This window comes from Kluyvera chengduensis (assembly GCF_044197065.1).
Lineage (GTDB): Bacteria > Pseudomonadota > Gammaproteobacteria > Enterobacterales > Enterobacteriaceae > Kluyvera > Kluyvera ascorbata_C.
On the sequence record NZ_JBIQOI010000006.1, the window covers coordinates 114,924 to 172,463 of the forward strand.

The window sequence follows — 57,540 nt, forward strand, 5'->3', positions numbered from 1 at the left end:
TCGCGTGGTGGTAGAAACCCCGGTCGGCCTGAACGAGAAGCAGAAACAGCTGCTGAAAGACCTGCAGGAAAGCTTCGGCGGTCCAACTGGCGAGAACAACAGCCCACGTTCGAAAAGCTTTTTCGACGGCGTGAAGAAGTTCTTTGACGATTTGACCCGTTAACCTTTCGCCCCTCGGGCGAGTGCGGACCAGACAAAAACCCGAAGCCTTCCGCTTCGGGTTTTTTATTGTTCGGCTAAACTGAATTATCATCCAGTTATAATCTGATTTTACCGATCTGTTAGACGCGATAACATGGTTTTATCGATGAATATCTGTTTATAGAGAGAGTAAAAGTGAAGCATCTTCAGCGCTTTTTTAGCAACGATGCCTCAGGTGGCATCATCCTGATTATTGCTGCCGTTCTGGCTATGCTGATGGCCAACATGGGCGCGACCAGCGGCTTGTATCATGCCTTTCTGGAAACGCCGGTGCAGCTGCGCGTGGGCGCATTAGAAATTAACAAGAACATGCTGCTGTGGATTAACGATGCCCTGATGGCGGTGTTTTTCCTGCTGATTGGTCTTGAGGTCAAACGCGAGATGATGCAAGGGTCGCTTGCCACGCGTCGTCAGGCTATTTTCCCGGTAATCGCCGCGCTGGGCGGCATGGTGGTGCCTGCGCTGGTTTACCTGGCGTTTAACGCTCAGGACCCGATTGCGAGCGGCGGCTGGGCGATTCCTGCGGCGACGGATATCGCCTTTGCGCTTGGCGTGCTGGCGCTGCTGGGCAGCCGTGTACCGGCCTCGCTCAAAATCTTCCTGATGGCATTGGCCATCATCGACGATCTGGGTGCCATCGTGATTATCGCGCTGTTCTACACCCATGACTTGTCACTGCTGTCGCTGGCTGTCGCTGCGGCTGCCATTGCGGTGCTGGCGTTACTGAACGTCAGCGGCGTGCGCCGGACCGGTATCTATATTCTGGTGGGTGTGATCCTGTGGACGGCGGTGCTGAAGTCCGGCGTTCATGCCACCCTGGCTGGGGTTATTGTTGGCTTCTTTATCCCGCTGCGCGAGCAGAACGGTAAGTCGCCAGCGAAGCAGCTTGAACACGTGCTGCACCCGTGGGTGGCCTTTATGATCCTGCCGCTGTTTGCCTTTGCCAATGCCGGTGTCTCCCTACAGGGCGTCACGCTCGCCGGGCTGACCTCGCTGCTGCCGCTGGGTATCATCGCGGGTCTGTTTATCGGTAAGCCGCTCGGCGTCAGCCTGTTCTGCTGGTTGGCGCTGAAGCTCAAGCTGGCAAAACTGCCAGAAGGGGCGAACTTCTCGCAGATTATGGCCGTCGGCCTGCTGTGCGGGATTGGCTTCACCATGTCTATCTTCATCGCCAGCCTCGCCTTCGGCAGCGTCGACCCGTCGCTGATTAACTGGGCGAAGCTCGGCATCCTGATTGGCTCGGTGATGTCGGCGGTGGTGGGATACAGTTTATTACGTGCGCGTTTGAAGCCGCAGATGGCCTAAACGCAAGATGAAAATCAAAGGAGAGGGGAGCACAGGGCATGTCGCACATTAATTACAACCACCTTTATTACTTCTGGCATGTCTACAAGGAAGGCTCGGTCGTGGGGGCGGCGGAGGCGCTGTTCCTGACGCCGCAAACCATCACCGGGCAGATCAAGGCGCTGGAAGAACGGTTGCAGGGCAAACTGTTTAAACGTAAAGGGCGCGGTATTGAGCCGAGCGAGCTGGGTGAACTGGTCTTCCGCTATGCGGATAAAATGTTTACCCTAAGCCAGGAGATGCTGGACATTGTTAACTACCGCAAAGAGTCGAACCTGCTGTTCGACGTCGGCGTGGCGGATGCGCTTTCTAAACGGCTGGTCAGTGGCGTGCTGGACGCCGCGGTGGTGGAAGATGAACAGATCCACCTGCGCTGCTTTGAATCGACGCATGAGATGCTGCTGGAGCAGTTGAGCCAGCATAAGCTGGATATGATTATCTCCGATTGCCCGATCGATTCAACGCAGCAAGAAGGGCTGTTCTCGGTGAAAATCGGCGAATGCAGCGTCAGCTTCTGGTGCATGAATCCACCGCCGGAAAAACCGTTCCCGGCTTGCCTGGAGGAGCGTCGGCTGCTGATCCCGGGTCGTCGCTCGATGCTGGGGCGTAAACTGCTGAACTGGTTTAACGTCCAGGGACTGAAGGTTGAGATTCTGGGGGAGTTTGACGATGCCGCGCTGATGAAGGCGTTTGGCGCGGCGCATAACGCCATCTTTGTGGCGCCAACGCTGTACGCGCATGACTTCTATGCCGATAACAATATCGTTGAGATTGGTCGGATGGACAACGTGATGGAAGAGTATCACGCGATCTTTGCCGAACGGATGATTCAGCATCCGGCGGTGCAGCGTATTTGCCATCGCGATTATTCGGCGCTGTTTGCCGAACCATTTAAATAATCAGCCGTACCAGAGGGCCGGTGCTGCATGCGTTTGTAGCCCGGCCAAGAGCAGCCCGCCGGGGAATAACCCAAATTACAGGCATAAAAAAACCCGCATTAAGCGGGTCTTTTTCAAAGCTGATAACAAGCGGGCGATTAAGCCAGTTTGTTGATCTGTGCAGTCAGGTTTGCTTTATGACGTGCAGCTTTGTTTTTGTGGATCAGACCTTTAGCAGCCTGACGGTCCACGATTGGTTGCATTTCGTTAAATGCTTTCAGTGCAGTAGCTTTGTCGCCAGCTTCGATAGCTGCGTATACTTTCTTGATGAAAGTACGCATCATAGAGCGACGGCTAGCGTTGTGTTTGCGAGCCTTTTCAGACTGAACGGCGCGCTTCTTAGCTGATTTGATATTAGCCAAGGCCAACTCCCAAATGTGTTCTATATGGACAATTCAAAGGCCGAGGAATATGCCCGTTTAGCCTTCTTTTGTCAATGGATTTGTGCAAATAAGCGCCGTTAATTTGACAACGCTGCATTACGTATTGATGGCGCAGGATTCTACCAGCTTGTGGGCAACGAATACAGTCCTTCCGGCACAAAAATCATGCGCGTCGGCCATATTTTCTTACCTTTCCAACGGATGCTGATGAAAACATTCCTTCTTTCCGCCGTGAGGTGTAATCGCGGGTTAACGTGGCGGGTTGTACAAGGTATACTCTGACGATTTTCACTCTTTTGAGCCAGACATGAAGCTGATACGCGGCATACATAATCTCAGTCAGGCACCGCATGGGTGCGTGCTGACCATTGGTAATTTCGACGGTGTGCATCGTGGGCATCAGGCGTTGCTGCAAGGCTTACGTGCCGAAGGCAGGGCGCGCGGTTTGCCTGTGGTGGTGATGATTTTTGAACCGCAGCCGCTGGAGCTTTTCGCGGCTGACAAGGCCCCGGCACGCTTAACGCGGCTGCGTGAAAAGCTGCGCTATCTGGCCGAGAGTGGAGTGGACTACGTACTCTGTGTGCGCTTTGACCGTCGCTTTGCGGCGCTGACCGCGCAGGACTTTATCAGCGAACTGCTGGTGAAGCGCCTGGGGGTGCAGTTCCTCGCCGTCGGTGATGATTTCCGCTTCGGCGCTGGTCGTCAGGGCGATTTCTTGTTATTACAGAAGGCTGGCGTAGAGTTTGGTTTCGATATCACCAGTACCGAAACCTTCTGCCACGGGGGCGTGCGCATCAGCAGCACCGCGGTGCGTCAGGCGCTGGCCGAGGATAACCTCGAACAGGCCGAAAGCCTGCTGGGTCATCCGTTTATTATCTCCGGGCGCGTGGTGCACGGCGATGAGCTAGGCCGAACCATTGGTTTCCCGACGGCGAATTTACCGCTGCGTCGTCAGGTGTCCCCGGTTAAAGGGGTCTATGCGGTGGAAGTGACGGGGCTGGGTGATAAGCCTCTGCCGGGCGTGGCAAACATTGGTACGCGCCCGACCGTTGCCGGCGTTCGCCAGCAACTGGAAGTGCATTTGCTCGACGTTGTAATGGACCTTTACGGTCGCCATATAGATGTAGTGCTGCGTAAAAAAATACGCAACGAGCAGCGATTCGCATCGCTGGATGAACTAAAAGCGCAGATTGCGCGTGATGAATTAACGGCCCGCGAGTTTTTTGGGCTTTCAAACCCGGCTTAAATGCCTACGTAAATATACGGAACCGAGAATCTGATGAGTGACTATAAATCAACCCTGAATTTGCCGGAAACAGGGTTCCCGATGCGCGGCGATCTCGCCAAGCGTGAACCGGGAATGCTGGCGCGTTGGACTGATGATGACCTGTACGGCATCATTCGTGCAGCCAAAAAAGGCAAAAAAACGTTCATTCTGCATGATGGCCCTCCTTATGCGAACGGCAACATTCATATTGGTCACTCGGTTAACAAGATTCTGAAAGACATTATCGTGAAGTCCAAAGGACTTTCCGGTTATGACTCTCCTTACGTGCCTGGCTGGGACTGCCACGGCCTGCCTATCGAGCTGAAAGTTGAGCAAGAATTTGGCAAGCCGGGCGAGAAATTTACCGCCGCCGAGTTCCGCGCGAAGTGCCGCGAATACGCCGCAACTCAGGTTGACGGCCAGCGTACCGACTTCATCCGTCTGGGCGTGCTGGGCGACTGGCAGAAGCCATACCTGACCATGGACTTCAAAACCGAAGCCAACATCATTCGTGCGCTGGGCAAAATCGTAGCCAACGGCCACCTGCACAAAGGCGCGAAGCCGGTGCACTGGTGCGTTGACTGCCGTTCTGCGCTGGCGGAAGCGGAAGTTGAGTATTATGACAAAACCTCCCCGTCCATCGACGTGGCGTTCCACGCCGCTGACCCGGACGCGGTAAAAGCGAAATTTGGCGCCGCCAACGTGACCGGCCCAATCTCTCTGGTTATCTGGACCACCACCCCGTGGACCCTGCCAGCGAACCGCGCTATCTCTCTGGCGCCTGATTTTGACTACGCGCTGGTGCAGATTGACGGCCAGGCGCTGATTCTGGCAAGCGACCTCGTTGAGAGCGTGATGAAGCGCATCGGCGTGAGCGACTACACCATTCTGGGCACCGTCAAAGGCGCCGAGCTGGAACTGCTGCGCTTCACCCACCCGTTCATGGGCTTCGACGTTCCAGCCATTCTGGGCGACCACGTGACGCTGGATGCCGGTACCGGTGCGGTACATACCGCCGGTGGCCACGGCCCTGACGACTACGTGATCAGCCAAAAATACGGTCTGGAAATCGCTAACCCGGTTGGCCCTGATGGCGCTTACCTGGCGGGCACCTACCCAGAACTGGACGGCGTGAACGTCTTCAAAGCCAACGACAAAATCGTTGCGCTGCTGACCGAAAAAGGCGCACTGCTGCACGTAGAAAAAATGCAGCACAGCTACCCATGCTGCTGGCGTCACAAGTCACCGATCATCTTCCGTGCGACCCCGCAGTGGTTCGTCAGCATGGATAAAAAAGGCCTGCGTATTCAGTCTCTCAAAGAGATCGACCGCATCGAGCAGGAAGGCCTGGCGAAAGAAGATCTGAGCGGCTGGATCCCGGCCTGGGGTAAAGCACGAATCGAATCCATGGTGGCGAACCGTCCTGACTGGTGTATCTCCCGTCAGCGTACCTGGGGCGTGCCAATGGCGCTGTTCGTGCATAAAGACACCGAAGAGCTGCACCCGCGCACCACTGAACTGATGGAAGCGGTCGCTAAGTACGTTGAGAAAGACGGTATTCAGGCGTGGTGGGATCTCGACCCGCGTGAAATCCTCGGCGACGACGCGGACAACTACGTCAAAGTGCCAGATACTCTGGACGTATGGTTCGACTCCGGTTCAACCAGCTACTCCGTTGTGGATGCGCGCCCTGAGTTCGGCGGCCATTCTGCGGACATGTATCTGGAAGGTTCTGACCAACACCGCGGCTGGTTCATGTCCTCCCTGATGATTAGCGTCGCGATGAAAGGCAAAGCGCCATATCGCCAGGTACTGACCCACGGCTTCACCGTGGATGGTCAGGGCCGTAAGATGTCTAAATCTATCGGTAACACCGTTTCTCCGCAGGACGTGATGAACAAACTGGGCGCGGATATCCTGCGTCTGTGGGTGGCATCAACCGACTACACCGGCGAAATGGCGGTATCGGATGAAATCCTGAAACGTGCTGCCGACAGCTATCGTCGTATCCGTAACACCGCGCGCTTCCTGCTGGCGAACCTTAACGGTTTCGACCCGGTAAAAGACATGGTGAAACCGGAAGACATGGTGGTGCTGGATCGTTGGGCGGTAGGCTGCGCGCAAGAAGCGCAGGCTGACATCATGAAAGCCTACGAATCCTATGACTTCCACGAAGTGGTACAGCGCCTGATGCGCTTCTGCTCCGTAGAAATGGGCTCGTTCTACCTCGACATCATCAAAGACCGCCAGTACACCGCGAAAGCGGACAGCGTGGCGCGTCGTAGCTGCCAGACTGCGCTGTACCATATCGCAGAAGCGCTGGTTCGCTGGATGGCGCCAATCATGTCCTTCACCGCCGACGAAATCTGGGGCTACCTGCCGGGTAACCGCGAGAAGTACGTCTTCACCGGCGAATGGTATGAAGGTCTGTTTGGCCTGGCCGACAGCGAAGCGATGAACGATGCGTTCTGGGAAGCGCTGCTGCAGGTTCGTGGCGAAGTGAACAAGGTCATCGAGCAGGCGCGTGCTGATAAGAAAGTTGGTGGTTCTCTGGAAGCGGCAGTCACCCTGTACGCCCAGCCGGAACTGGCGGCTAAGCTGAACGCACTGGGCGACGAATTACGATTTGTCCTGTTGACCTCCGGGGCGACCGTTGCGGATTATGAAGCGGCAACCGCCGATGCCCAGCAGAGCGAACTGCTGAAAGGGCTGAAAGTGGCGCTGAATAAAGCCGAAGGTGAGAAGTGCCCGCGTTGCTGGCACTACACTCAGGACGTCGGTAAGGTGGCGGAACACGCAGAAATTTGCGGACGCTGTGTGAGCAACGTGGCCGGTGACGGCGAAAAACGTAAGTTTGCCTGATGAGTAAATCGATTTGTTCAACAGGGCTACGCTGGCTGTGGCTGGTTGTAGTCGTGCTGATTATCGATCTGGGCAGCAAATACCTGATCCTCCAGAACTTTGCTCTGGGGGAGACGGTTTCGCTGTTCCCGTCGCTTAATCTGCATTATGCGCGTAACTATGGCGCGGCGTTTAGCTTCCTGGCCGACAGCGGCGGCTGGCAGCGCTGGTTCTTTGCGGGTATCGCTATCGGTATCTGTATTGCGCTGGCGTGGCTGATGTATCGCTCGAAGGCCTCGCAAAAGCTGAATAACATCGCCTATGCGCTGATTATTGGCGGCGCGCTGGGTAACCTGTTCGACCGTCTGTGGCACGGCTTTGTTGTCGACATGATCGATTTCTACGTCGGCGACTGGCATTTTGCTACCTTCAACCTGGCCGATACGGCAATTTGTATCGGTGCTGCGCTTATCGTGCTGGAAGGTTTCCTGCCGAAAAAGCAGGCGTAAGATAATGCCGGATGGCGCTGCGCTTATCCGGCCTACAATCCGTTGTAGGCCCGGTAAGCGTAGCGCCACCGGGCACTCGTTGCGCCTAACGTATAACAATAATCGTCATTCCAATGTCGTAAGATAAAAGGCTGTCCCTGCATGTCTGATTCGATTCAAAGCAATAGTGCGGTGCTGGTGCACTTCACGCTGAAACTGGACGACGGCTCTACCGCTGAGTCGACCCGTAACAACGGCAAACCGGCGCTGTTTCGTCTGGGCGATGCCTCCCTGTCTGAAGGGCTGGAGCAGCATCTTCTCGGCCTTAAGGCCGGGGACAAAAAATCTTTCTCTCTGGAGCCTGACGCGGCGTTTGGTGTTTCCACGCCCGATCTTATCCAGTACTTCTCCCGCCGCGAATTTATGGATGCGGGCGAACCGGAAATCGGCGCTATCATGCTGTTCACCGCAATGGACGGCAGCGAGATGCCGGGCGTGATCCGCGAGATCAACGGTGACTCCATCACGGTTGATTTCAACCACCCGCTGGCGGGCCATACCGTTCATTTTGATATTGAAGTACTGGAAGTCGATCCGGTACTGGAGGCGTAACATGCAGATCCTGTTGGCCAACCCACGCGGCTTTTGTGCAGGCGTTGACCGCGCTATCAGCATTGTTGAAAATGCGCTCGCCATTTATGGCGCGCCAATCTACGTTCGTCACGAAGTGGTGCATAACCGCTACGTGGTGGACAGCCTGCGCGCACGCGGCGCTATTTTTATCGAGCAGATTAGCGAAGTGCCGGACGGCGCTATCCTGATCTTCTCCGCCCACGGCGTCTCTCAGGCCGTGCGTAACGAAGCGAAAAGCCGCGACCTGACGGTCTTTGACGCGACCTGCCCGCTGGTCACTAAAGTGCATATGGAAGTAGCGCGCGCCAGCCGTCGTGGCGAAGAGTCGATTCTTATCGGCCACGCCGGTCACCCGGAAGTCGAAGGCACCATGGGCCAGTACAGCAACCCGAAAGGCGGCATGTATCTGGTTGAATCGCCGGAAGACGTCGTGAAGCTGGCGGTGAAAGACGAAAGCAAGCTGTCGTTTATGACCCAGACCACGCTGTCGGTAGACGACACTTCTGACGTCATCGACGCGCTACGTGAGCGTTTCCCGAAAATCGTCGGCCCGCGCAAAGATGATATCTGCTACGCCACCACCAACCGTCAGGAAGCCGTGCGATCGCTCGCCCAGCAGGCGGACGTGGTGCTGGTTGTCGGGTCGAAGAACTCTTCCAACTCCAACCGTCTGGCCGAACTGGCGCAGCGGATGGGCAAAGCCGCCTATCTGATTGACGATGCGTCAGACATCCAGGAAGCCTGGGTGAAAGGGGCCGCCTGCGTGGGCGTCACCGCCGGGGCATCCGCGCCGGATATTCTGGTGCAGAACGTTATTGCTCGCCTGCAATCGTTGGGCGGCGGCGAAGCGATTACCCTTGAAGGCCGCGAAGAGAATATCGTCTTTGAGGTGCCGCGCGAACTGCGTGTGGATGTTCGTGAAGTCGAATAAATTAATTCTCCCGCAGATGTGAAAAAATGCCAGGCTTAACGTCTGGCATTTTTTATGGAGAAATCATGCGACTGCCTATCTTCCTGGATACCGACCCCGGTATTGACGACGCCGCAGCGATTGCCGCCGCGCTGTTTGCCCCCGAGCTGGATCTCCAGCTAATGACCACCGTCGCCGGCAATGTCTCCGTCGAGAAAACAACCCGTAACGGCCTGCAGCTGCTGCATTTCTGGAATGCAGATGTGCCGCTGGCGCAGGGCGCGTCCGCCCCGCTGGTTCGCCCGCTGCGCGACGCCGCGTCGGTGCACGGTGAGTCCGGCATGGAGGGTTATGATTTTGTCGAGCATAACCGCCAGCCGCTGGCGAAACCGGCGTTTCAGGCCATCCGCGATGCGCTGTTACATGCGCCGGAGCCGGTCACGCTGGTGGCGATTGGCCCGCTGACCAATATCGCGCTGCTGCTGACGCAGTATCCTGAATGCCGCTTCAACATCCGCCGCCTGGTGATTATGGGCGGTTCCGCCGGGCGCGGTAACTTTACGCCGAACGCCGAGTTTAATATCGCCATTGACCCGGAAGCGGCGGCGCTGGTATTCCGCAGCGGTCTGGAGATTGTGATGTGCGGGCTGGACGTCACCAACCAGGCGACGCTCTCGCCGGAATATCTGGCCTCGCTGCCCACGCTGAATAAAACCGGCGGCATGCTTCACGCGCTGTTTAGCCACTACCGCAGCGGCAGTATGCAGAGCGGCCTGCGCATGCACGACCTGTGCGCGATTGCCTGGCTGGCGCGTCCGGCGCTGTTTACCCTGCAAAACTGCTTCGTCGCCGTAGAAACACAGGGGCAATATACCGCCGGGACAACGGTAGTGGATATTGAAGGGAAGCTCGGCCAGCCCGCTAACGCGCAGGTGGCGCTGGGACTGGACGTCGAGGGCTTCCGTCAGTGGGTGGCAGAGGTCTTTGCGCTGGCGCCGTAATTTTCTTTAGCGGCTATGTTGCGATAGCTTCTCACTCAGATAATCAATCATCGCCCGCATTCTGGCGGGCATATGTTGGTTGCGCGTCCATAACAGCCACAAATCGCCGCTATAGTCGCTGATAAACTCCCACGCCGGCAGCACCTGCACAATCTCACCGTTAGCCAGCGCCTCCCGCGCGGTAAACAGCGGCAGGCTGCCAATGCCGAGGTGGTTTTTCACCGCATCCAGCCGCACGCCGGTATGGTTAGCGGCATAGCGCCCGTGAGTCTGAATCGTCTCGCTTTTGTCACCCAGGCGGAATTTCCAGCGCGAGTCGGCGGGCGTTTCGCCAAGGCTGATACAGCAATGTTCGCGCAGTGCCTGTGGGGTATCCGGCGTGCCGTGCTGACGTAAATACGTTGGAGTGGCGCAAATCACATGGCTCACCGGCATCAGCGCTTTGCCGTACAGGCCGGGGGAGGGTGACTGGCTGATACGTAGCGCCAGGTCGATGCCGTCGTCAATCAAATCCATATAGCGGTCTTCAAGGCGCAGACACACGTCGACGTCCGGGTAGCGTTCCAGGAACTCAGCCATCAGCGGATGAATCACAAAACGTCCCACCGCTTTCGGCACGCTCACGGTCAGCTTGCCCTGCGCCACCTGCTGGCGGCTACTGCCGGAATCCAGCGCCATCTGCGCGGCATTCAGCATCTCCTGTGCGTGTTCATACACCATTTTCCCCGTCTCGCTCAGTGCCAGCTTGCGGGTGGTGCGATGCAGCAACTTACTGCCCAGCGCCTGCTCCAGGCGCGACACGCTGCGGCTGATGGCGGAAGGTGTGGCTCCGGCGGCTTTTGCCGCCGCGGTAAAGCTGCCCTGGTCGATGATCAACACAAAGGTGGCCAGGTCGGGAAGAAGGTTAGGGTTCATTTGTGCGTACCAGGCAAAGATGCATTGAGTGGGCGCGGGATTATCGCCGTTGATAAAGTGAATATACTCTTCTCATCAAGAGGAGAACAATCATGACTGAACGTCTTTACTACACCTGCGATAACACTGAAGGCCAGGCTAACGTGCTGAGTTGTACGCCAGAGCCGGACGGGCGCTACGCGGTGGTGCTGGATAGCACGCTATTTCACCCGCAGGGCGGCGGGCAGCCTGCGGATGTGGGCTGGATTGATGATGAGCCGGTTGAAGCGGTGCTGTCGCGCGGTGATGATGTGCTGCATATCGTGGCAAAACCGTTATCTCCCGGCGCCGTGAATCTGCGCGTGGATGCCGCGCAGCGCCAGCTGCACGCCCGGCTGCATTCTGCGGGGCATTTGATTGGTCTGGCGGGAACCGAATACGGCTGGCATCCGGTAAAAGCGCACCATTGGCCCAATGAGGGGCGTATTACTTTCGCCGCCGCTGGAAACGGCACGCTGCCGGATGCGCCGTCGCTGCTGGCAAAAATCAGCGCCTGGCAGGCGGAAAATCTTGCCCGACAGGTGACCTTCGCCGATGGGTTGCGTCAGGTTGGTTTTGGCCATCTCCCGGCTTACCCGTGCGGGGGAACCCACGTTGCCCATCTTTCGGACATTGGGCCGGTGACGATTACCCAAGTGAAGATGAAAAAGGGGCAGATGATCGTCAACTATACGCTCGAGGCGTAAAACGCGCCTGGCGAAATTATCTTCGCGGATTCGCTGGTCACTGCTCGGTTTTCCCGTTATTTTTCCATCGTCTTGCGCCATCCTGAGCGCGTTTGACTTCTTTCCTTTGCGGCGGCAATGATTCATCCTACGGGATGAATCATGTCTTTTACTGATATTCCTCTCTGTTTATCATTAAATTCTAATTATGGGCGTTTTCGGCTGGCGACCCTGCAGCGGGCTGGTTACTCTGAAAACGATTTACGCAATTTTAACAAAAGAGAATAGCTATGCATGAAGCACAAATCCGCGTCGCCATTGCTGGCGCTGGCGGCCGCATGGGACGGCAGTTAATCCAGGCAACCCTGGCGATGGAAGGGGTTCAATTAGGGGCTGCGCTGGAGCGTGAAGGCTCTTCTTTACTGGGCAGCGATGCCGGTGAACTGGCGGGCGCAGGAAAATCTGGCGTCACCGTTCAGAGCAGCCTGGAAGCGGTAAAAGATGATTTTGACGTGTTCATCGATTTTACCCGTCCGGAAGGCACGCTGGCGCATCTGGCGTTTTGTCGTCAGCACGGTAAAGGCATGGTCATTGGCACCACCGGTTTCGATGATGCCGGTAAACAGGCTATTCGCGAAGCTTCACAAGAGATTGCGATCGTTTTCGCGGCCAACTTTAGCGTCGGCGTTAACGTCATGCTCAAGCTGCTGGAGAAAGCGGCGAAAGTGATGGGTGATTATACCGATATCGAAATTATTGAAGCGCACCACCGCCATAAAGTGGATGCGCCATCGGGCACGGCGCTGGCGATGGGCGAAGCAATCGCCGGGGCGCTGGATAAAGATCTGAAGGACTGCGCGGTCTACTCCCGCGAAGGTTATACCGGCGAACGCGTGCCGGGCACCATTGGTTTTGCCACCGTTCGCGCCGGAGACATTGTCGGTGAACACACTGCAATGTTTGCCGATATCGGCGAGCGTGTAGAGATTACGCATAAGGCTTCCAGCCGCATGACCTTTGCTAACGGCGCGGTAAGATCGGCACTGTGGCTAAAAGCTAAGAAAAATGGTCTTTTTGATATGCGTGATGTGTTGAATTTGAATGAACTATAAGTATTTATTACCCATCGTGATGTGGTTATTGTAGTCATAATCAATTGATTACACAGGGCAATATTTTATTGCCCTTTATTTTATCTGTTTTTTTGGTTGTTTTATTATGAATCTCTTATTTTTAGATGTTATCTATCTAAGATTTGTTGGTTAAATGTAAATTTTGACCATCTGGTCTACTTTTTTACTCCCCTCGTCGAAATTTAACACTCTTCCTGCTCCGCAAGCGTTTTCTACAATGAGTTAGTTGATCTTTTTGATGGCTATCGCCTTGCTGTCACATCAATGGCGCAAAATAATAATAAAAATTGTCCTTTAAGGTAGACATTTGCCGAGGCTATCTCTAGAATGCCGCCGTTTGCCAGAAATACGTCGGTAAGCAGATTTGCATTGATTTGTGCCATTGTTATGCATTAATATGCAAATAAAGCGAGTAAATATTCTCTGGAGGGTGTTTTGATTAAGTCAGCGCTATTGGTTCTGGAAGACGGAACCCAGTTTTACGGTCGGGCCATCGGGGCAACGGGTTCGGCGGTTGGGGAAGTCGTTTTCAATACTTCAATGACCGGTTATCAAGAAATCCTCACTGATCCTTCCTATTCTCGCCAAATCGTCACTCTTACTTATCCCCATATTGGTAATGTCGGCACCAACGCCGCCGATGAAGAGTCTTCTCAGGTTCACGCTCAGGGTCTGGTTATTCGCGACCTGCCGCTGATTGCCAGCAACTACCGCAACACCGAAGACCTCTCTTCTTACCTCAAGCGCCATAACATCGTGGCGATTGCCGATATCGATACTCGTAAGCTGACGCGACTGCTGCGCGAGAAGGGCGCTCAGAACGGCTGCATCATCGCAGGCGATAACCTGGATGCTACGCTGGCCTTAGAAAAAGCCAAAGCGTTCCCAGGCTTAAATGGGATGGACCTGGCAAAAGAAGTGACCACGGCTGAATCCTACAGCTGGACGCAGGGTAGCTGGACGCTGGCGGGTGACCTGCCGGAAGCGAAGTCCGAAGAAGAACTGCCGTTCCACGTCGTGGCCTACGATTTTGGCGCGAAACGCAACATCCTGCGCATGCTGGTTGACCGTGGCTGCCGCCTGACGGTGGTGCCAGCGAAAACCTCCGCCGAAGAAGTCCTGGCGATGAATCCAGACGGCGTGTTCCTGTCCAACGGCCCTGGCGACCCGGCACCGTGCGACTACGCCATCGACGCGATTGAAAAATTCCTCCAGACCGACGTTCCGGTATTTGGCATCTGCCTCGGCCATCAGCTGCTGGCGCTGGCGAGCGGTGCGAAGACCATCAAGATGAAGTTTGGTCACCACGGTGGTAACCACCCGGTGAAAGATATGGACAAGAACGTGGTGATGATCACCGCACAGAACCACGGCTTCGCGGTTGATGAAGACTCGCTGCCAGCCAACCTGCGCGTGACCCACAAATCTCTGTTCGACGGTACCCTGCAGGGGATTCACCGTACCGATAAACCGGCGTTCAGCTTCCAGGGCCACCCAGAGGCGAGCCCGGGCCCGCACGATGCGGCGCCGCTGTTCGACCACTTTATCGAGCTTATTGAGCAATACCGTCAGTCCGCGAAATAATCAGGAGTAATAAGAGCCATGCCAAAACGTACAGACATAAAAAGTATCCTGATTCTGGGCGCGGGCCCGATTGTTATCGGTCAGGCGTGTGAGTTTGACTACTCCGGTGCCCAGGCGTGTAAAGCGCTGCGTGAAGAGGGCTACCGCGTCATTCTGGTGAACTCCAACCCGGCCACCATCATGACCGACCCGGAAATGGCCGATGCGACCTACATCGAGCCGATTCACTGGGAAGTGGTACGCAAAATCATCGAAAAAGAGCGTCCGGATGCAGTTCTGCCAACCATGGGCGGCCAGACCGCGCTGAACTGCGCACTGGAACTGGAACGTCAGGGCGTGCTCGAAGAGTTCGGCGTGACCATGATTGGTGCCACCGCCGACGCGATTGATAAAGCAGAAGACCGTCGCCGTTTCGACGTCGCGATGAAGAAAATCGGCCTCGACACCGCGCGTTCCGGTATCGCGCACACCATGGAAGAAGCGCTGGCAGTTGCTGCTGACGTCGGCTTCCCATGCATCATCCGCCCAAGCTTCACCATGGGCGGCACCGGTGGCGGTATCGCCTACAACCGCGAAGAGTTCGAAGAAATCTGCGAACGCGGTCTGGATCTCTCACCAACCAACGAGCTGCTGATTGATGAATCGCTGATCGGTTGGAAAGAGTACGAGATGGAAGTGGTGCGTGATAAGAACGACAACTGCATCATCGTCTGCTCTATCGAAAACTTCGATGCGATGGGCATCCACACCGGTGACTCCATCACCGTGGCGCCAGCGCAGACTCTGACCGACAAAGAATACCAAATCATGCGTAACGCCTCGATGGCGGTACTGCGTGAAATCGGCGTAGAAACCGGTGGTTCTAACGTACAGTTCTCGGTGAACCCGAAAGACGGTCGCCTGATTGTTATCGAAATGAACCCACGCGTATCCCGCTCCTCGGCGCTGGCCTCCAAAGCAACCGGCTTCCCGATTGCGAAAGTGGCTGCCAAGCTGGCAGTGGGTTACACCCTCGACGAACTGATGAACGACATCACCGGCGGCCGTACCCCGGCGTCCTTCGAGCCGTCCATCGACTACGTTGTGACGAAGATTCCACGCTTCAACTTCGAGAAGTTTGTTGGCGCGAACGACCGTCTGACCACGCAGATGAAATCTGTTGGTGAAGTGATGGCGATTGGCCGCACGCAGCAGGAATCCCTGCAGAAAGCGCTGCGCGGCCTGGAAGTCGGCGCGACCGGCTTCGACCCGAAAGTGAGCCTCGACGACCCTGAAGCCCTGACCAAAATCCGCCGCGAGCTGAAAGACGCGGGCGCTGAGCGTATCTGGTACATCGCCGATGCCTTCCGCGCAGGCCTCTCCGTCGACGGCGTGTTCAACCTGACCAACATCGACCGCTGGTTCCTGGTACAGATTGAAGAGCTGGTGCGTCTGGAAGAGAAAGTGGCGGAAGTGGGCATCAATGGCCTCGACGCTGACTTCCTGTTCCACCTGAAACGCAAAGGCTTTGCCGATGCGCGTCTGGCAAAACTGGCGGGCGTACGCGAAGCGGAAATCCGCAAGCTGCGTGACCAGTACAACCTGCACCCGGTCTACAAGCGTGTGGATACCTGCGCGGCAGAATTCGCGACAGACACTGCCTACATGTACTCCACCTATGAAGAAGAGTGCGAGTCTAATCCATCCGTTGACCGCGATAAAATCATGGTCCTCGGCGGCGGCCCGAACCGTATCGGTCAGGGTATCGAATTCGACTACTGCTGCGTACACGCCTCTCTGGCGCTGCGTGAAGACGGTTACGAGACCATCATGGTCAACTGTAACCCGGAAACCGTCTCTACCGACTACGACACTTCCGACCGCCTGTACTTCGAGCCGGTCACCCTGGAAGACGTGCTGGAAATCGTGCGCATCGAGAAGCCGAAGGGCGTTATCGTGCAGTACGGCGGCCAGACCCCGCTGAAACTGGCGCGTGAACTGGAAGCCGCAGGCGTACCGGTTATCGGTACCAGCCCGGATGCCATCGACCGTGCGGAAGACCGTGAACGCTTCCAGCATGCGGTTGACCGTCTGAAGCTGAAACAGCCGGCGAACGCCACCGTGACCGCGATTGAACAAGCGGTTGAGAAGGCGAAAGAGATTGGCTACCCGCTGGTGGTGCGCCCGTCCTACGTACTTGGCGGCCGCGCGATGGAAATCGTCTACGACGAAGTCGACCTTAAGCGTTACTTCCAGACCGCAGTTAGCGTTTCCAACGACGCGCCGGTGCTGCTGGACCGCTTCCTCGACGACGCGATTGAAGTCGATGTCGACGCTATCTGCGACGGCGAAATGGTGCTGATTGGCGGCATCATGGAGCACATCGAACAGGCTGGCGTTCACTCCGGTGACTCCGCGTGTTCCCTGCCAGCCTACACGCTGAGCCAGGAAATTCAGAACGTGATGCGTGAGCAGGTACAGAAGCTGGCCTTCGAACTGCAGGTACGCGGCCTGATGAACGTGCAGTTCGCGGTGAAAGACAACGAAGTCTACCTGATTGAAGTCAACCCACGTGCGGCGCGTACCGTACCGTTCGTCTCTAAGGCGACCGGCGTACCGCTGGCGAAAGTGGCGGCGCGCGTGATGGCAGGGAAAACCCTGAAGCAGCAAGGCGTGACCAAAGAAATCATTCCACCGTACTACTCGGTGAAAGAAGTGGTGCTGCCGTTCAACAAATTCCCAGGCGTTGACCCACTGTTAGGGCCAGAAATGCGCTCTACCGGTGAAGTGATGGGTGTGGGCCGTACCTTCGCGGAAGCGTTCGCTAAGGCACAGCTGGGCAGTAACTCCACCATGAAGAAACAGGGCCGTGCGCTGCTCTCCGTTCGTGAAGGCGACAAAGAGCGCGTGGTTGACCTGGCCGCTAAGCTGCTGAAACAGGGCTTCGAGCTGGATGCAACCCACGGTACCGCGATTGTGCTGGGCGAAGCTGGTATCAACCCGCGTCTGGTGAACAAGGTGCATGAAGGTCGTCCGCACATTCAGGACCGCATCAAGAATGGCGAATACACCTACATCATCAACACCACCGCAGGTCGTCAGGCGATTGAAGACTCCAAGCTGATTCGCCGCAGCGCACTGCAGTACAAGGTGCATTACGACACCACCCTGAACGGCGGCTTCGCGACGGCGATGGCGCTGAATGCGGATGCCAAAGACAAAGTGACTTCCGTACAGGAAATGCACGCGCAGATTAAAAAATAAGTGCGAGCAATAAAATAAAACGCCGGGCAGATGCCCGGCGTTTTTGTTTTTATATCCTTGTTACTGTTCCGTTGCTGGCATCGCCGCGGTGGTCTGCTGCGACTTGCTGGCCTGCTCCTCGCGGAATTTCAGGTTATCCCAGATGCGGAAGAACGGGTAATACATCACCAGCGAAATCCCAAGGTTGACGATTTGCAGCACCGAACCGGAGATATGTCCGCCGGTCGCCAGGTATCCACTGACCACAATCGGCGTCGTGAACGGCAGCGCAATCCCGGCCGGTTTGGCCACTAAACCGGTGGTCATCGCCACGTAGGAAACAATCACCAGCACTACCGGAGTCAGGATAAACGGCACCACCAGGTACGGGTTCATCACGATTGGAATACCAAATACCATCGGCTCGCTGATGTTAAACAGGCTGCCCGGCGCGGCGATTTTACCAAGCTGCTTCATCTGCACGCTGCGGCTGCGCAGGATCATAAAGATAACCAGCCCTAACAGCGCCCCGGTACCGCCCGGCGCAATCCACAGATCGTAGAACTGCTGGGTGATAATGTGCGGGATCGGCAGGCCGTTCTGGAACGCCTCCAGGTTTTCAGACATGTTGCTGAGCCAGACCGGACGGATAAACACCAGCACGATGGTGTCGCCGTGCAGGCCGAGCATCCATAGAATGCCAATCAGCAGCACCGAAATAATCATCCCCGGCAACGAACCGCCGACGTGGCTCATCGGAATACCAACCAGCTCGGTAATCATGGTGTTGATATCGCCAAATGGCGTCGCTTCAACCAGCAGACGTAGCGCCAGCACCACCGCCAGCACGCAGAAGCCAGGGATCAGCGCGAGGAACGATTTTGCCACCGCTGGTGGAACGCCTTCCGGCATGCGAATCACCAGGTTGCGATCGTTAACGAAGCGATAGATTTCGGTTGAGAGCAGGGCAATCAGAATGGCCACAAACAGCCCCTGGCTGCCAATCTGACCCATCGGCATGACACCTTTAACCAACTGCGCCACGTCGCTACCCGCCGGGGTAAACATGATGTGTTGTGGAATGGTCATCACGAAGGCCACCAGGGAGACAGCCCCGGCGGTCAACGGGTCGAGGGTGCGGTACTTCTCTGCCAGACGGTAGGCGATACCGAAGCTTGAGATCAGCGCCATGATGTCGTAGGTCGCTTTCACCGGATAGAGCACTTTTTCCTGCCACGTTGGGCCGAAAAGCTCAGTCATCAGCGTGCCGTAACCCGGCACCGGCAGATAGGCGAAGATCAGGAAGAACGAACCTATCAGCATAAACGGCATGTTCAGGATGATCCCGTCACGCACCGAAAGTACATGTTTTTGTCCGGCGATTTTGAGCGCGGTCGGTAAAACGTATTTATCTATTATCGACTTATTCACAGACACCCCCTGCCCGGTGCAGACGCTGCCGACCGGGCTATTGTTTTATTTATTGTTGGCTAAACTGCGGCAGCCACGCTTTATTGATAGTTAACACTTCATCGACCAGCGCCGATGCCAGATTCACATCGGCGACCAGCGGGTTGGCGACCAGCGCCAGCAGCGCTTTTTGCTTATCGCCATCCACGGCGGCATCAATGGTCAGACGCTCAAAATCCTTCACCTGCTGGGTCAGGCCGTTCATCAGCGGCGGCAGTTTACCAAAGGCCAGCGGATGCGCACCCAGCGCATCAATCAGGCAGTTAGTCTCTATCACCGCGTCGTCCGGCAGTCCTTGAATGGCACCGTGATTGGCGGTGTTCACCACCATCTCAATGCCAAGATTGTTATGCAGTGCGTTAATCAGCTGGACCGCCACTTCGGAGTAGAACGAACCGCCGCGCTGGCTCAGCTCCTCTGGTTTCTTGTCCAGATTCGGGTTGGCGTACAGTTTGAACAGTGACGCTTCGACCTTCATCACCTGCTCGGCGCGGGTGCCTTTGCTGTCGGCATCCGCCAGCTCGTCTTCCAGCATGGTACGGGTCTGCCAGAAATAGCGGTGATACGGGCAGGGAATGGCACGCAGCGCACGCAGCAGTTCCGGTGGCCACGGGATAGCCTTGATGTTGTTCATCGACAGCTGCTCGCCGTCGCACAGCATCTCGATAACCTCGTCGGTCGCATCGCGACCCGCGGCCAGCACCTGATGCACCCAAACCATATGATTCAGGCCGGCAAAGCGCAGCGAGACGTCGTCGTAAGGCAGTTTCAGCATGTCGGCAATCATGTGGTGCATGGTCACCGGCACGTTGCACAGGCCGATAATCTTTGCCTTGCTGTGACGTGATACTGCTTCGGTGACGATACCCGCCGGATTGGTGAAGTTGATGATCCAGGCATTCGGTGCCAGACGCTCAACGCGTTTGGCGATATCCAGCATCACGGGAATGGTGCGCAGCGCTTTGGCGAAGCCGCCAACGCCGGTGGTTTCCTGGCCCAGCAGCTTGTGACTTAAGCCCAGACGCTCATCAGCAGCGCGAGCCGGTAGCTGGCCTACGCGCAGTTGGGTGAGCACGAAGCTTGAGCCGATAATCGCTTCATCGGCATCAAAGTGAACCGACACCTTCACCGACTCCAGACCGTTGCGGTCGAGCATGCGGCGGGAGAGGGCGGCAATAATCTCGACCTTTTCACGACCACCTTCGACATCAACCAGCGCCAGTTCCGCCATTGGCAGGGAAGCATGACGCGCAATTAATCCTTCAACCAGTTCCGGGGTATAGCTGCTGCCCCCGCCAATCACGGTAATTTTCATTATTCTCTCCGAGGCCTTAGGCCATCAGTTGGATCGCTTTATCGAGTACGCGATCGCCGCGCATGGTGCCGTAGTCCATCATGTTGATCACGTCGACCGGTTTGCCTAATGGTGCGGACAGTTCACGCAGACGAGAGAGTTCAAACTGCACCTGCGGGCCGAGCAGCACCACGTCAGCCTGTGGCAGCATGCTTTCGATTTCGGCAACCGGATAAGCATTAATCTCGACCGCCAACGCGCGTTTTTCCGCTTCGGCGCGCATCTTCTGTACCAGCATGCTGGTGGACATCCCGGCGGCGCAGCACAACATGATCTTTTTCATGACAATATTCCCCTCACTTGAAAACATATTTCACACATTAGCCGTTTTACGTAGCATGTATGAAAATTATTTTCATGAGTGTGATCGGCGTTAAAATATTGCTTTACGGTATGTTATCCGCGTTAAAGTGTGATCAAGGTAAGCAAAACGAATATTTGTTGCTCATATACCGAAGGCGTCAGCGTCTGTTGATCGAATGAATTGAAAAATAATTTCAATAAATTATGATGTTTTTAACGAGCAGAATTTGCCGACATTAGGACTCTCTGGTTATGGATATTGTTTATCAGCTGGTGAATGGGCTATCGGGCCTGCCTGCGCAGGAATCCCGGCTGGCGCGCTTTTTTCTCGATAATTTTGCCCAGATACCTGAGGCAAGTATTGAAGAGCTGGCGGCAAAGGCGGGCGTGAGCCCCGCGACGTTACAGCATTTCTCGCGCAGTATTGGCTGTGCTGACCTCAATGACTTTATTGGCCAGGTGCGCCATCAGCAGCAGGAGAATCGTTTGAAAACGACGGCGGCACCGATGCTCGGCGACGCGGCATGGGTGGACGCCGGTACGCTGCAAAAGCTGGCGAAAAACGCCGGCATTGGCAGCGAGATCCTCGATCGTTTCTCGCACTCCATTGGCCGCGATGGCAGCGATGACATTCTGAGCCTGATCCGCCAACGACTGCAGGACTTCAGCCAGCAGGAGTCCCGCGTAGCGCAGACTATCCTCAGCGACGTGGCGTTTGCCGCCTCAGCAACCATCGACCAACTGGCGACGGCGGCAGGGGTCAGCCCGGCGACCATCACCCGCTTTGCCCGCGCCGCAGGCTGCGACGATATTCGCGATTTGCGCATGAAGCTGGCGCAGGCCAGCGCACCGGTTGCCAGCGGTGATATGCCGGGGCCGTGGCGCGAGCGGCTTAACCAGATCCAGTATTCGCTGAACGCGCAGCTTCACGAGCTGCTGCCTGCCGCCGTTGAACGGGCGGCAAGCCTGCTTAAACAGGCGAAAGCGGTGCATATTTTTAGCGCCAGCACCGCCGATAATCCGTTCGCCAACGTATTACAGTACCGTCTGCTGACGCAGGGGTATCCGGCTAACGTCTGCCAGGATCCGGCGTTAATGGGAATTACCGCCTCGATGCTTGGCGTTGGGCAGGTGCTGGTGGTCTTTGCCGGTACGCCGCCGGGCAGCGCGCTGATTGCCGCTGTGCATCAGGCGCGATGGGCAGGGGCGGATATCATCGTGATTGGCCAGCAGGAAAGCGCACTCAGCCATCAGCAAAACGTCACGCTACCGCTTAACGACGCGCGTTACGGGTCGTTGCTGATTGTTGATTTGATATGTGATTCGATGTGAGTGTGATGCTTTCCCGGCGTCGCGTTGCTCGGCCGGGCTACATGCACCGATTCGGTTTTGTAGGCCTGATAAGCGTAGCGCCATCAGGCGGATTGGCGCTGATTGCCGGATGGCGGCATAGCCTTATCCGGCCTACAACGACATGCGCGGTAGCCCGGCCGAGCAACGCGACGCCGGGGGCTCAGAACGCCGTCTCTAACGTTTCCAGCACGTTATACTCGTCATCAACCAGCAGCAGCGCCTTCCATTTGTCGAACGTCAGGCAAGGGTGCGAGGTGCTGAACACCAGAATATCCCCCACCTTCACGTCCACGCCTGGTGCCAGCTTCAGCATGGCGTGCTGGTCCATAATACCGGTGGTTTCAATGCTGTTCGCCACCATTTCTACTAATTTCCCCGCGCGATAATGGGCAATGGGTTGCGGTAATCCGGCATCAAACGCGCTGTCGCGCTTGCCGAAATTGACGATCGCCCGGCCGCTTTCCGGCACCGACTGCACCATCGCCACCAGTTCCAGCGCAGAAACCAGATCGCCGCCGAGGTCGCAGGCCGTCTGGTCACGCGCGACGATCGCGTTCTGCGCTTCCAGATAGATCCCCGCATCGTGGGTGATATAGCAGCCAGGGCGGATCACCACCCGGCAGTCGGCCGGTTTCGGCTCGGCAAGCCAGACGTTACACACCACGTCGTACCAAACGGAGCCCGCGCCGGTGAGGATAAACTCGCCCGTCACATAGCGCTCAAGCTGGCAGGCCAGCACGGCGGCATCGCGCAGCAGCGCTTCCACCTTCGGCTGTGGGTTATCACCGTGCAGCACGCCTTCATACAGCTCCAGACCGCGCAGACGCAGCGCCGGTAAGGTGGCAACCTGCTCGGCAAGCGTGAGCGCCTGTTCTGCGGTTCGACACCCGCAGCGGCCGCCCGGTACGCCAAGCTCCAGCAGAATATCCAGCGTCTGGTTTTGCGCGGCGAAGAACGCCGAGAGCGCGCGGGCGTTATCGAGGCTATCGACGCAGCACAGGTAATCCACCGCCGGGTATCCCATTTTGAGCCGTGCTATCAGCGCCATATTGGCCTTGCCGATGAGCTGATTCACCATCAGTACGCGCTGGATCCCACTTGCTGCAGCAATGCTTGCCTGCCAGGCGCTGCCCACACCAATGGCCCAGGCTCCCGCTTGTTGCTGCTGTGAAAAGATCCACGGTGTCATGGTGGTTTTACCGTGCGGGGCGAGCGAGACGCCGCGCGTATCGGCGTAGTGCTGCATCCACTGAATGTTGTTGGTTAGCGCCGCTTTTTTAATGACCGCGGCGGGCAGGCAAACGTCTTCATTGAGGATGTTTGTTGGGGTAAATAGCGTTGCGGATTTGTGGGGTACGATGAGGCTTTCATGGTATTTCATAACATAAATCCTTCCGGTTTTTAGCTTATATCATGAATGTTTGATTATCTATCTTGTTGTAAATAATCTGTTTTTATTGTTTTCGTTGATTTTTTTGAATAAAAGTATCATTAATTAATGCATGTTTTGCGTAGTCTTTCACTGTTTTCAGCGCTTGTAAATGGTCAAATTCAAGGCAGAAAACGACAGGGGTAGAGAAGAGATGCAGTTCGATTATCTGTTCAGGAACGTCACGGTTATCGACGGCAGCGGCGGCCCGCAGTATCGCGGCGATGTTGCCATCAAGGGCGATCGCATTGTGGAGATTGCGCCCGCTATCGACGGGCAGGCACAGCATGAAATTGACGGCACCGACCGCGTGCTGGCACCGGGGTTTATCGATGTTCACACCCACGATGACATTAACGTTATCCGCATGCCGGAGTACCTGCCCAAAATCAGCCAGGGCGTGACCACGGTGATCGTCGGTAACTGCGGGATCAGCGCCGCGAGTGCGACGATCGCAGGCGACGTGCCGGATCCGATGAACCTATTGGGCAATGCAGAACAGTTTATCTACCCGACGGTTAACGCCTACGCGGACGCGGTCACGCAGGCGCGTCCGGCGGTGAACGTTGGTACGCTGATCGGTCATACCGCACTGCGTAATAACCAGATGGACTCGCTGTTTCGTCCGGCTAACTATCAAGAAATTCAAGCCATGCGCGGGCAGCTGCGGTTGGCATTGCAGGAGGGGGCTTTGGGGCTCAGCACCGGGCTTGCCTATGCTTCCGCCTTCCAGTCGACGACCGAAGAGGTGATGGCACTGGCGGAAGAGTTGGCGGCGGAGAACGGAATTTATACCACCCATCTGCGCTCGGAGTTTGAACCCATTCTCGATGCGCTTGATGAAGCGTTCCGTATTGGCCGCCACGGCAAGGTGCCGGTGGTGGTCTCGCATCACAAATGTGCGGGCGCGAATAACTGGGGGCGCACCGTGGAAACCCTGGCGCTGTTCGATAACGTTCGCCAGCAGCAGGACGTTTCCTGCGACTGCTATCCGTATTCCGCCAGCTCGTCGACGCTGGATATGAAGCAGATTACCGCCGATTTTGACATCGTTATCACCTGGTCAACGCCGCATCCGGAGATGGCCGGGCAGACCTTAAAGCAGATCGCGCAAAGCTGGTCGCTGACCCTGGAAGAAGCGGGTAAGCGGTTGATGCCTGCCGGCGCGATTTACTACAACATGGACGAGCAGGACGTGCAGCGGGTGCTGCGCTATCCGCTCACCATGGTGGGCTCGGACGGTTTACCCAACGACCCGATGCCGCATCCTCGCCTGTGGGGGGCGTTCCCCCGCGTGCTGGGGCACTACAGCCGCGATGAACAGCTGTTCCCGCTTACCGTCGCGGTGCACAAGATGACAGGCCTGTCGGCGGCGCGTTTTCAACTCACCGACCGCGGACTTATCAAGCGCGGTTATTTTGCCGATCTGGTGCTGTTTGACCCACAAACTATCCGCGATGTCGCAAGTTTCAGCGACCCGCAGCAGCCCGCCGCCGGTATCGATGCGGTAATGGTCAACGGGGTGATGAGCTACGGGCAGAATCACAACATTATCGGGCGCGCCGGGCGATTCCTGCGCCGGTCAGCCGGAAAAATTAAGGAGCAGCAATAATGAGCATTAAACGTTATGGCGTCGGCGGCAGCACGGGAACCGGCGGGCAGTCTTTGCCGTTTGCCAAGGCCGTTGAGGCCGGTGGCTGGCTGTATGTCTCCGGGCAAACACCAATGAAGGATGGCGAAGTGGTGGAGGGCGGTATTGTTGAGCAGTCGCGGCTGGCGATTCAGAACTGCGTGGATATTATGCAAGACGCGGGATACAGCCTGGCGGACGTGGTGCATGTGAAGGTCTATCTGACCGATGCGCGCTACTTCCCGTCTTTTAACAAGGTGTTCCGCGAGTTCTTTGCCGACCATCCGCCGGCGCGCGTGTGCTGCGTGGCGGATTTGGTGGTGGATTGTAAGGTTGAAGTGGATTTGACCTGTTACAACGCGGAGCGGGTGAAGTAACTTTGCGGGGTGGTGCGGGTTTTACCCTCACCCCGGCCCTCTCCCTGGAAGGGAGAGGGAGAAAAGCACGCCCATTTTAACTCCGAAGCCCCAACCCGCAGATACTGTCCCCTCGCCCCTTCGGGGAGAGGGCTAGGGTGAGGGGATCCCCCCGCACTAATCCCCCAACGGCTGCCGGTCAGCCCCGCCCCGATGACTATCCAGCGCCAGCTTAATCCGCCGCAGACGGTTTTTCGTCTCCGCTTTATTCACCACCGCCAATTCCGTCGCCAGCACGTCAACCATCGCCAGCATCGCGTAGCGCGAGGTGCTGGGCTTAAAGATATAGTCGTTTTCCCGCACGATAAGCGGCAGCACCAAATCGGCGTTCTCGGCAAGCGGCGTTGCCTCCGGGGTAATGGCAATCACCTTCGCACCGTACTGACGCGCTATCGCCGCGCTCTCCACCACTTCCTGTGTATAGCCGCCGAGCGACAGCGCCAGCACCACATCGTTTGGCGACACCGCCGAGCACATCATTCTCACCAGCAGCCCGTCGCTCTGGCTCACCACCGGCAGGCCAAGGCGGAACAGACGGAACTGCACCTCCTGGGCACAAATGGTGGAGCCGCCGCCCATGCCGATGGCGAGGATCTGCCGCGCGCCGCTGAGCCACCCGACGGCACGGCTGAGCGAGGTGGGGTCCAGCGCCCGGCGGTTCATCTCCAGCACGTTGATGATCGTTTCGTAGATCCCTTGTACCCCTTCCAGATCCGGCACATCGAGAATAAAGCGCTGCCCTACCGCCAGCGACTGCGCGAGTTTCACTTTTAGCTCGCGGACGTCTTTGCAGCCAATGGCGCGGGCGAAACGGGTAATCGATGCCTGACTGGTCTCGGTCAGCTTCGCCATTTCGGCAATGGGTAAGGTGGTCGCCGTCTGAACGTCATCGAGAATAAACTGGGCGATCCGCTTCTCGGTGGCGGTCAGCTCGACAAAACGGTCGGTAATACAGGAAATGATGTCGATGGATGCAGACATGGTAAGCCCCTGAAATAAATAGCTGATACTTTGTACCATAGAAATCATGCGGCGGGGAAACGGACTCGCCGCACCGTGACGTACTGTTCAATGTTGGGAGAGGGCGCAAGTTTCAGCCTTCGACCGCCTGGCATAATAGCCTTCTCTTTTGCCAACATTACTCATAACTACGGAATATATATGGCTATTTTGTTATTTGATTGGGGTGGGAGTTCTATTAAATACGGCGTCTGGCACCAGCAGACGCTGAGCGATACGGCCGCGGTTAAAACGCCAGAGAGCTGGGAGAAAATGCAGGCGCAACTACTGGAAATCTGCCGTCAGTACCAGCAGCGCTATGATATTCAGGGTGTGGCAATCAGCGCTCCCGGCAGCGTAGACCCTGAACGCGGCGTGATAGGTGGCCTGAGCGCCATTCCTTATATCCACTATTTCCCCATCGTCGAAGCGCTGACGGCGCTGTTTGGCCTGCCGGTCAGCATTGAAAATGATGCCAATGCCGCGGGCATTGCCGAAGCGGCGTTGGGCGCCGGACGCGATGACCGACACGTCCTGTTTGTGATTGTCGGTTCCGGTGTCGGTGGCGCTATCCTGGAAGATAAAGTACTGCGCCGCGGTAACCACGGCTACGCGGGTGAGTTTGGCCTGATGACGCTGGAGGGTGGGCAGACGTTCAGCGAGCTGGGTACCGCCGTGGCGATGGCGCGCCGTTACGCCCTGCGAATGTCGCTTGAGCTGGATTCTGTTTCCGGCGCTGAGGTGTTTCGCCTTGCCGAGCAGGGCGATGAGGTCGCGAAACAGGAAGTGGAACAGTTCTATCACTGGATGGCCGTCGGCCTGCTTAATTTACAGGTCTGCTACGATCCGGATTGTCTGGTGATTGGCGGCGGGATCTCCGCCAGTGATGCGATTTTTGCCGGGATCGTCTCTCGCTTAACCGATCTGGTTGCGGAAAAAAATCTCGCGGAATTTATGCCGAAACTACTGCTGTGCCAGTACCGCAACGATGCCAATCTTATCGGCGCGGCGGTGAGCTTTGCACAACAACACGGCTAAAATGCCGCTTCGGAGTGTTCTGGTTTCCCTCACGCTTTCAGCCAGCTAACCTAAAATGGTTAGAGTGATAATGATTTTAGCTGAGAAGCAGGAGGGAAACATGATGCAATATAAGCGACTTACCGTAGCGATTCTGACGGCCGGCGCACTCTTTACCGTTGCTGGGTGTTCATCCAACCAGGCGTTAAAAACCACCGATGGGAAGACTATCGTGACCGACGGGAAACCACAGGTCGATGAGGATACCGGTCTGGTGTCGTATAAAAATGCCGAAACCGGGAAAACCGAACAGATTAACCGCGATCAGGTTCGGTCGATAGGTGAGCTCGATAACTAAACGTTATTCGTGGCCCCGCGAAAGCAGTGCGGGGCCAGCGCATAGCGTTTAAATCAGTGCGCTATTGATTTTGACGATGATCTTACGCAGCGGTGCGCCTGCACCAAGGCTGCTCATCGGGCGGTGCAGTTCGCCGGGGAAGATGATGGCAATCTCTTCCGGGTGCAGGTGAATCAGCGTTTCGCTGCTGATTTGCGTGCAGAAGCCAATATCATGCGCGTCGTTAAACGCGCCGTCTTCGACAATCTCCAGCCCCTTATTTCCCGCACCAATAATCTCTTCGCCCTTCAGCACGATGTGAATATCAATATATTGGCGATGGTACTCCGGACGCTGTTCGGCCAGCGGTTTGCTTTCCCCTTCCACCACGTTAAAGAACAGGTTATCGCCATCGACGGTATATTTTCCCGGCGGTAGCGTGTGTGGCTCCTGATTAATCACGGCGCGCAGCGCCTTACGGATAGCCTGCGGATAAAAGGCGGTTTTCTCCGCGTGATGAAGCGTGTCGATAATCATGCCGGAACTCCCGATGTGGGTTGATGGGCTAAAAGGGTGAGCGAGCGGGCAACGATGCCTGGAACGTCGCCGGAAATATCGACCGGCAGAATGTCCGGCTCGCGATCGTCCGGGGCTTCCAGCGCGGCAAACTGGCTTTTCAGCAGCGCTTCCGGCATAAAGTGGCCTTTGCGCGCCTGCATACGCTGCAAGATGCAGTCGTAGTCGCCGGTCAGCCACAGAAAGCGCAGATGCGGATTACCCGCGCGCAGCTGGTCGCGGTAGCGCTTTTTCAGCGCCGAGCAGACCAGTACGCCGGACTCGTTTTTCTGCCCGAGGCTAAAGATCACATCGCCAATGCGCTCCAGCCACGGCTGGCGGTCGCTATCTTCCAGCGGCTGGCTGGAGGCCATTTTGATGATATTCGCCCGTGGGTGAAGGTCATCGCCGTCGATAAACTTCGCCCCCAGCGCTTGGGAAAGCGCTTGCCCGACGGTGGTTTTACCGGTGCCGGAGACGCCCATTAGAATAATGCATTGTCCTGCCATGGTTTTGCTCCCGACTCAGACCGCAACCAGCATGCCGCCGTCAACAAACAGCAGATGCCCATTCACAAAATCCGAGGCTTTCGACGACAGGAACACCGCCGCGCCAACCAGCTCCTGCGGGTCACCCCAGCGGGCGGCTGGCGTACGTTTGCACAGCCAGTCGGTAAAGGCTTTATCGTCAACCAATGCCTGGGTCATGGCGGTTTTAAAGTAGCCCGGCGCAATACCGTTAACCTGAATATTGTGGCGCGCCAATTCTACGCACATCCCGCGGGTCAGCATTTTGACCGCGCCTTTGGCGGCGGCGTACGGGGTGATGGTGTCGCGGCCCAGTTCGCTCTGCATCGAACAGATATTGACGATTTTGCCCGCGCTGCGCGTCATCATGCGTTTAGCCACGGCCTGGGAAACCAGGAACACGGCGGTCTGGTTCACGGCAATCACGTCGTTCCATTCTTTCACCGGGAACTCGGTGAACGGATGACGGCGCTGGATACCGGCGTTATTAAACAGCACGTCGATAGCACCGATGCGCGCTTCAATATCGGCAATGGCGTTTTCCACCGAATCCGGGTCGGTGACGTTAAAGACCGCGGTATGGGCGATGGCGCCCTCGTCGCGGAGTTTCATCGCCGCCTGCTCGGCGCGTTCTGCGGAGATATCGTTGATGATGATTTCCGCGCCGTACTGGGCCAGCCCCTGGGCCATCACGTAGCCGATACCCTGTCCTGAGCCGGTAATTAAAATGCGTTTGCCTTGCAGGCTGAATAAGTTGTTCATCACAGTGTCCTGTATTGCGAGCCGATGCGCTAAGAAGATGTTCCCTATCTCACGGTTTTTGCCCCGGAGAAACTGTGATGAAGATCACTCTCGGTTATGTTACAAAAAGGGGTTACAGCATGTGTGATCCTGAAGAGGAAAACCGCGCGAAAACCGCGCCATACGGGGCTTTGACGCTGGGTTATCGCTTTCTCTTTTTTGTAACCTGCTGGCATAATAGGCCACAGGATTTCGGCAATGACGGGCAGGGCTAATGAAAGTACAACGCATCACGTTAGAGGATATCGCCGCGCTGGCGGGGGTAACCAAAATGACCGTCAGCCGCTATTTACGCACGCCCGAGAAGGTGAAGCCGGAAACCGCCGAGCGCATTGCCAGCGTGATTGAAGAGGTGGGCTACCAGCCGGATGCCGATAACCCCGCCATCAGCAGCAATGCCGCGCCGCGCATTGGCGTGCTCGTTCCCTCCTTTAATAACCAGATTTTCTCCGACGTGCTGGCAGGCATTGAATCCGTCACCACCGCCCACGGCTACCAGACGCTGGTGGTAAACTACGATTACGACAGCCAACGCGAAGAAGAGCAGATTGCCACCGTGCTGGCGCTGAACGTTAAAGCGCTGCTGCTAACCGAATCGGTGCATACGCTGCGGGCGGAGAAATACCTGAAAGCCGCGAAAATCCCGATTGCCGAGGTGATGGGTTTATCGGATAACGCCGACCGCATCAACGTGGGCTTTGATAATTACCGCGCCGGGTTGGATATGACCAACATGCTGCTGGCGAGCGGTAAAAAGCAGATTATCTATTTTGGCTCGATGTCGGATATTCGCGATGAGCAGCGCTATGCGGGCTACTGTCGGGCGATGGAAGATGCGGGCCTGACGGTGGGACGTATTGCGCCGAACAAGGTCTCTTCGGTGTCGATTGGCACCGGCATGATGACCCTTGCCCGCCAGATGTATAAAGAGATGGACGCTATTCTCTGCACCAACGATGACCTCGCGGTGGGCGTGTTACAGGAGTGCATTGCTTCGGGTATCACGGTGCCGCAGGAAATGGCGATTGCCGGGTTCCATGGATTGGAAATTGGTCAGGTAGTGAGCCCGCGTCTGGCGAGCGTTTTGACGCCACGCTTTGAGATGGGCAAGGTCGCCACTGAGATTTTAATCAAGAAAATAAAAGGTTTACCGACTATCGAGAAGGTGGACTTGCACTATCGTTTATCGATGGGCGAAACCATCTAACTGGTAGGCCGGATAAGCGAAGCGCCATCCGGCAGCCCTGAGCAGATTGCCGGATGGCGGCATAAACGCCTTATCCGCCCTACCGCAAATGGCGTAATGTTATTTAATTGTTGCCATCCAGCCCGCATTCCAGCGGGCTTTTGCTTCCACGATCACGTCATCCGTAACACGGATTTCTAACACGATCTGGCGTGATGCAGATCGCAAAATGACATCGTGAAAACCCGTTTGATAGGCGTAACAAATTTCTAAACGCTTAAACAGGTAACACGATGAATACTGCAAACCCAAACACGGTACTGTTGATTGCCCCGGTCGTAGACGGCCTGCTGGATAAACTCTCCACCGCTTTCCATGTCTATCGTCTGTATGAACAGGCTGACCCGCAGGCTTTCTTGCGCGATGTCGGCCATCAGGTGCGGGCGGTGGTTACCCGTGGTGATATCGGCGTTACCCGCGCCGTGCTGGAGCAATTGCCGAACGCTGGGCTGGTGGCCGTGTTTGGTGTTGGTACCGACGCGGTGGATCTCGACTATACCCGCGCCCATGACATTGCCGTCACCATCACTTCTGGCGTGCTGACCAACGACGTTGCCGACCTGGCGATGGGGCTGCTGCTGGCAGGCGCACGTCAGCTCTGCCAGGGCGACAAATTTGTTCGTGAAGGCAAATGGTTGAAACAAGGGCCGGGGCTGGCGACGCAGGTCAGCGGCAAACGTATCGGCATTTTCGGCATGGGTAATATCGGCCAGGCCATTGCCCGTCGCGCCAGCGGGTTTGATATGGACATCCTCTACACCGACCGCAAAAAGCTCGACCACGTGGATTATCAGTGGTGCGCCGACCTGCACACCCTGGCTCATGAAAGCGATTTTCTGGTGATTGCCGCTTCTGGCGGCGCGGCAAACCGCGGGCTGATCGATGCTAGCGTGTTTAACGTGATGCCAAAACACGCGTGGCTGATTAACATCGCGCGCGGCACTCTGGTGGATGAGAAAGCCCTGATTCAGGCCCTGCAAAACGGCGTGATTGCCGGTGCCGGGCTGGATGTTTATGAAGACGAACCGCATGTGCCTGAGGCGCTGGTGGCGATGGATAACGTGGTGCTGCTGCCGCATGTGGCGAGCGCCACCCACGAAACACGTCAGCGGATGAGCGAGGTGGTGTTCAATAACGTCGCCGCCTTCTTCAGTGATACGCCGCTGCCGAATGCCATTGATTAATCATCGGTGCTTTTCGCCATGCTGAGCATGGCTCCCCTCGAGAGAGAGTATAAATAATGACTGAGAAAATACCTGGCACTCGCTGGCTGCGCATCATTGCGCCTGTTCTCATCGCGTGCATTATTTCGTTTATGGACCGGGTTAATATCAGCTTCGCCTTGCCCGGCGGTATGGAGTCCGACTTGGGGATTACCAGCCAAATGGCGGGGGTGGCGAGCGGGATATTCTTTATTGGTTATCTCTTCTTGCAGATACCGGGCGGGCGCATTGCGGTACACGGCAGCGGTAAGCGCTTTATTGCCTGGTCGCTGCTGGCATGGGCCATTGTCTCCATTGCCACCGGCTTTGTGACCCACGAATACCAACTGCTGGTGCTGCGCTTTATTCTCGGCGTGTCCGAGGGTGGGATGCTGCCGGTGGTGCTGACGATGGTCAGCAACTGGTTCCCGGAAAAAGAGATTGGTCGCGCTAATGCCTTTGTGATGATGTTCGCTCCGCTGGGCGGCATGCTCACCGCGCCGGTCTCCGGGGCGATTATCTCAGCGCTCGACTGGCGTTGGCTGTTTATCATCGAAGGGCTGCTGTCGTTCGTGGTACTGACGGTATGGTGGCTGATGATAAGCGACCGCCCGGAAGAGGCCCGCTGGCTGCCGGAACGCGAGCGTGAATATCTGATTACCGCGTTAACCGCCGAGCGAGAAGCGCGACGTTCGGAAGCGCCAGTCAGCAACGCGCCGGTGCGGGAGGTGTTCCGCAACTCCGGATTGATGAAGCTGGTGCTGCTCAACTTCTTCTACCAGACCGGGGATTACGGCTACACGCTGTGGCTGCCGACGATCCTCAAAAACCTGACCGGCGCCAATATGGCGAGCGTCGGCGTGCTGGCTATCCTGCCGTTTATCGCTACGCTTGCCGGGATCTACATTATCTCCCTGTTCAGCGACCGCAGCGGGAAGCGTCGGTTGTGGGTTCGCTTCTCACTCTACGGCTTTGCCGCCGCGCTGCTGGCTTCGGTGGTACTGCGTGACCATGTGGTGGCGGCCTATATTGCGCTGGTGGTGTGTGGCTTCTTCCTGAAAGCGGCGACCAGTCCGTTCTGGTCAATTCCGGGGCGTATCGCCATGCCGGAAGTGGCGGGCAGCGCACGTGGCGTCATCAACGGTCTGGGTAACCTGGGCGGCTTCTGCGGGCCGTATCTGGTCGGGGTGATGATCTACTTCTACGGCCAGAACGTGGCGGTATGTGCGCTGGCGGGCTCGTTAATTATCGCCGGGACGATCACCTTCTTCCTGCCGAAACATTGTGACCTGACCGCGCCATCTGACCAACCGCCGGTCGCGGATAAACCGGCCAATCAACCTTCTTGATCCTGTCGGGGGCGTGGTTCTCATGCCCCCCAATTCCTGCTGTTGTGTTAACTGATCCTGTAAGTGTCATCATTAACTGTCTAAACTCAGGGATAAAATAATGAAGTAAGACAGGCGAAACATGATTCTTATTATTTATGCGCATCCTTATCCGCATCACTCGCATGCGAATAAGCGGATGCTTGAGCAGGTAAGGACGCTCGACGGCGTTGAAATCCGTTCTCTCTATCACCTCTATCCTGATTTTAATATCGACGTTGCCGCCGAGCAGGAGGCGTTGTCTCGTGCCGATCTGGTTATTCTGCAGCACCCGATGCAGTGGTACAGCACGCCGCCGCTGCTGAAGCTGTGGCTGGATAAAGTGCTGGCGCACGGCTGGGCCTATGGCCACGGCGGTACGGCGCTGCATGGCAAAAGCGTGATGTGGGCGGTCACCACCGGCGGCGGTGAGAGCCACTTCGAGATTGGCTCGCATCCGGGCTTTGATGTTCTCGGGCAGCCGCTGGAGGCCACCGCGGTGTACTGCGGCATGAAATGGCTGCCGCCGTTTGCCGTGCACTGCACGTTTATCTGCGACGAAGAGACGCTGCAGGCGCAGGCGCGACACTACAAACAACGGTTACTGGCCTGGCAGGAGGAGCACAACAATGGATAGCCATACGCTAATACAGGCGCTGATTTATCTCGGCTCCGCGGCGCTGATTGTGCCTATCGCCGTGCGCCTGGGGCTGGGCTCAGTGCTCGGTTACCTGATTGCCGGCTGCATTATCGGCCCCTGGGGGCTGCGTCTGGTGACCGATGCTGAGTCTATTCTGCACTTCGCCGAAATTGGCGTGGTACTGATGCTGTTTGTGATTGGCCTTGAGCTTGACCCGCAGCGCCTGTGGAAACTGCGCGCCTCGGTGTTTGGCGGCGGGTTGCTGCAGATGGCGCTGTGCGGCGCGTTGATCGGCGTCTTCTGTATTTTCCTTGGCCTGCGCTGGCAGGTGGCGGAGCTTATCGGCATGACGCTGGCGTTATCCTCCACCGCGATTGCCATGCAGGCGATGAACGAACGTAACCTGACGGTGACGCAGGTGGGGCGTAGCGCCTTTGCCGTGCTGTTGTTCCAGGACATCGCCGCCATTCCGCTGGTGGCGATGATCCCGCTGCTGGCGACCAGCGGCGGTTCCACGACGCTCGGCGCGTTTGCTTTCTCGGCGCTGAAGGTGGCCGGTGCGCTGGCGCTGGTGGTGGTACTGGGACGCTATGTTACGCGACCGCTGTTACGCTTCGTGGCGCGGTCTGGCCTGCGTGAAGTGTTCAGCGCCGTGGCCCTGTTCCTGGTCTTCGGCTTCGGTTTACTGCTGGAAGAGGTCGGGCTGTCGATGGCGATGGGGGCGTTCCTGGCCGGGGTGCTGCTGGCAAGCTCGGAGTACCGTCATGCGCTGGAGAGCGATATCGAGCCGTTTAAAGGGTTGCTGCTGGGACTATTCTTTATCGGCGTCGGGATGTCCATCGACTTTGGCACGCTGATTCACAACCCGCTGCGCATTGTTACGCTGCTGGTGGGCTTCCTGGTCATCAAGTCCGCGCTGCTTTGGCTGATTGCCAAACCGCTCCAGGTGCCGCGCTCGCAGCGCCTGTGGTTCGCGGCGCTGCTGGGGCAGGGCAGTGAGTTTGCCTTCGTGGTCTTTGGCGCGGCGCAAATGGCTAACGTGCTGGACCCTGAATGGGCGAAGGCGCTGACGCTGGCGGTAGCGCTGTCGATGGCCGCCACGCCGATTCTGTTGGTGCTGCTGACCCGCCTTGAGAAACGCAACAGTGCGGGCGATGCGCGTGAAGCGGATGAAATCGATGAAGAACAGCCGCGGGTGATTATTGCGGGCTTCGGGCGTTTCGGGCAGATTACCGGCCGTTTACTGCTGTCGAGCGGCGTGAAAATGGTGGTCCTTGACCACGATCCGGATCACGTCGATACGCTGCGTAAATTCGATATGAAGGTGTTTTACGGCGATGCTACGCGCGCCGATCTGCTGGAATCGGCAGGGGCGGCGAAAGCGGAAGTATTGATTAACGCCATCGACGATCCGCAGGCGAGCCTTGAACTGACCGAAGTGGCGAAAGAGCATTTCCCGAATCTGACGATTATTGCGCGCGCCCGCGACGTCGAGCACTACATCAAGCTGCGTCAGGCAGGGGTAGCCGCGCCGGAGCGTGAAACCTTCGAAGGCGCGCTGAAATCGGGTCGTCAGGCGCTGGAATCGCTGGGGCTTGGCGCCTATGAGGCGCGCGAGCGTGCCGATCTGTTCCGCCGTTTTAACGTGCAGCTAATGGAAGAAATGGTCGAGATGGCGGAAAACGACGATACGTCACGGGCGGCGGCGTTTAAACGCACCAGCGCGATGCTGACCGAGATTATCAACGAAGATCGCAACCATCTGTCGGTGATTCAGCGCCATGGCTGGCAGGGCACGGAAGAGGGAAAACATAGCGGTAACCCAGAAGACGAGCCGGAAGTAAAGCCGACGGTCTGATGCCGTATCAGGTGTAATGCTGGCTGTCCACTTAACCTACCGTGGACTTGCCAGCAAAACTAAAAATTTTCTTATTCTTTACCTGGCTGCCAGTCGACGAAAGATTAAGCTTTCCGTATAGTGGCGACAATTTTTTTGGTATCTGGGACACACTCAATGATCAGTCTGATTGCTGCGCTAGCGGTAGATCGCGTTATCGGTATGGAAAACGCCATGCCCTGGGACCTGCCAGCCGATCTGGCTTGGTTTAAACGCAACACCTTAAACAAACCGGTGGTGATGGGCCGCCTGACCTGGGAGTCAATCGGACGCCCGTTGCCGGGCCGTAAGAACATCGTTATCAGCAGTCAGCCGGGCACTGACGATCGCGTACAGTGGGTGAAATCGGTGGATGAAGCCATTGCTGCCTGCGGCGACGTGGAAGAGATTATGGTGATTGGCGGTGGTCGCGTGTACGAGCAGTTCCTGCCGAAAGCGCACAAGCTGTATCTGACGCACATTGATGCGGAAGTTGAAGGCGACACCCATTTCCCGGATTACGACCCGGACCAGTGGGAGTCGGTGTTCAGCGAGTTCCATGATGCGGATGAGCAGAACTCTCATAGCTACTGTTTTGAAGTGCTTGAGCGTCGTTAAGACCGAGCTTTTCCCGGCGGCGCTTCGCTTAGCCGGGCTACATGTCGAGTACAATAAAAACGCCGGATTTTCACCCGGCGTTTTTTGTTTTGGTAGCCCGGCCAAGCGAAGCGCCGCCGGGGATGTACCAAACTACGAAGCTACCGCCTCGCTCTCGCCCGGCGCCAGCTTACGGTTTGACGGCTGCACAAAATACTTTTTGTCTTCCCAGCGCAGACAGGTTAAATCACCGCCCCAGCAGCAGCCGGTATCCAGCGCATAAATCCCTTCCGGCGTACCTTTACCTTCCAGCGAAGCCCAGTGACCAAAGGCCACGCTGTACTCGCTGGTAATCGGCCCCGGCAGCATAAACCAGGGTTTCAGCGGCGCAGGAACGTTCTCCGGCGACTCTTTGCTGTACATATCCAGCTGGCCGTTCGGGAAGCAGTAGCGCATGCGGGTAAAGGCATTGGTGATAAAGCGCAGGCGTGCCAGCCCGGAGAGATCCAGCGACCAGTTGTTAGGCATATCGCCGTACATGGCATCGAGGAAGAACGGATAGGAATCGCTTGAAAGCACCGCTTCAACGTCGCGCGCGCACTGTTTAGCGGTTTCCATATCCCACTGTGGCGTAATGCCTGCATGAGCCATCACCAGCTTTTTCTCTTCATCGACCTGCATTAGCGGCTGGCGACGCAGCCAGTTAAGCAGTTCGTCAGCATCCGGTGCTTCCAGCAGTGAGTTCAGGCGATCCTTCGGCTTGTTGCGACTGATGCCGGCAAACACCGCCAGCAGGTGCAGATCGTGGTTACCGAGCACCACCTTCACGCAGTCGCCCAGCGATTTAACGTAGCGCAGCACCTCCAGCGAACCGGGGCCACGTGCGACCAGATCGCCCGTTAGCCACAGGGTATCGACGTCCGGGGTGAACGCCACCTGCTCGAGCAGAGCGATTAACTCATCAAAGCAACCGTGAACGTCGCCAATAAGGTATGTAGCCATGTTTTAATGAATCAGCGTGGGAACAAAGAGACGGAAAACGGGTATGTCGATGGAGAACGGTACGCCGTCCACATCGATCATATCGTAGTGACCCTGCATGGTGCCGAGTGGAGTTTCCAGCACGGCACCGCTGGTATATTGATATTCTTCACCGGGCTCGATGTGCGGCTGTACGCCAACCACACCTTCGCCCTGAACTTCGGTTTCACGGCCGTGGCCGTTGGTAATCAGCCAGTAACGGCCGAGAAGCTGCACCGCGCTTCGCCCGAGATTGCGAATGGTCACCGTATAAGCAAAAACGTAACGCTCTTCTTCCGGTTGGGAGTGCGTCTCAATGTAGACGCTCTGTACCTGGACGCAAACTCGCGGCGAATCGATCATGGTCTAGCTCTCCTTCGAGGGCGCATTCTCTGACAGATAGTTAGCCATCCGGCAGTACTGCGCAACAGAGATATTTTCCGCGCGCATGGCCGGGTCTACACCCAGCTCCGTCAACAGCTCAACGCTGAACAGATTGCCCAGGCTGTTGCGGATAGTTTTACGACGCTGGTTAAAGGCTTCGGTCGTAATACGGCTCAGGACGCGGACATCTTTTACCGGGTACGGTTTAGTGCTATGCGGCACCAGGCGTACGACGGCTGAATCCACTTTTGGCGGTGGCGTGAACGCGGTCGGCGGCACTTCAAGTACCGGGATCACGTTGCAGTAGTATTGCGCCATGACGGTCAGACGACCATAGGCTTTACTGTTTGGACCGGCAACCAGACGGTTAACCACCTCTTTTTGCAGCATGAAGTGCATGTCTGCAATAGCGTTAGTATAGCTAAACAGGTGGAACATCAGCGGCGTGGAGATGTTGTACGGCAGGTTACCGAACACGCGCAGCGGCTGGCCGAGCTTCTCAGACAGCTCGCCAAAGTTCATGGTCATGGCATCCTGCTGATAAATGGTCAGCTTCGGCCCCAGGAACGGGTGCGTTTGCAGACGCGCGGCTAAGTCGCGGTCCAGTTCGATAACGGTCATTTCGTCAAGACGTTCGCCAACCGGCTCGGTCAGCGCGGCGAGACCCGGGCCGATTTCAACCATGGCCTGGCCTTTTTGCGGGTTAATGGCCGCAACAATGCTGTCGATCACGAATTGATCGTTGAGAAAGTTTTGCCCGAAGCGTTTACGGGCTAAGTGGCCCTGATGGACTCGATTATTCATTAGAGTTAACAATCATTTTGATGGCGAGGTTAAGCGCCGTAATAAAACTGCCGACATCCGCTTTTCCCTGGCCTGCCAGTTCAAGGGCAGTACCATGGTCAACGGAGGTGCGAATAAAGGGTAAACCGAGCGTAATGTTCACGCCACGGCCAAAGCCCTGGTATTTTAGCACGGGTAGGCCCTGATCGTGGTACATTGCGAGCACGGCATCGGCATGGTCAAGATACTTGGGTTGGAAAAGGGTATCGGCAGGCAGTGGCCCGCTCAGATTCATCCCTTTTGCCCGCATCTCTTCCAGCACTGGAATAATGGTGTCTATCTCTTCCGTACCCATATGCCCACCTTCCCCCGCATGCGGGTTCAGGCCGCAGACCAGCACGTGCGGTTCGGCAAGACCAAATTTGTTTTTCAGATCGTCGTGCAGAATGGTGATAACTTCCCGCAGCAGATCCGCCGTGATGGCATCACTCACCGCTTTCAACGGCAAATGGGTGGTCGCCAGCGCGACGCGCAGTTCTTCGGTTGCCAGCATCATCACCACTTTCGGTGCGCCAGCGCGTTCTTCAAAGAACTCGGTGTGCCCGGTAAAAGCGACGCCAGCATCGTTAATGATGCCTTTGTGAACTGGGCCAGTTATCAGCGCGGAAAATTCACCGCTCAGGCAGCCATCGCAGGCGCGGGCGAGCGTTTCAACAACATAACGACCGTTCTTAACGTTGAGCGTTCCCGGTGTAACCTCGGCATGCAGGGCGACGGGCAACAGCGTGAGCGTACCGGCGCGCTGTGGTGCAGCGGGTTTTTCGGGAGAGTAGGGCAATAGCGTGAGAGGAAGGCCAAGCAGCGTTGCCCGCTCGGTAAGCAGGCGACCATCAGCGCAAACGACCAGTTCAAGCGGCCAGTCGCGCTGGGCCAGTTGGATAACAAGATCCGGACCAATCCCGGCGGGTTCGCCGGGAGTGATAACGACACGAGCGTGTTGCGTCATTAGTTGCTCAGAATTTTAACGTAGGCACTGGCGCGCTGTTCCTGCATCCAGGTCGCCGCTTCTTCAGAGAATTTACGGTTCATCAGCATGCGGTAAGCACGATCTTTCTGTGCCGCGTCGGTACGGTCGACGTTACGTGTATCGAGCAGCTGAATCAGGTGCCAGCCGAAGGAAGAGTGAACCGGGCCGCTCATCTGGCCTTTGTTCAGCTTCATCAGCGCATCGCGGAATGATGGATCGTAGATATCCGGCGTTGCCCAACCTAAATCACCGCCCTGGTTAGCAGAACCTGGGTCCTGAGACAGCTCTTTAGCCGCTTTCTCAAAGGTGGTTTTGCCGCTACGAATATCCGCTGCAACCTGTTCCAGCTTCGCACGTGCCTGATCGTCGGTCATGATTGGCGACGGCTTCAGCAGGATGTGGCGAGCGTGAGTCTCGGTGACAGAAATATTCTGCGTCTGACCGCGCATATCGTTGATTTTCAGGATGTGGAAGCCCACACCGGAGCGAATTGGACCAACAACGTCGCCTTTTTTCGCCGTGCTCAGCGCCTGGGCGAAGATAGCTGGCAGCTCCTGGATACGACCCCAGCCCATTTGGCCGCCTTTCAGCGCCTGTTGGTCTGCGGAATAGGTGATAGCGAGTTTGCCGAAGTCAGCACCGTTGCGAGCCTGCTCAACGATAGATTCCGCCTGGCTTTGCGCTTCGTTGACCTGATCGGAGGTTGGGTTTTCCGGCAGCGGAACCAGGATGTGGCTGAGGTTCAGCTCGGTGCTGGCGTCATTCTGGTTGCCAATCTGGCTTGCCAGCGCGTCGACTTCCTGTGGCAGCACGGTAATGCGGCGACGCACTTCGTTGTTACGCACCTCGGAAATCAGCATCTCTTTGCGGATCTGGTTACGATAGGTGTTGTAGTTCATCCCATCGTAGGCCAGACGGCTACGCATCTGATCCATCGTCATGTTGTTTTGCTTAGCGATGTTGGCGATCGCCTGATCGAGCTGATCGTCGGTGATCTTGACGCCCATCTTCTGCCCCATCTGCAGGATGATCTGATCCATGATCAGACGTTCCAGAATCTGGTGACGAAGCGTAGCGTCATCCGGCAGCTGTTGACCCGCCTGACCGGAGTTCATTTTGACGGACTGCATCAGACCATCAACATCACTTTCAAGGACGACGCCGTTGTTCACGACGGCTGCTACTTTATCGACAACCTGTGGGGCAGCGAAGCTGGTATTCGCAACTAAGGCGATACCGAGAAGCAGCGTTTTCCAGTTCTTCATACTTTTTCCATTTCAATTAACCGCAATGCGGATGATGTGTCTAACCAGTGACATTACAGCGAGCTTTGGTACGGCATGATGTTGGAACGCAGCATCTGCTGAGTACCCAGACCGTAGTTAGAGCTCAGACCACGCAGCTCAATGCTGAAGCCGATGGAGTTGTCATATTTGGAACGACCACCAGTCTGGGTGTCGTTGTTGTAATCCCAACCGTTGAGTTTACGCTCGTAGCCTACGCGGATAGCGTAACAGCAGGAGTTATACTGAACGCCCAGCATCTGGTCAGCGGCGCTGCCGGAGTTGGTGTCATAGTAATAAGCCCCTACGACGGACCAGCGGTCGACGATTGGCCAGCTCGCGGTTGCACCAACCTGCGAAATCCCGCTTTTATACTGCTCTGCCGTGGAGTAAGTCGGCAGTGTTGCCTGAATATATTCCGGGCTGGCGTAACGGTAAGTCAACTGCACTAAATGTTCTTCGTCCCGACGCCATTCGATGGCTGAACTGCTGGTAGAGACGTTGTTCAGACGTGTGTCGTACTGAATACCACCGCGCAAGCCCCACTGATCGCTGATGCGCCAGTAAGTGTCGCCTGCCCAAACCAGTGAACCCGTTCTGTCGTTTTTCTCCCAGTTAATGTTGTCATCACCGGTACGAGACTCGGTGAAATAGTAGATTTGACCAACAGAAACGTTAAAACGTTCAACGGCGGCGTCATCATAAATACGTGATGTGACCCCGGTCGTTAACTGGTTTGCGGAAGCGATGCGGTCGAGGCCGCTGTAGCTACGGTCACGGAACAGACCCGTATAGTCGGACTGTAGGAACGTGGAGTCGTAGTTATTGATTTTGCTTTGGTCGCGGTACGGCACGTACAGGTACTGCATACGCGGTTCCAGCGTCTGGGTGTAGCCCGGCGTCAGCTCAACATCGCGCTCAAACACCATCTTGCCGTCCACTTTCAGCTGCGGCATGGTGCGGTTGACTGAACTGGCCAGCTTGTTGGCGTTGTTCGAGTCATTGTTGTAGTCGTCGATATTGCTCTGGTTGTAGTGCGTCGCCAGCAGTTTTGCTTCAGTGGTAAGACTGCCCCAACGGTTGCCCAGCGGCAGGCTAATGGTCGGCTCGAGGTGCACGCGCGTCGCTTCAGGCAAATCGCTGTTGCTGTTGGTGAACTTCACCGCCTGAGCGTAGAGATGAGTATCAAACGGCCCTACATCGTTCTGGTAGGCGTTGATATCTAGCTGCGGCTCGGCCGAATAGGAGTTGCTGTTGCTGCGGTCGAAGACCTGGAACTGCTTCGTTGACACGGTGGCATCGAAGTTTTGTACCGCATAGCCCACGCTCAGTTTCTGCGTGGCGTAGCCGTCGGTACTCGAACCGTATTTCGAGTCAAAGTCGTTAAAGTAATCAGGATCGCTGACTTTGGTGTAGTCGGCGTTGAAACGCCATACCTGATCCATGACCCCGGCGTGGCGCCAGTAGAACAGCCAGCGACGGCTATTGTCATCGTTAGGGTGTTCGCTGGAGTAGACGCTGTCTGATGGCAGATAGTCCAGTTCAAACAGGCCTTCACCGGCATCGGTCAGATAGCGGAATTCGTTTTCCCACATCACGCCGCTACGCTTGTCCATATAGTGCGGCGTCAGGGTGGCGTCCATGTTAGGCGCGATGTTCCAGTAATACGGTAATGAGAACTCAAAGTGGTTGGTACTACCGTATTTCGCGCTTGGCAGCAGGAAGCCAGAGCGGCGTTTATCGCCGACCGGGAGCTGCAGGTACGGGCTGTAGAAAACTGGCACCGGGCCAATTTTGAATCGCGCATTCCAGATTTCGGCAACCTGCTCTTCGCGGTCGTGGATAACTTCGCTACCCACGACGCTCCAGGTGTTAGAACCCGGCAGACAGGAGGTAAAGGTACCGTTTTCCAGAATGGTATAGCGGTTCTCGCCGCGCTGTTTCATGACATCCGCTGTACCACGACCCTGGCGGTCGACCATCTGGTAATCACCTTTCCAGACGTTGGTATCTTTGGTATTCAGGTTTGACCAGGCTTTTGGCCCTTTCAGAATAACCTGATTATCGTCGTAGCGAACGTTGCCGAGTGCATCGACGGTACGAACCGGTGTAGGCTGCCCATCAGGCTGTTTTTGATGAAGCTGAACTTCATCGGCCTGTAAACGGCTATTTCCCTGATTAATATCGACGTTGCCGCTAAATACGGCGTTATCAGGATAATTACCTTTTGCGTGATCTGCCGTGATAGTGACCGGCTGTTCGTTCGCAGGGCCGCTGACTAACGGGCGATCGTAACTCGGTACGCCTAGCATACATTGAGAGGCGAGATCTGCTGCCATTCCCTGCTGGCTATACAAGGCGCTGGCGATCATGGTCGCGAGGAGAGTGGGAATACGTTTTTTCATACGTTGTATTTGTTGTTCCGTCATCTATAGCATTGCGGCTTGCAAACGGTCAGAGACTAACGTACTCATCGTGATGACGCTAGTGTTAATGCTCGTCGGCTTCTAAGTTGCAGTGCCGTTGGCTGCAACGTGAAATTCATCGAGTCTATCCTGTCCGTTCTTGCCAGAGGTGTTATGCACGGCATTGAATGACAGGTATGATAATGCATATTTTAGCCGCTGGCATGACGATTTGGGGAGTATATGCAGTATTGGGGAAAAGTGATTGGTGTGGCCGTCGCCCTGATGATGGGCGGAGGGTTCTGGGGCGTTGTCCTCGGGCTGCTCGTGGGCCATATGTTTGACAAGGCGCGAAGCCGTCGTATGAACTGGTTTGCCAATCAACAGCAGCGTCAGTCGCTGTTTTTTGCCACCACCTTTGAAGTGATGGGCCATCTGACCAAATCGAAAGGGCGCGTTACCGAAGCGGATATTCATGTCGCCAGCCTGTTTATGGACCGCATGAATCTGCACGGTGAGTCCCGCACGGCGGCTCAGCAGGCGTTTCGCGTGGGTAAAGCTGACAACTATCCGCTGCGTGAAAAAATGCGTCAGTTCCGTAGCGTCTGCTTTGGTCGTTTCGATCTTATTCGTATGTTCCTGGAGATTCAGATCCAGGCGGCGTTTGCCGACGGTTCTCTGCATCCTAACGAACGTGACGTGCTGTACGTGATTGCCGAAGAGCTGGGTATCTCCCATGCTCAGTTCGACCAGTTCCTGCGCATGATGCAGGGCGGTGCCCAGTTTGGCGGCGGCTACCATCAGCAGTCTCAGGGCGGCGGTTGGCAACAGGCGCAGCGCGGGCCGACGCTGGAAGATGCGTGTAACGTGCTGGGCGTGAAGCCGAGCGACGATGCCACGACCATCAAACGCGCCTATCGTAAGCTGATGAGTGAACATCACCCGGATAAGCTCGTGGCGAAAGGGTTGCCGCCGGAGATGATGGAGATGGCCAAGCAGAAGGCGCAGGAAATTCAGAAAGCGTACGAGCTGATAAAAGAACAGAAGGGATTTAAATAAGGTGCGTGAACCCGGGGTCGCATACGCTCGCCCGGGCTACCAATGTGCACGAATGTAGCCCGGGCGAGCGTATGCGACCCCGGGAAAACCACGGCACAATCTAAAAATCGACCGGCGCCTTAAACGTCATGCTATTACCAAACTGCGGATGGGTAATGGTTAACGTCTCCGCATGCAGCTGCAAACGCGGCGCCATCGCTAACGCCTCGTCGTGCGCATAAAACCGGTCGCCCAGAATCGGGTGACCCAGCGCCAGCATATGCACGCGCAGCTGGTGTGAACGTCCGGTAATCGGTTTGAGCTTCACGCGCGCGGTGTTATCCGGCGCATACTCCAGCACTTCATACTCCGTCTGCGCGGCCTTCCCGGTTTCATAACACACTTTCTGCTTTGGCCGGTTCGGCCAGTCGCAAATCAGCGGTAAATCCACCAGACCTTCCTGCGGCTTAGGGTGCCCCCATACGCGCGCCACGTACTGCTTTTTCGGCTCGCGCTCGCGGAATTGACGCTTCAGTTCTCTTTCTGCCGCTTTGGTCAGGGCGACGACGATCACGCCGCTGGTCGCCATATCGAGGCGGTGCACGGACTCCGCCTGCGGATAGTCGCGCTGTACGCGGGTCATGACGCTGTCTTTATGCTCTTCCTGACGGCCCGGGACGGACAACAGGCCGCTGGGCTTGTTGACCACCATGATGTGCTCATCCTGGTAGAGGATCACCAGCCACGGGTCCCGTGGCGGATGGTAGTTTTCCATGCCCATAGCGGCTCCGATTACTGGTGAGTGACGACGATAAGACGCAGCGCGTCCAGACGCCATCCCGCCTGTGACAGGCTTTCCATCACCTGCTGACGGTTGCTTTCAATCGCGGACAGTTCGTCGTCGCGGATGTTTGGGTTCACCGCTTTCAACGCTTCCAGACGCGACAGTTCAGCGCTGAGCTTCTCGTCCGCCTCTTCACGTGCGGCGGCAATCAGCGCCTGAGCGGCTTGCTCAATCTGCGCTTCACCTTTTTGCAGAATGGTGTGCACGTCCTGCTGTACCGCGTTCACCAGCTTGCTGCCGGTATGGCGGTTCACCGCGCTGAGCTGACGGTTGAAGGTCTCAAACTCAACCTGGGCGGCAAGGTTAGTGCCGTTTTTATCCAGCAGCATGCGTACCGGCGTTGGCGGCAGGAAGCGGTTAAGCTGCAGTTGTTTCGGCGCTTGGGCCTCAACGACGTAAATCAGCTCGACCAGCAGCGTACCCACCGGCAGCGCTTTGTTTTTCAGCAGTGAAATGGTGCTGCTGCCGGTATCACCGGAGAGGATCAGATCCAGACCGTTGTGAATCAGCGGGTGTTCCCAGGTCAGGAACTGCGCGTCTTCGCGGGACAGCGCCACGTCGCGCTCGAAGGTGACGGTACAGCCATCTTCCGGTAGGCCCGGGAAGTCCGGAACCAGCATGTGGTCGGACGGCGTCAGCACGATCAGGTGTTCGCCGCGATCGTCCTGGTTGATACCGACGATATCGAACAGGTTCATGGCGAAGGCGATCAGGTTGGTGTCGTCATCCTGCTCTTCGATGCTTTCAGCCAGCGCCTGCGCTTTTTCGCCACCGTTGGAGTGGATCTCCAGCAGACGGTCGCGACCCTGTTCCAGCTGGGCTTTCAGCGCTTCGTGCTGCTCGCGGCAGCTCTTGATGAGGTCGTCGAAGCCGTCGCTGTTTTCCGGCGCCGCCAGATAGTTGATGAGCTGGTCATGCACGCTGTCGTAAATGGTGCGGCCGGTCGGGCAGGTGTGCTCAAAGGCATCCAGACCTTCGTGGAACCAACGTACCAGCACCGACTGGGCGGTTTTTTCCAGGTAAGGAACGTGGATCTGAATATCGTGCGCCTGACCGATACGGTCCAGACGGCCGATACGCTGCTCCAGCAGGTCCGGGTTGAACGGCAGGTCGAACATTACCAGGTTGCTGGCGAACTGGAAGTTACGGCCTTCAGAACCGATTTCCGAGCACAGCAGCACCTGTGCGCCGCTGTCTTCCTCGCCGAACCAGGCGGCGGCGCGGTCGCGTTCGATAATCGACATCCCTTCGTGGAACACGGCGGCACGAATGCCTTCACGCTCGCGCAGAACCTGTTCCAGCTGCAGCGCGGTGGCTGCTTTAGCACAGATAACCAGTACCTTTTGCGAACGGTGGCTGGTCAGGTAACCCATCAGCCATTCAACGCGTGGGTCGAAGTTCCACCAGGTGCCGGAGTCGCCTTCAAATTCTTGATAAATCTGCTCTGGGTAGAGCATGTCGCGGGCGCGTTCTTCCGCGCTCTTACGGGCACCCATAATGCCGGAGACTTTAATCGCCGTCTGATACTGCATCGGTAGCGGCAGCTTAATGGTGTGCAGCTCGCGTTTCGGGAAGCCTTTCACGCCGTTACGGGTGTTACGGAACAGTACGCGGCTGGTGCCGTGGCGGTCCATCAGCATACTGATCAGTTCCTGACGCGCTGATTCCGCGCCGTCGCGATCGCTGTTAGCGGTTTGCAGCAGGGCTTCGATATCCTGCTCGCCAATCAGCTCGCCCAGCATGTTCAGTTCGTCATTGCTGAGCTTGTTGCCTGCCAGCAGCAGGGCGACAGCATCGGCTACCGGGCGGTAGTTTTTCTGTTCTTCAACAAACTGCTCGAAATCGTGGAAGCGGTTTGGATCCAGCAGGCGCAGACGCGCAAAGTGGCTTTCCATCCCCAGCTGTTCCGGGGTTGCCGTTAGCAGCAGTACGCCAGGTACGCGCTCGGCGAGCTGTTCAATGGCCTGATATTCGCGGCTTGGCGCATCTTCGCTCCACACCAGGTGGTGCGCTTCGTCGACCACCATGATATCCCACTCGGCTTCGCACAGATTTTCCAGACGCTGCTTGTTGCGGCGCACGAAGTCCAGCGAGCAGATAACCAGTTGTTCGGTTTCAAACGGGTTGTAGGCATCGTGCTGGGCTTCGGCATAGCGTTCATCGTCGAACAGCGCAAAGCGCAGGTTGAAACGACGCAGCATTTCGACCAGCCACTGGTGCTGGAGGGTTTCCGGAACGATGACCAGCACGCGCTGGGCGGCACCAGACAGCAGTTGCTGGTGTAGGATCATCCCGGCTTCAATGGTTTTACCTAAGCCAACTTCGTCCGCCAGCAGCACGCGCGGCGCATGGCGACGGCCCACGTCATGGGCGATGTTGAGCTGGTGCGGGATAAGGCTGGTGCGCTGACCACGCAGGCCGCTCCACGGCATACGGTATTGTTCGCTCTGGTATTTACGTGCGCGGTAGCGCAGAGCAAAGCGGTCCATTCGGTCGATTTGCCCGGCAAAGAGACGGTCCTGCGGTTTGCTGAACACCAGTTTGCTGTCGAGCAGCACTTCGCGCATCATGACGCCGGTCTCTTCGGTGTCCTGGCGGGTGCCAATGTAGGCCAGCAGGCCATTTTCTTCTATTACTTCGTCAACGAGCAGCTGCCAGCCTTCATGGCTTGTGATCGTGTCGCCGGGATTAAACATTACGCGGGTCACGGGGGAGTCGCTACGCGCATACAGACGATTCTCTCCGGTTGCCGGGAAGAGTAGGGTGACGGTGCGTGCATCCATTGCAACAACGGTACCAAGTCCCAGTTCGCTTTCTGTATCGCTGATCCAGCGTTGACCAAGTGTAAAAGGCATATGCGTTCGGCTCTATCTTTAATAAATTGCAGGCAATATTCATCCACCACCTTTGAAAGCAGGCGGCGAGTGAATTTGGTCCAGGAATGGAAAGGGCGCTATGGTACTGGATGGCGAGACGTTAGTCACCTGTCAAAATAGACCCAGTTGCCCTGTCACTATTGTAGCAAAATCATCGTCGACAAAGGGGAGAATTCCTTCAGCAACCGGGGCTAATTGTTTGGTCAGATAATGGTCGTAATCGAGCGGTGATTGCTGATAGGCCAGTGGTTCCGGGCCGTTAGTGGTCCAGACGTAGCGAATGCTGCCGCGCTGTTGGTACTGTTGCGGACGTCCTAACCGCACGTTGTGTTCATCAGCAAGACGGGCGGCGCGCACGTGCGGCGGGATATTTTTCTGATACTCGACCAACGGGCGGCGCAATTGCTTGCGGTAAACCAGCTGGTCATCGAGTTCGCCTGCCATGAGTTTATCAATAGTTTCAAGGATAAAATCCCGGTAGGGTTCGTTGCGGAAGATGCGCAAATACAGCGCCTGCTGGAATTGTTGTGCCAGCGGCGTCCAGTCGGTGCGCACCGTTTCCAGCCCTTTGTAGAGCATCCGCTGTTCGCTGCCTTCCTGAATCATCCCTGCATAGCGTTTTTTGCTGCCGGTGTCGGCGCCGCGGATGGTTGGCATCAGGAAACGGCAGAAGTGCGTTTCAAACTCCAGCTCCAGCGCGCTGGTCAGCCCTTTTTTTTGCAGTTCTTCTGCCCACCACTGGTTAACAAACTCGACCAGCGAGCGGCCAATGACCCTGGCCTCTTCTTCACCGTGAGCCCGTTTGAGCCAGACGAAGGTGGAGTCGGTATCACCGTAAATCACGTCATAACCCTGAGATTCAATCAGCGCTTTGGTCTGACGCATGATCGCGTGACCGCGCATGGTGATCGACGACGCCAGCCGCGGATCGAAAAAGCGGCAGGCGCTGGTGCCCAGTACGCCATAAAAGGCGTTCATGATGATCTTCAGCGCCTGCGATAGCGGCTTATTTTTGTGTCGCTTAGCTTCATCGCGGGCGTGCCAGATCTGGCTGACGATCCCTGGCAGGCAGTGCTTGTCGCGAGAGAACCAGGCGTCAAGGAAACCTTCGGTACTGTGCTGCGTATCCGGATGCGCCATGCCTTCAATCAGCCCAACCGGATCTATCAGGAATGAGCGGATGATCGACGGATACAGGCTTTTATAATCCAGCACCAGTACGGAATCGTAGAGTCCAGGGCGCGAGTCCATCACGTAGCCGCCGGGGCTTGCCTGTGGCGGTACTTCGCCAAGGTTTGGCGCCACGTAGCCCAGGCGGTGCATACGCGGGAAATAGAGGTGGCTGAAAGCGGCCACCGAACCGCCGTGCCGGTCGACTGCCAGCCCGTTGACCGTGGCGCGTTCCAGTAAAAACGGCATGATCTCGGTTTTGTGGAAGATGCGCGTGACCAGTTCGCAGTCTTTGAGGTTATAGGTAGCTAATGCGGGTTTATCTTCGGCGAAACGGCGGTCAATTTCGTCCATTCTGTCCCACGGATTATCGATAGCTTTGCCTTCACCTAGCAGTTCTCGAGAGACGTTTTCCAGCGAAAACGAAGTGAAGCTCCAGAAGGCGGATTTCAGCGCGTCGATACCGTCAATAATCAAGCGCCCGGCGGCCTGTGCGAAGAATACGCCGTTCTTAAAGCCGTGCTCACGCCATTCTAGTTCACTGTTTCCACGGCCTAACAACAGCGGCACCCGGTAGCGCTCGGCGCTTTTTTGCAGTACGCGCAGGTCGAACTGCACGACGTTCCAGCCAATCAGCACGTCCGGGTCGTGCTCGACAAACCAGGCGTTGAGCTTTTCCAGCAGCAGCGGGCGGCTAGCGACATATTCGAGATGAAAATCGACCTGCGGCGGCTGCTCAGGTTCCGCGCCAAGCATATAGACGGTGCGCTGCCCGCAGCCTTCAAGGCCAATACAGTAGAGCTCGCCGTGGCGGCTGGTTTCGATATCCAGCGATACCCACTTCAGCGGTGGACGGTATTCCGGGTTGGGTTTCATGCGCGCTTGGGTCAATGCATTGCCGCGCGCGGTGCCTTCTACCCACACAGGTGCGGTGATAAAACGCTCCATCAGATAGCGCTCTGGCGGACGAATATCGGCCTCGTAGACGGTAATGCCGTTTTCACGCAGCAGTTTTTCTAGCCGCATCAGTTGGCGGTGAGCGCGGCAGTAAAGGCCAAAAACGGGCTGGCGATGAAAATCTTTCAGCGTAAGCGGCGCAAGGCGCAGGCCGTTTTCACCCTGTAGCAGGCGTTCAACCTGCGCGCGCTGAGCCTCGGGGATAAAGGCTACCGACTCCTGCGGCGGCAGCGTGACCTGCAATGGGCCGTTATCGGTCGCCAGCCAGAAAGCCAGTTCGGTACCCTGCGGGGTGTCCCGCCAGTGACGGGTAAGGAGAAAACCTGCTTGTGGCTGGGTCACGCGTGAGCTCATCCATAAAAAAACCAGGCTTGATTATAGCCTGGTTTAGGGGAGAGTGCTGGTGGTTTATACAGGGGTTGTTGGTGAGTTCCCGGAGTCGGCTACGCCTCGTCCGGGCTACAGGAGGCGCCGCCGGGATTACTGGCCGTAATACGCTTTCGCCCCATGTTTACGCAGGTAGTGTTTATCCAGCAGCGTCTGCTGCATATCCGGTAACTGCGGCGCGAGCTGACGGCAGAAAATACCCATATAGGCAATTTCTTCCAGCACGATGGCGTTGTGCACTGCGTCTTCGGCGTTTTTACCCCAGGCGAACGGACCGTGGGAGTGCACCAGCACGCCAGGCATCTGCGCTGGGTCGATGTTGTTCTCGCGGAAGGTTTCGACGATCACCGCGCCGGTTTCCCACTCGTAGTCACCATTGATTTCCGCATCGGTCATCAGGCGGGTGCAGGGCACCGAGCCGTAGAAATAGTCTGCGTGGGTGGTACCAGTTGCAGGGATGGGCTGTCCGGCCTGCGCCCAGATGGTCGCGTGGCGGGAGTGGGTGTGCACGATGCCGCCCAGAGTTGGAAATGCCTGGTACAGCAGGCGATGGGTTGGGGTATCTGAGGAGGGCTTTTTGCGGCCTTCAACCACTTCGCCGGTTTCCAGGCTGACCACCACCATATCGTCAGCGGTCATGACGGTGTAGTCGACGCCGGAAGGTTTGATAACCAATACCCCGCGCTCGCGGTCGACGGCGCTGACGTTGCCCCAGGTCAGGGTCACCAGATTGTGTTTTGGCAGTGCCAGGTTGGCTTCCAGTACCTGGCGTTTGAGATCTTCAAGCATGTTCACTCCTGAATGCCGGATGGCGCTTTGCTTATCCGGCCTACGATGCTGAATTTCCCTCACCCCGGCCCTCTCCCGAAGGGAGAGGGGGAAAGGCGAATATGCGCACTATCGGTTCCCTCTCCCCTTGGGGGAGAGGGTTAGGGTGAGGGGAAAATCGGCTTAACGTTTGAACCCGTAATACACTTCGTTCCAGCGCAGCGCGTCTTTAAACGCCGGCAGACGGGTGTCGTTGTCGATAACGGCAATCTCGATATCGTGCAGTTCGGCGAACTGGCGCATATCGTCCAGCGTCAGCGCATGGCTGAACACGGTGTGGTGCGCGCCACCGGCCAGGATCCACGCTTCTGAAGCGGTTTCCAGGTTTGGATGGGCTTTCCACAGCGCGTTGGCGACCGGCAGTTTCGGCAGGTCGTGCGGGGTTTTCACCGTTTCGATGGTGTTAACCAGCAGACGATAACGGTCGCCGAGGTCAATCATGCTCGCCACGACGGCCGGGCCGGTTTGGGTATTGAAGATAAGACGCGCCGGGTCGGCTTTGCCGCCAATGCCCAGGTGCTGAACGTCGAGCAGCGGTTTCTCTTCTACGGCGATAGACGGGCACACTTCCAGCATGTGCGAGCCCAGAACCAGGTCGTTGCCGCCGTTAAAGTGGTAGGTGTAGTCTTCCATAAATGAGGTGCCGCCCTGTAGACCGGTCGACATCACTTTCATAATGCGAAGCAGGGCGGCAGTTTTCCAGTCGCCTTCGCCCGCAAAGCCGTAGCCTTGCTGCATCAGGCGCTGCACGGCGAGGCCAGGAAGCTGCTTCAGGCCGTGCAAATCTTCAAAGGTCGTGGTGAACGCGTGGAAACCACCTTCTTCCAGGAAGCGTTTCATCCCCAGCTCAATGCGCGCCGCGTCCAGCACGTTCTGGCGCTTATCACCGTGGATCTGAGTGGCTGGCGTGAAGCGGTAGCTGCTTTCATATTCGTCAATCAGCGCGTTGATTTCGCCTTCGGTTACGGCGTTAACCACCTGCACCAGGTCACCTACAGCCCAGGTGTTGACCGAGAAACCAAATTTAATCTGTGCGGCGACTTTATCGCCGTCGGTGACCGCCACTTCGCGCATGTTATCGCCGAAGCGGCACACTTTCAGCTGGCGAGTATCCTGTTTGGAGACAGCCTGACGCATCCAGGAGCCAATACGCTCGTGGGCGTGTTTATCCTGCCAGTGGCCGGTGACCACGCTGTGCTGCTGGCGCATACGTGCGCCGATGAAGCCGAACTCGCGGCCGCCGTGCGCGGTCTGGTTCAGGTTCATAAAGTCCATATCGATGCTGTCCCACGGCAGGGAGGCATTGAACTGAGTGTGGAACTGCAGCAACGGTTTATTGAGGATGGTCAGGCCGTTGATCCACATCTTCGCTGGCGAGAAGGTGTGCAGCCAGACAATCATACCGGCACATTTGTTGTCGTAGTTGGCATCGCGGCAGATGGCGGTAATTTCATCCGGGCGCGTGCCCAGTGGTTTCAGCACCAGTTTGCACGGCAGTTTCGCTTCAGCATTTAAGGCATTGACGACCTGCTCCGCGTTTTGCGTCACCTGGCGCAGCGTTTCCGGCCCGTACAGGTGCTGGCTACCAATGACAAACCACACTTCATAATTATCAAAAACGGTCATAGTCGTATCCTTTAATGAGTCAGGGCTGCCTGAGAAGCGGCGGATTTTTCCGCGGACGCAGCCGGGAGATAATGTTGTTCGGCGCTCACGGCCCATTGCAGATAGCGCTGATAGAGTTCTTCAAATCGCTGAGCCTGCTGTGGTCGTGGTTGTAAGGTATGTTCGACCTGGCTTGCCATCTGCTGTTGGGCAGCCGGTATATCGGTATGGACGTGTGCGGCAACGGCGGCGAAAATGGCCGCGCCCAGCGCACAGCATTGGTCAGAAGCGACAATTTGCAGCGGACGGTTCAGGACGTCGCTACAGGTCTGCATGATGACGCGGTTTTTACGGGCGATGCCGCCCAGCGCCATGACGTTGTTAACCGGAATGCCCTGTTCGGTGAAGCACTCCATAATGGCGCGGGCACCAAAAGCGGTAGCGGCAATCAGCCCGCCGAACAGCGCCGGGGCGTCGGTAGCCAGGTTAAGGTCGGTGATGACCCCTTTCAGACGTTGGTTGGCGTTTGGCGTACGGCGACCGTTGAACCAGTCGAGAACGACCGGCAGATGATCGAGAGAAGGGTTGTTGGCCCAGGCTTCGGTCAGGGCTGGCAACAGCTGTTTCTGGCTGTCTTTGATCTGCGCTTTCAGTTCTGGGTGTTGCGCGGCAAGCTGCTCCAACGGCCAGCCGAGTACGCGACCAAACCAGGCGTAGATGTCGCCGAAGGCGGATTGACCCGCTTCCATGCCGATAAAGTTCGGCACCACGCTGCCGTCAACCTGACCGCAGATGCCTTTTACCGTGCGGCTTCCGACGCTGTTTTTGTCAGCAATTAAGATGTCGCAGGTTGAAGTACCGATCACTTTCACCAGCGCATTTGGTTGTGCACCCGCGCCGACGGCTCCCATATGGCAGTCGAATGCGCCGCCGGAGATAACTACGTCTGTTGACAGTCCCAGGCGTTTCGCCCAGTCGGCGGTCAGGTTGCCGACTGGAATATCGGCCGTCCAGGTTTCGCTAAACAGGGGGCAAGGCAGATGCTGATTTAGAATCGGGTCGAGTTCATCGAAGAATGCTGCTGGCGGCAGGCCACCCCAGCTTTCGTGCCACAAGGATTTATGCCCGGCGCTGCAGCGGCCGCGGCGAATGTCCTGCGGACGGGTGGTGCCGGAGAGCAGAGCTGGCACCCAGTCGCACAGTTCAATCCAGGAGGCGGCAGCTTGCGCGACGGCGCGGTCTTCGCGGGTGACGTGCAGGATTTTGGCCCAGAACCACTCGCTTGAGTAAATGCCGCCAATATAGCGGGAGTAGTCTTCTTTGCCCGGCTGGTGGCACAGGCGGGTGATGGCTTCAGCCTCTTCCACCGCGGTGTGGTCTTTCCACAGCACGAACATGGCGTTCGGGTTGTCGGCAAACTCTTCTTTGAGCGCCAGGACATTGCCGTCGGCATCAATAGGCGCAGGCGTTGAGCCGGTGCTGTCGACGCCAATACCGACGACGTCGGCGCGCTGTGCGCTGGAGAGTTCAGCCAGCACGCCTTTCAGCGCGGCTTCCATGGATTCGATATAGTCGCGCGGGTGGTGGCGAAAACGGTTATTTGGCGCGTCGCAGAAACGCCCTTCCTGCCAGCGTGGATACCATTCGACGCTGGTTGCGATCTCTTCGCCCGTCGCACAATCTACCGCCAGGGCGCGGACTGAATCACTACCAAAATCGAGGCCAATTGCGATTGCCATCGTGTTACTCCATCTCAAAGAATACGTGATAGTGAAACAGTAGATATCCCCGCTAAAAACCGTCAGGCTGGAACCGCTAATCTTATGGATTATCTTGCTGTGACTATTCAAAGTGTGACGCCGTGCAAATATTCAATGTGGACTTTTCTGCCGTCCTTATAGACACTTCAGTTGTTACCTTTAAGGGTGGGACCGGCCGGCTTTATTCTCTAAATGCCTTGTTCATCAAGGAATGGCTGTCACTCCTTTCCCGTCGCAGCGACAGCACGGCATGGATAACGCTAAAAAGTGGAATATGGATAATTGGTTTCTTAAAAGCGAAGCGAGAGCGAGCAGAAATGGCTGAAATGCAAAACGATCCCCTGCTACCGGGTTACTCCTTTAACGCCCATCTGGTTGCGGGTTTAACGCCGATTGAAGCCGGTGGTTATCTGGATTTCTTTATCGACCGTCCGCTGGGTATGAAGGGGTTTATCCTCAATCTGACGGTGCGTGGTGAAGGGGTGATTGAGAACCAGGGCAAGCAGTTCGTCTGCCGTCAGGGGGATATGCTGCTGTTTCCTCCGGGCGAAATTCACCACTATGGCCGTCACCCGGATGCGAGTGAGTGGTATCACCAATGGGTCTATTTCCGCCCGCGCGCCTACTGGCACGAGTGGCTGAACTGGCCCGCTATTGTCGCGCAAACCGGTTTTTATCGCCCGGATGAAGCGCATCAGGCAGAGATTTCTGAGCTGTTTGGCCAGATAATCGAAGCTGGGCAGGGGCTTGGGCGCTACTCGGAACATCTGGCGATTAACCTGCTGGAGCAGTTGCTGCTGCGCCGCATGGAGGCCATCAATGAATCGCTGCATCCGCCGATGGATAACCGTGTGCGCGATGCGTGCCAGTACATCAGCGACCACCTTGCCGATAGCCACTTTGATATTGCCAGCGTCGCGCAGCACGTCTGCCTGTCGCCGTCGCGCCTGTCGCACCTGTTCCGCCAGCAGCTTGGGGTAAGCGTGCTGAGCTGGCGCGAGGATCAGCGCATCAGCCAGGCTAAGCTGCTGCTCAGCACCACGCGAATGCCTATCGCCACCGTGGGGCGCAACGTAGGCTTTGAAGATCAGCTCTATTTTTCCCGCGTATTTAAAAAATGCACCGGCGCGAGCCCCAGCGAATTCCGCGCGGGGTGTGAATAAAAAGTAAAGAAAAGGAAATGCGGTGTGTTGGTTTTTGTCTTTGCCAGTAAACTCTAAAGACAATTGAAGGCTTGACGATAGGGGAGACGCTCTGGAGAATCCCTGCTTCGTTTTCAAACCGGGCACACTATGCAAGCACTGCTGGAACACTTTATTACTCAGTCCACGACCTACTCGCTGATTGCGGTGGCGCTGGTGGCGTTTCTGGAATCACTGGCGCTGGTGGGGTTGATTCTGCCTGGTACCGTGATGATGGCGGGGCTGGGAGCGCTTATCGGCAGCGGTGAGGTGAATTTCTGGCAGGCGTGGCTGGTGGGGATCATTGGCTGCCTGCTGGGTGACTGGGTCTCTTTCTGGCTGGGATGGCGCTTTAAAAAGCCGCTGCATCGCTGGTCATTTATGAAGAAAAACAAATCGCTGCTGGATAAAACCGAACATGCGCTGCATCAGCACAGCATGTTTACCATTCTGATCGGCCGGTTTGTCGGCCCGACGCGCCCGCTGGTGCCGATGGTGGCGGGGATGCTTGACCTGCCAATCGCCAAATTTATTACCCCCAATATCATTGGCTGCGTGCTGTGGCCGCCGCTGTACTTCCTGCCCGGCATTCTGGCCGGGGCGGCAATCGATATTCCTGCGGATGAAAATAGCGCCAGCTTCAAGTGGCTGCTACTGGCGGCGGCGTTGCTGCTGTGGCTGGCGGGGTGGCTGTGCTGGCGCTTATGGCGCAGCGCGAAAGAGAATCATGACCGTCTAAGTGCGTTGTTAACCCGTCAGCGCCTGCTGTTGCTGGCTCCGCTGATGCTGGGCGTCGGCGTGATGGCGCTGGTGAGCGTGATTCGTCACCCGCTGATGCCGGTGTATATCGAGATTTTACGTAAGGTGGTGGGGCTGTAGGTAGTGTGCCGGATGGCGGCTGCGCCTTATCCGGCCTACGCGTGCACCGATTTGTAGGCCGGATAAGGCGTAGCCACCATCCGGCAGAACATCACGCCCGAATCCCCAGCAGCGCAGACGCGCTGGCTTTCCCACTCAATAATTCCTGCGTATCGCCGTCCCAGGCGATACGCCCTTCCGCTACCACCATTGCGCGCGGCGCAATCCTTGCCGCATCCTCGACGCTGTGCGAAACCATCAGCAATGTTAGGTTTTGCCGCTGACACACTTCATCAACCAGCTGTAGCATCTCCTGACGCAGCGCCGGGTCGAGCGCTGAGAACGGTTCATCCAGCAGTAAAATCGGCTGCTCGCGCACCAGACACCGGGCCAGCGCGGCGCGTTGACGTTGGCCGCCGGAGAGCTCACCGGGCAGCCTGTCCAGCATTGA

General features: G+C 56.8%; 51 protein-coding genes (2 of these 51 running past the window's edge). 28 read left to right on the forward strand and 23 right to left on the reverse strand.

Annotated elements, in window-relative coordinates; all coding sequences use genetic code 11:
• The 3 genes from dnaJ to nhaR form a co-directional block, all read left to right on the forward strand.
• Window positions 1–163, forward strand: the final stretch of a protein-coding gene (gene dnaJ, locus ACH1XZ_RS16120; RefSeq protein ID WP_185668290.1) for a molecular chaperone DnaJ. It extends 977 nt beyond the left edge of the window; 163 of the gene's 1,140 nt are visible here — the last part of the coding sequence; its start codon lies off the left edge, out of view; its stop codon occupies window positions 161–163.
• Between the two features lie 173 nt (window positions 164–336).
• Window positions 337–1,506, forward strand: a complete 1,170-nt coding sequence (gene nhaA / locus ACH1XZ_RS16125) for a Na+/H+ antiporter NhaA (RefSeq protein WP_395596374.1) — start codon at window positions 337–339, stop codon at window positions 1,504–1,506.
• Window positions 1,507–1,544: 38 nt separating this feature from the next.
• Window positions 1,545–2,444 carry a transcriptional activator NhaR gene (gene nhaR, locus ACH1XZ_RS16130; RefSeq protein WP_395596375.1) on the forward strand — a complete coding sequence of 300 codons (900 nt, stop codon included), beginning with the start codon at window positions 1,545–1,547 and terminating at the stop codon, window positions 2,442–2,444.
• A 137-nt stretch (window positions 2,445–2,581) separates the two neighbouring features.
• On the opposite strand, the gene rpsT is transcribed toward nhaR, so the two are convergent.
• A complete protein-coding gene (gene rpsT, locus ACH1XZ_RS16135; protein WP_003018940.1) occupies window positions 2,582–2,845 on the reverse strand; it encodes a 30S ribosomal protein S20 in 264 nt (87 codons plus the stop codon).
• Window positions 2,846–3,173: 328 nt separating this feature from the next.
• Between rpsT and ribF the strand changes: the two genes are divergently transcribed.
• The 6 genes from ribF to rihC all read left to right on the forward strand — a co-directional run bounded on the left by ribF (window position 3,174) and on the right by rihC (window position 10,006).
• Entirely contained in the window at window positions 3,174–4,112 is a 939-nt protein-coding gene (gene ribF / locus ACH1XZ_RS16140) for a bifunctional riboflavin kinase/FAD synthetase (protein WP_395596376.1), read from the forward strand.
• A 33-nt stretch (window positions 4,113–4,145) separates the two neighbouring features.
• Complete coding sequence (ileS, locus tag ACH1XZ_RS16145; RefSeq protein ID WP_395596377.1) at window positions 4,146–6,995, forward strand: isoleucine--tRNA ligase; 2,850 nt, start codon at window positions 4,146–4,148, stop codon at window positions 6,993–6,995.
• The gene (gene lspA, locus ACH1XZ_RS16150) at window positions 6,995–7,483 is read left to right on the forward strand and encodes a signal peptidase II (RefSeq protein WP_395596378.1); all 489 of its coding nucleotides are present in this window, start codon (window positions 6,995–6,997) and stop codon (window positions 7,481–7,483) included. The genes ileS and lspA overlap by 1 nt, the downstream gene beginning before the upstream one ends.
• Before the next feature lie 141 nt (window positions 7,484–7,624).
• A complete protein-coding gene (gene fkpB, locus ACH1XZ_RS16155) occupies window positions 7,625–8,074 on the forward strand; it encodes an FKBP-type peptidyl-prolyl cis-trans isomerase (RefSeq protein ID WP_395596379.1) in 450 nt (149 codons plus the stop codon).
• 1 nt (window position 8,075) lies between these two features.
• Entirely contained in the window at window positions 8,076–9,026 is a 951-nt protein-coding gene (gene ispH, locus ACH1XZ_RS16160) for a 4-hydroxy-3-methylbut-2-enyl diphosphate reductase (RefSeq protein WP_395596380.1), read from the forward strand.
• 65 nt (window positions 9,027–9,091) lie between these two features.
• A complete protein-coding gene (gene rihC / locus ACH1XZ_RS16165; RefSeq protein WP_395596381.1) occupies window positions 9,092–10,006 on the forward strand; it encodes a ribonucleoside hydrolase RihC in 915 nt (304 codons plus the stop codon).
• A 6-nt stretch (window positions 10,007–10,012) separates the two neighbouring features.
• Here rihC and ACH1XZ_RS16170 read toward each other — a convergent pair whose 3' ends face one another.
• A complete protein-coding gene (locus ACH1XZ_RS16170; RefSeq protein ID WP_395596382.1) occupies window positions 10,013–10,921 on the reverse strand; it encodes a LysR family transcriptional regulator in 909 nt (302 codons plus the stop codon).
• Window positions 10,922–11,013: 92 nt separating this feature from the next.
• On the opposite strand from ACH1XZ_RS16170, the gene ACH1XZ_RS16175 reads away from it, so the two are divergent.
• The 4 genes from ACH1XZ_RS16175 to carB all read left to right on the forward strand — a co-directional run bounded on the left by ACH1XZ_RS16175 (window position 11,014) and on the right by carB (window position 17,585).
• Window positions 11,014–11,646: an alanyl-tRNA editing protein gene (locus ACH1XZ_RS16175; RefSeq protein ID WP_395596383.1), complete on the forward strand. Its 633-nt coding sequence runs from the start codon at window positions 11,014–11,016 to the stop codon at window positions 11,644–11,646.
• Between the two features lie 269 nt (window positions 11,647–11,915).
• Window positions 11,916–12,737, forward strand: a complete 822-nt coding sequence (gene dapB, locus ACH1XZ_RS16180) for a 4-hydroxy-tetrahydrodipicolinate reductase (RefSeq protein WP_395596384.1) — start codon at window positions 11,916–11,918, stop codon at window positions 12,735–12,737.
• 456 nt (window positions 12,738–13,193) lie between these two features.
• A complete protein-coding gene (gene carA / locus ACH1XZ_RS16185) occupies window positions 13,194–14,342 on the forward strand; it encodes a glutamine-hydrolyzing carbamoyl-phosphate synthase small subunit (RefSeq protein WP_395596385.1) in 1,149 nt (382 codons plus the stop codon).
• 18 nt (window positions 14,343–14,360) lie between these two features.
• Window positions 14,361–17,585, forward strand: a complete 3,225-nt coding sequence (carB, locus tag ACH1XZ_RS16190; RefSeq protein WP_395596386.1) for a carbamoyl-phosphate synthase large subunit — start codon at window positions 14,361–14,363, stop codon at window positions 17,583–17,585.
• A gap of 60 nt (window positions 17,586–17,645) precedes the next feature.
• Here carB and celB read toward each other — a convergent pair whose 3' ends face one another.
• The 3 genes from celB to ACH1XZ_RS16205 are packed head-to-tail and all read right to left on the reverse strand — an operon-like array spanning window position 17,646 to window position 20,671.
• Window positions 17,646–18,995, reverse strand: a complete 1,350-nt coding sequence (gene celB, locus ACH1XZ_RS16195; protein ID WP_035896004.1) for a PTS cellobiose transporter subunit IIC — start codon at window positions 18,993–18,995, stop codon at window positions 17,646–17,648.
• A gap of 49 nt (window positions 18,996–19,044) precedes the next feature.
• Window positions 19,045–20,349 (reverse strand): 6-phospho-beta-glucosidase, encoded by a 1,305-nt coding sequence (locus ACH1XZ_RS16200; RefSeq protein ID WP_395596387.1) that lies wholly within the window; start codon window positions 20,347–20,349, stop codon window positions 19,045–19,047.
• Between the two features lie 16 nt (window positions 20,350–20,365).
• Window positions 20,366–20,671 (reverse strand): PTS sugar transporter subunit IIB, encoded by a 306-nt coding sequence (locus ACH1XZ_RS16205; protein ID WP_395596388.1) that lies wholly within the window; start codon window positions 20,669–20,671, stop codon window positions 20,366–20,368.
• 272 nt (window positions 20,672–20,943) lie between these two features.
• Here ACH1XZ_RS16205 and ACH1XZ_RS16210 point away from each other — a divergent pair, with 272 nt between their 5' ends.
• The gene (locus ACH1XZ_RS16210; protein ID WP_395596389.1) at window positions 20,944–22,023 is read left to right on the forward strand and encodes a MurR/RpiR family transcriptional regulator; all 1,080 of its coding nucleotides are present in this window, start codon (window positions 20,944–20,946) and stop codon (window positions 22,021–22,023) included.
• Window positions 22,024–22,204: 181 nt separating this feature from the next.
• Here the strand turns inward: ACH1XZ_RS16210 and ACH1XZ_RS16215 are convergent, their stop codons facing one another.
• A complete protein-coding gene (locus ACH1XZ_RS16215; protein WP_395596390.1) occupies window positions 22,205–23,425 on the reverse strand; it encodes an amino acid deaminase in 1,221 nt (406 codons plus the stop codon).
• 202 nt (window positions 23,426–23,627) lie between these two features.
• Here ACH1XZ_RS16215 and ACH1XZ_RS16220 point away from each other — a divergent pair, with 202 nt between their 5' ends.
• Window positions 23,628–25,085: an N-acyl-D-amino-acid deacylase family protein gene (locus ACH1XZ_RS16220; protein WP_395596391.1), complete on the forward strand. Its 1,458-nt coding sequence runs from the start codon at window positions 23,628–23,630 to the stop codon at window positions 25,083–25,085.
• Complete coding sequence (locus tag ACH1XZ_RS16225; protein WP_395596392.1) at window positions 25,085–25,480, forward strand: RidA family protein; 396 nt, start codon at window positions 25,085–25,087, stop codon at window positions 25,478–25,480. The genes ACH1XZ_RS16220 and ACH1XZ_RS16225 overlap by 1 nt, the downstream gene beginning before the upstream one ends.
• 156 nt (window positions 25,481–25,636) lie before the next feature.
• Here ACH1XZ_RS16225 and ACH1XZ_RS16230 read toward each other — a convergent pair whose 3' ends face one another.
• Window positions 25,637–26,500 (reverse strand): MurR/RpiR family transcriptional regulator, encoded by an 864-nt coding sequence (locus ACH1XZ_RS16230; protein WP_395596393.1) that lies wholly within the window; start codon window positions 26,498–26,500, stop codon window positions 25,637–25,639.
• A gap of 180 nt (window positions 26,501–26,680) precedes the next feature.
• On the opposite strand from ACH1XZ_RS16230, the gene ACH1XZ_RS16235 reads away from it, so the two are divergent.
• Both ACH1XZ_RS16235 and ACH1XZ_RS16240 read left to right on the forward strand, forming a co-directional pair.
• On the forward strand, window positions 26,681–27,556 hold the full coding sequence (locus tag ACH1XZ_RS16235; RefSeq protein WP_395596394.1) for an ROK family protein: 876 nt from the start codon (window positions 26,681–26,683) through the stop codon (window positions 27,554–27,556).
• Between the two features lie 103 nt (window positions 27,557–27,659).
• The gene (locus ACH1XZ_RS16240; protein ID WP_395596470.1) at window positions 27,660–27,893 is read left to right on the forward strand and encodes a YgdI/YgdR family lipoprotein; all 234 of its coding nucleotides are present in this window, start codon (window positions 27,660–27,662) and stop codon (window positions 27,891–27,893) included.
• A 48-nt stretch (window positions 27,894–27,941) separates the two neighbouring features.
• Here ACH1XZ_RS16240 and ACH1XZ_RS16245 read toward each other — a convergent pair whose 3' ends face one another.
• Genes ACH1XZ_RS16245 through idnO form a run of 3 tightly spaced genes read right to left on the reverse strand, consistent with a single transcriptional unit; the run spans window position 27,942 to window position 29,716 of the window.
• The gene (locus ACH1XZ_RS16245; protein ID WP_395596395.1) at window positions 27,942–28,409 is read right to left on the reverse strand and encodes a YhcH/YjgK/YiaL family protein; all 468 of its coding nucleotides are present in this window, start codon (window positions 28,407–28,409) and stop codon (window positions 27,942–27,944) included.
• Window positions 28,406–28,936 (reverse strand): gluconokinase, encoded by a 531-nt coding sequence (locus ACH1XZ_RS16250; protein ID WP_395596396.1) that lies wholly within the window; start codon window positions 28,934–28,936, stop codon window positions 28,406–28,408. The genes ACH1XZ_RS16245 and ACH1XZ_RS16250 overlap by 4 nt, the downstream gene beginning before the upstream one ends.
• A 15-nt stretch (window positions 28,937–28,951) precedes the next feature.
• On the reverse strand, window positions 28,952–29,716 hold the full coding sequence (gene idnO, locus ACH1XZ_RS16255; protein ID WP_395596397.1) for a gluconate 5-dehydrogenase: 765 nt from the start codon (window positions 29,714–29,716) through the stop codon (window positions 28,952–28,954).
• 74 nt (window positions 29,717–29,790) lie between these two features.
• Here idnO and ACH1XZ_RS16260 point away from each other — a divergent pair, with 74 nt between their 5' ends.
• The 7 genes from ACH1XZ_RS16260 (at window position 29,791) to folA (ending at window position 36,704) form a co-directional block, all read left to right on the forward strand.
• On the forward strand, window positions 29,791–29,970 hold the full coding sequence (locus ACH1XZ_RS16260) for a hypothetical protein (RefSeq protein ID WP_395596398.1): 180 nt from the start codon (window positions 29,791–29,793) through the stop codon (window positions 29,968–29,970).
• A complete protein-coding gene (locus ACH1XZ_RS16265) occupies window positions 29,970–30,962 on the forward strand; it encodes a LacI family DNA-binding transcriptional regulator (RefSeq protein WP_395596399.1) in 993 nt (330 codons plus the stop codon). The genes ACH1XZ_RS16260 and ACH1XZ_RS16265 overlap by 1 nt, the downstream gene beginning before the upstream one ends.
• Window positions 30,963–31,234: 272 nt before the next feature.
• Entirely contained in the window at window positions 31,235–32,185 is a 951-nt protein-coding gene (locus ACH1XZ_RS16270) for a 2-hydroxyacid dehydrogenase (RefSeq protein ID WP_395596400.1), read from the forward strand.
• A gap of 56 nt (window positions 32,186–32,241) precedes the next feature.
• Window positions 32,242–33,552, forward strand: coding sequence for an MFS transporter (locus tag ACH1XZ_RS16275; RefSeq protein ID WP_395596401.1), 1,311 nt, complete (start codon window positions 32,242–32,244; stop codon window positions 33,550–33,552).
• A 121-nt stretch (window positions 33,553–33,673) separates the two neighbouring features.
• Entirely contained in the window at window positions 33,674–34,207 is a 534-nt protein-coding gene (kefF, locus tag ACH1XZ_RS16280) for a glutathione-regulated potassium-efflux system oxidoreductase KefF (RefSeq protein WP_395596402.1), read from the forward strand.
• Window positions 34,200–36,068 carry a glutathione-regulated potassium-efflux system protein KefC gene (gene kefC, locus ACH1XZ_RS16285; protein ID WP_395596403.1) on the forward strand — a complete coding sequence of 623 codons (1,869 nt, stop codon included), beginning with the start codon at window positions 34,200–34,202 and terminating at the stop codon, window positions 36,066–36,068. Before kefF ends, kefC begins: the two co-directional genes overlap by 8 nt.
• 156 nt (window positions 36,069–36,224) lie before the next feature.
• Window positions 36,225–36,704: a type 3 dihydrofolate reductase gene (folA, locus tag ACH1XZ_RS16290; RefSeq protein WP_368481116.1), complete on the forward strand. Its 480-nt coding sequence runs from the start codon at window positions 36,225–36,227 to the stop codon at window positions 36,702–36,704.
• 132 nt (window positions 36,705–36,836) lie between these two features.
• Here folA and apaH read toward each other — a convergent pair whose 3' ends face one another.
• Genes apaH through lptD form a run of 6 tightly spaced genes read right to left on the reverse strand, consistent with a single transcriptional unit; the run spans window position 36,837 to window position 43,585 of the window.
• Window positions 36,837–37,685, reverse strand: coding sequence for a bis(5'-nucleosyl)-tetraphosphatase (symmetrical) ApaH (apaH, locus tag ACH1XZ_RS16295; RefSeq protein WP_395596404.1), 849 nt, complete (start codon window positions 37,683–37,685; stop codon window positions 36,837–36,839).
• Window positions 37,686–37,688: 3 nt separating this feature from the next.
• Entirely contained in the window at window positions 37,689–38,066 is a 378-nt protein-coding gene (apaG, locus tag ACH1XZ_RS16300) for a Co2+/Mg2+ efflux protein ApaG (protein ID WP_395596405.1), read from the reverse strand.
• Between the two features lie 3 nt (window positions 38,067–38,069).
• Window positions 38,070–38,891, reverse strand: a complete 822-nt coding sequence (gene rsmA, locus ACH1XZ_RS16305) for a 16S rRNA (adenine(1518)-N(6)/adenine(1519)-N(6))-dimethyltransferase RsmA (protein WP_035895418.1) — start codon at window positions 38,889–38,891, stop codon at window positions 38,070–38,072.
• On the reverse strand, window positions 38,884–39,876 hold the full coding sequence (gene pdxA / locus ACH1XZ_RS16310; RefSeq protein ID WP_395596406.1) for a 4-hydroxythreonine-4-phosphate dehydrogenase PdxA: 993 nt from the start codon (window positions 39,874–39,876) through the stop codon (window positions 38,884–38,886). The genes rsmA and pdxA overlap by 8 nt, the downstream gene beginning before the upstream one ends.
• Complete coding sequence (gene surA, locus ACH1XZ_RS16315; RefSeq protein ID WP_395596407.1) at window positions 39,876–41,162, reverse strand: peptidylprolyl isomerase SurA; 1,287 nt, start codon at window positions 41,160–41,162, stop codon at window positions 39,876–39,878. Before surA ends, pdxA begins: the two co-directional genes overlap by 1 nt.
• 53 nt (window positions 41,163–41,215) lie before the next feature.
• Complete coding sequence (gene lptD / locus ACH1XZ_RS16320; RefSeq protein ID WP_395596408.1) at window positions 41,216–43,585, reverse strand: LPS assembly protein LptD; 2,370 nt, start codon at window positions 43,583–43,585, stop codon at window positions 41,216–41,218.
• 243 nt (window positions 43,586–43,828) lie between these two features.
• Between lptD and djlA the strand changes: the two genes are divergently transcribed.
• Window positions 43,829–44,644, forward strand: coding sequence for a co-chaperone DjlA (gene djlA, locus ACH1XZ_RS16325; protein WP_368300170.1), 816 nt, complete (start codon window positions 43,829–43,831; stop codon window positions 44,642–44,644).
• A 100-nt stretch (window positions 44,645–44,744) separates the two neighbouring features.
• Here the strand turns inward: djlA and rluA are convergent, their stop codons facing one another.
• From rluA to araB, 6 genes are all read right to left on the reverse strand, one after another.
• Entirely contained in the window at window positions 44,745–45,404 is a 660-nt protein-coding gene (gene rluA, locus ACH1XZ_RS16330) for a bifunctional tRNA pseudouridine(32) synthase/23S rRNA pseudouridine(746) synthase RluA (RefSeq protein ID WP_395596409.1), read from the reverse strand.
• Window positions 45,405–45,415: 11 nt separating this feature from the next.
• Entirely contained in the window at window positions 45,416–48,322 is a 2,907-nt protein-coding gene (gene rapA / locus ACH1XZ_RS16335; RefSeq protein ID WP_395596410.1) for an RNA polymerase-associated protein RapA, read from the reverse strand.
• A 132-nt stretch (window positions 48,323–48,454) separates the two neighbouring features.
• Complete coding sequence (polB, locus tag ACH1XZ_RS16340) at window positions 48,455–50,812, reverse strand: DNA polymerase II (protein ID WP_395596411.1); 2,358 nt, start codon at window positions 50,810–50,812, stop codon at window positions 48,455–48,457.
• Between the two features lie 138 nt (window positions 50,813–50,950).
• Entirely contained in the window at window positions 50,951–51,646 is a 696-nt protein-coding gene (gene araD / locus ACH1XZ_RS16345) for an L-ribulose-5-phosphate 4-epimerase (RefSeq protein ID WP_395596412.1), read from the reverse strand.
• 162 nt (window positions 51,647–51,808) lie between these two features.
• Window positions 51,809–53,311 carry an L-arabinose isomerase gene (gene araA, locus ACH1XZ_RS16350; protein ID WP_035895433.1) on the reverse strand — a complete coding sequence of 501 codons (1,503 nt, stop codon included), beginning with the start codon at window positions 53,309–53,311 and terminating at the stop codon, window positions 51,809–51,811.
• A gap of 11 nt (window positions 53,312–53,322) precedes the next feature.
• Entirely contained in the window at window positions 53,323–55,029 is a 1,707-nt protein-coding gene (araB, locus tag ACH1XZ_RS16355; protein WP_395596413.1) for a ribulokinase, read from the reverse strand.
• Window positions 55,030–55,367: 338 nt separating this feature from the next.
• Here araB and araC point away from each other — a divergent pair, with 338 nt between their 5' ends.
• On the forward strand, window positions 55,368–56,213 hold the full coding sequence (araC, locus tag ACH1XZ_RS16360) for an arabinose operon transcriptional regulator AraC (protein WP_395596414.1): 846 nt from the start codon (window positions 55,368–55,370) through the stop codon (window positions 56,211–56,213).
• Between the two features lie 129 nt (window positions 56,214–56,342).
• Window positions 56,343–57,110, forward strand: coding sequence for a DedA family protein (locus ACH1XZ_RS16365; protein WP_395596415.1), 768 nt, complete (start codon window positions 56,343–56,345; stop codon window positions 57,108–57,110).
• A 91-nt stretch (window positions 57,111–57,201) separates the two neighbouring features.
• Here ACH1XZ_RS16365 and thiQ read toward each other — a convergent pair whose 3' ends face one another.
• Window positions 57,202–57,540 carry the 3' end of a thiamine ABC transporter ATP-binding protein ThiQ gene (thiQ, locus tag ACH1XZ_RS16370; protein ID WP_395596416.1) on the reverse strand. It continues 360 nt past the right edge of the window, so only the last 339 of its 699 coding nucleotides appear in the window; its start codon lies beyond the right edge, outside the window — the gene reads right to left on this strand; its stop codon occupies window positions 57,202–57,204.

Excerpts from the sequence above, each read along its gene's own strand:
- nhaR (WP_395596375.1), top strand. The coding sequence starts at position 1,545 with ATGTCGCACATTAATTACAACCACCTTTATTACTTCTGGCATGTCTAC.
- ribF (WP_395596376.1), top strand. The coding sequence starts at position 3,174 with ATGAAGCTGATACGCGGCATACATAATCTCAGTCAGGCACCGCATGGG.
- ileS (WP_395596377.1), top strand. The coding sequence starts at position 4,146 with ATGAGTGACTATAAATCAACCCTGAATTTGCCGGAAACAGGGTTCCCG.
- lspA (WP_395596378.1), top strand. The coding sequence starts at position 6,995 with ATGAGTAAATCGATTTGTTCAACAGGGCTACGCTGGCTGTGGCTGGTT.
- fkpB (WP_395596379.1), top strand. The coding sequence starts at position 7,625 with ATGTCTGATTCGATTCAAAGCAATAGTGCGGTGCTGGTGCACTTCACG.
- ispH (WP_395596380.1), top strand. The coding sequence starts at position 8,076 with ATGCAGATCCTGTTGGCCAACCCACGCGGCTTTTGTGCAGGCGTTGAC.
- rihC (WP_395596381.1), top strand. The coding sequence starts at position 9,092 with ATGCGACTGCCTATCTTCCTGGATACCGACCCCGGTATTGACGACGCC.
- ACH1XZ_RS16170 (WP_395596382.1), bottom strand. The coding sequence starts at position 10,921 with ATGAACCCTAACCTTCTTCCCGACCTGGCCACCTTTGTGTTGATCATC.
- ACH1XZ_RS16175 (WP_395596383.1), top strand. The coding sequence starts at position 11,014 with ATGACTGAACGTCTTTACTACACCTGCGATAACACTGAAGGCCAGGCT.
- dapB (WP_395596384.1), top strand. The coding sequence starts at position 11,916 with ATGCATGAAGCACAAATCCGCGTCGCCATTGCTGGCGCTGGCGGCCGC.
- carB (WP_395596386.1), top strand. The coding sequence starts at position 14,361 with ATGCCAAAACGTACAGACATAAAAAGTATCCTGATTCTGGGCGCGGGC.
- ACH1XZ_RS16200 (WP_395596387.1), bottom strand. The coding sequence starts at position 20,349 with ATGAAAATTACCGTGATTGGCGGGGGCAGCAGCTATACCCCGGAACTG.
- ACH1XZ_RS16205 (WP_395596388.1), bottom strand. The coding sequence starts at position 20,671 with ATGAAAAAGATCATGTTGTGCTGCGCCGCCGGGATGTCCACCAGCATG.
- ACH1XZ_RS16210 (WP_395596389.1), top strand. The coding sequence starts at position 20,944 with ATGGATATTGTTTATCAGCTGGTGAATGGGCTATCGGGCCTGCCTGCG.
- ACH1XZ_RS16215 (WP_395596390.1), bottom strand. The coding sequence starts at position 23,425 with ATGAAATACCATGAAAGCCTCATCGTACCCCACAAATCCGCAACGCTA.
- ACH1XZ_RS16220 (WP_395596391.1), top strand. The coding sequence starts at position 23,628 with ATGCAGTTCGATTATCTGTTCAGGAACGTCACGGTTATCGACGGCAGC.
- ACH1XZ_RS16225 (WP_395596392.1), top strand. The coding sequence starts at position 25,085 with ATGAGCATTAAACGTTATGGCGTCGGCGGCAGCACGGGAACCGGCGGG.
- ACH1XZ_RS16230 (WP_395596393.1), bottom strand. The coding sequence starts at position 26,500 with ATGTCTGCATCCATCGACATCATTTCCTGTATTACCGACCGTTTTGTC.
- ACH1XZ_RS16235 (WP_395596394.1), top strand. The coding sequence starts at position 26,681 with ATGGCTATTTTGTTATTTGATTGGGGTGGGAGTTCTATTAAATACGGC.
- ACH1XZ_RS16240 (WP_395596470.1), top strand. The coding sequence starts at position 27,660 with ATGCAATATAAGCGACTTACCGTAGCGATTCTGACGGCCGGCGCACTC.
- ACH1XZ_RS16245 (WP_395596395.1), bottom strand. The coding sequence starts at position 28,409 with ATGATTATCGACACGCTTCATCACGCGGAGAAAACCGCCTTTTATCCG.
- ACH1XZ_RS16250 (WP_395596396.1), bottom strand. The coding sequence starts at position 28,936 with ATGGCAGGACAATGCATTATTCTAATGGGCGTCTCCGGCACCGGTAAA.
- idnO (WP_395596397.1), bottom strand. The coding sequence starts at position 29,716 with ATGAACAACTTATTCAGCCTGCAAGGCAAACGCATTTTAATTACCGGC.
- ACH1XZ_RS16265 (WP_395596399.1), top strand. The coding sequence starts at position 29,970 with ATGAAAGTACAACGCATCACGTTAGAGGATATCGCCGCGCTGGCGGGG.
- ACH1XZ_RS16270 (WP_395596400.1), top strand. The coding sequence starts at position 31,235 with ATGAATACTGCAAACCCAAACACGGTACTGTTGATTGCCCCGGTCGTA.
- ACH1XZ_RS16275 (WP_395596401.1), top strand. The coding sequence starts at position 32,242 with ATGACTGAGAAAATACCTGGCACTCGCTGGCTGCGCATCATTGCGCCT.
- kefF (WP_395596402.1), top strand. The coding sequence starts at position 33,674 with ATGATTCTTATTATTTATGCGCATCCTTATCCGCATCACTCGCATGCG.
- kefC (WP_395596403.1), top strand. The coding sequence starts at position 34,200 with ATGGATAGCCATACGCTAATACAGGCGCTGATTTATCTCGGCTCCGCG.
- folA (WP_368481116.1), top strand. The coding sequence starts at position 36,225 with ATGATCAGTCTGATTGCTGCGCTAGCGGTAGATCGCGTTATCGGTATG.
- apaH (WP_395596404.1), bottom strand. The coding sequence starts at position 37,685 with ATGGCTACATACCTTATTGGCGACGTTCACGGTTGCTTTGATGAGTTA.
- apaG (WP_395596405.1), bottom strand. The coding sequence starts at position 38,066 with ATGATCGATTCGCCGCGAGTTTGCGTCCAGGTACAGAGCGTCTACATT.
- rsmA (WP_035895418.1), bottom strand. The coding sequence starts at position 38,891 with ATGAATAATCGAGTCCATCAGGGCCACTTAGCCCGTAAACGCTTCGGG.
- pdxA (WP_395596406.1), bottom strand. The coding sequence starts at position 39,876 with ATGACGCAACACGCTCGTGTCGTTATCACTCCCGGCGAACCCGCCGGG.
- surA (WP_395596407.1), bottom strand. The coding sequence starts at position 41,162 with ATGAAGAACTGGAAAACGCTGCTTCTCGGTATCGCCTTAGTTGCGAAT.
- lptD (WP_395596408.1), bottom strand. The coding sequence starts at position 43,585 with ATGAAAAAACGTATTCCCACTCTCCTCGCGACCATGATCGCCAGCGCC.
- djlA (WP_368300170.1), top strand. The coding sequence starts at position 43,829 with ATGCAGTATTGGGGAAAAGTGATTGGTGTGGCCGTCGCCCTGATGATG.
- rluA (WP_395596409.1), bottom strand. The coding sequence starts at position 45,404 with ATGGGCATGGAAAACTACCATCCGCCACGGGACCCGTGGCTGGTGATC.
- rapA (WP_395596410.1), bottom strand. The coding sequence starts at position 48,322 with ATGCCTTTTACACTTGGTCAACGCTGGATCAGCGATACAGAAAGCGAA.
- araD (WP_395596412.1), bottom strand. The coding sequence starts at position 51,646 with ATGCTTGAAGATCTCAAACGCCAGGTACTGGAAGCCAACCTGGCACTG.
- araA (WP_035895433.1), bottom strand. The coding sequence starts at position 53,311 with ATGACCGTTTTTGATAATTATGAAGTGTGGTTTGTCATTGGTAGCCAG.
- araB (WP_395596413.1), bottom strand. The coding sequence starts at position 55,029 with ATGGCAATCGCAATTGGCCTCGATTTTGGTAGTGATTCAGTCCGCGCC.
- araC (WP_395596414.1), top strand. The coding sequence starts at position 55,368 with ATGGCTGAAATGCAAAACGATCCCCTGCTACCGGGTTACTCCTTTAAC.
- ACH1XZ_RS16365 (WP_395596415.1), top strand. The coding sequence starts at position 56,343 with ATGCAAGCACTGCTGGAACACTTTATTACTCAGTCCACGACCTACTCG.